This window comes from Leisingera sp. ANG59 (assembly GCF_013317235.1).
Taxonomy (GTDB): Bacteria; Pseudomonadota; Alphaproteobacteria; order Rhodobacterales; family Rhodobacteraceae; genus Leisingera.
This window is the reverse complement of sequence record NZ_WLCM01000012.1, coordinates 25001-79133: the sequence shown is the minus strand read 5'-3', so window position 1 is coordinate 79133 and position 54133 is coordinate 25001. Positions and strand designations below refer to the sequence as shown.

Genomic DNA, 54133 nt, shown 5'->3' with positions numbered 1-54133 from the left:
GTAGCTGTCACGGGAAACAACAAGAAACATGAGGTCAGCCGATGCGCCAGCCCGAAGACGAAACCGCCCTGAAATCCGGCCGCAGCCGCCTGCGCCGCGCCCATGAGCGCGGGCATTACGACCGTGAGAGCCTGCATCAGGTGCTCGACGCCATGCCGCTGGCCCATCTTGGCTATCAGATTAATGGCTCCACTTCGGTGCTGCCCACCCTGCAATGGCGCGAGGGCGATCATGTCTACTGGCACGGCTCCGCCGCCAGCCGCGCGATCCGGGCGATGGCGGGTTCAGAAGTCTGTCTTACCGTCACCTGCATGGACGGCTACGTGCTGGCGCGTTCGGCCTTCCACCACTCCGTCAACTTCCGCTCCGCGATGCTGTTCGGTGTGGCAGAGAAGATCACGGATGAGGACGCCAAGGCGGCCAGCCTCAAGGCGATGGTGGATCATATCTTCCCCGGCCGCTGGGAGACCCTGCGCCCGATGAATGCGCAGGAGCTGAAGGCAACCGCGGTGCTGCGCATGCCGATCGAGGAGGGCGCCGCCAAGATCCGGTCCGGCCCGCCCAAGGATGACGAGGAGGACTACGCTCTGCCGATCTGGGCGGGCGTGGTGCCGATGGCAATGGAGCTGAAGCCGCCGCAGCCCGATCCGGCGAATCTGGAGAGCGTCGCGATGCCCGACCACCTGAGCCGCATCCGCATCGGCTGAAACGAAAGGCGCGCCGCTCCGGCGCGCCTCTAACCCGGTCAGGGTTACTCGGTCTGCTTTGCAGCCCCGGCACCGCCGCTGACAAGCGCACCGTTTTCCCAGGTGCCGTCTTCCTGCACGCCGTTGGCGTATTTCATCGTGCCCGCCCCCTGCCGCTTGCCGTTGACAAAGCTGCCCTCGTAGACATCGCCGTTGGCATAGGTCGCAATGCCCTGGCCCAGGATTTTGCCCTCCTGCCACTCGCCTTCATAGGTGAAGCCACTGGGCATCACAATCTTGCCTTGCCCGTGACGCTGATTGTTGACGAACTCTCCCGTGTAGACTGAGCCGTCGGCGTAGGTCACCGTGGCCTGCCCATGGCGCCGCGACTCTTGCCAGCCGCCTTCGTAGCGGTAGCCGTCCGCATAGGTCATCACCCCGTGGCCGTGGTTCTGGGCATTCTTGAAGCCGCCGGTATAGGTCAGGCCATTGGGGTAGATGGTGGTGCCTTCGCCCTCAATCACTCCAGCCACCCAATCTCCTTCATAGGTGGCGCCGTCCGGATAGGTGATCTTGCCCTTGCCTTCGGGCAGATCATCGCGGAATTCGCCCTCATAGACAGAACCGTCGGGGTAGGTCATCGTTCCCTTGCCGTCGATCTGCCCGTTGGCCCAGTCACCGGTGTAGGTATAGCCGTCTTTCTCGGTGATCGTGCCTGTGCCGTGGCGCTGGTCGTCGGCGAATTCGCCGACATAGACATCACCGTTGGCATAGGTCATTTTCCCATGGCCATGGCGCCGGGTGTTTTGCAGTTCACCCTCATAGACATCGCCGTTCGGGTGCTCCTGGCGCCCGGTTCCCTGCATCTGGCTTGCCACCCATTCGCCTTCGTAGATCAGCCCCTCAGGGGTTTCGAGGCGGCCCTGCCCCTGCAACTGGCCATCCGCGACCCGGCCCTCGTAAACGGTGCCATCCGCATAGGTGATCTTCGCCAGGCCGTGCTGGCGGCCGTCAACCCAGTCACCGTCATAGGTGTAGCTGTCGGGTGAGGTCATCACTCCCCGGCCGTGCCGCTTGCCATCGGTAAAACTGCCTTGATAGCGCACGCCGCTGGCATAAACAGAGGTGCCGTCGCCGTGGATCTGCCCGTCCTGCCAACCGCCCTCATAGGTGCTTCCGTCGGCGCGGGTCAGCTTGCCCAGCCCGTGCGGCTTGCCTTGCGCAAATTCGCCTTCATAGACCGACCCGTCCGGGAACCGCGCCACGCCCTGGCCGCGCACTTCGCCTTCGACCCACTCGCCGGAGTATTGATAGCCGTTCGGCAGCGTGTAGGTGCCGGTGCCATGCTGCAGCCCGCTCTTGAAAGTGCCTTCATAGACACCGCCGATCTCGTCTTGGGTGGTGATGACCTCGCCTTCCTGCGCCAGCGCGGGTGCGGCCAGTGCCAGGATGGTGGAAAGCGCGAATGCGGTGCCGAAACGGGTCATTGAAAACCTCTGCCTGCCCAGGGATTACGGTGCTGCTGCCATATTGGGTTGCTCGCCCGGAAACTAAGCTACCGCAACACTGGCCGCAATGTCTTTTCCCCGGCTTGCCCCCTTGCCCTTTTCCTTGGCTGTCAATCTGGTAAATGGCGGGAAGAAGTATTTCACAAAAGGCCCAAGCAGCATGGCAGACCGTTTCCGTGTGACACTGGCGCAGCTGAATCCGACGGTGGGCGATTTGGCAGGCAACGCCGCCAAAGCCCGTGCGGCCTGGGAAGAAGGGCGCAAGGCCGGTGCCGACCTGGTGGCGCTGCCGGAAATGTTCATCACCGGCTACAACACTCAGGACCTGGTGATGAAGCCGGCCTTCCACACCGCGGCCATCGCCGAGGTGGAGAAACTGGCAGCCGACTGCGCAGACGGCCCGGCGCTGGCCATCGGCAGCCCCTGGGTTGAGGGCGCGCAGCTTTACAATGCCTACCTGATCCTGAAAGGCGGCAAGATCGCCTCCCGCAGCCTCAAGCACCACCTGCCGAACGAGACCGTGTTCGACGAGGTGCGGATCTTCAATGCCGGCCCGTTGGGCGGCCCCTACGCGGTCGGCAATACTCGCATCGGCTCCCCCATTTGCGAGGACGGCTGGCACGAGGATGTCGCGGAGACGCTTGCCGAGACCGGCGCCGAGTTCCTGCTGATCCCCAACGGTTCACCCTATTTCCGCGACAAGATGGAGGTGCGCTTCAACCACATGGTGGCACGCTCCGTCGAAACCCATCTACCGGTGATCTATCTCAACATGGTGGGCGGCCAGGACGACCAGGTCTTCGATGGCGGCTCCTTTGTGCTGAATCCCGGCGGCGCCCTGGCATTGCAGATGCCGGTGTTCGACGAGGCCTATGCCCATCTCGATCTGGAACGCACCGACGACGGCTGGCGCGCGGCAGAGGGCGAAAAGGCGCATCTGCCCGACGCCTGGGAGCAGGACTACCGGGTGATGGTGGAATCCCTGCGCGACTACATGGGCAAGACCGGTTTCAAAAAGGTGCTGCTTGGGCTGTCGGGCGGCGTCGACTCGGCCATCGTGGCGGCCATTGCGGTGGATGCGCTGGGTGCAGAAAACGTCCGCTGCGTGATGCTGCCGTCCGAGTACACCAGCCGGGAATCGCTCGACGATGCCGAGGCCGTGGCCAAGGCGCTGGGCGTGCATTACGACTATGTCCCGATCTCCGAGGGCCGCTCCGCGATCACCAATACCCTAGCTCCGCTGTTTGCCGGCCGTGATGCCGATATCACTGAAGAGAACATCCAGTCCCGCTTGCGCGGCCTGCTGCTGATGGCGATGTCCAACAAGTTCGGGGAAATGCTGCTGACCACCGGCAACAAGTCTGAGGTCGCGGTCGGCTATGCCACCATCTACGGCGACATGAACGGCGGCTATAACCCGATCAAGGATCTCTACAAGACCCGCGTGTTCGAAACCTGCCGCTGGCGCAACGCCAACCACCGCCCCTGGATGAAGGGGCCGGAAGGTGAGGTGATCCGTCCCAATGTGATCGACAAGCCGCCCAGTGCCGAGCTGCGCGAGGACCAGAAGGACAGTGACAGCCTGCCGGATTACCCGGTTCTGGATGCAATTCTGGACATTCTGATCGATCAGGATGGCTCAATCGCAGATTGCGTCGCGGCAGGATATGACCGCGATACGGCCAAGCGGGTGGAGCATCTGGTTTATATCAGCGAATACAAACGCTTCCAGTCCGCGCCCGGCGCCCGCCTGACCCGGCGCGCGTTCTGGCTGGACCGCCGCTACCCGATCGTGAACCGCTGGCGCGACCCCTCCTGAGGGCCGCGTTAACCCTTTGAAGCCGCAGGTTTTTCTGCACCTTCAGCAGAGCGGAATGCGCAATTCATGAAGTGGTAACGCTCTGATATGCGGCGGAAAAATCACATTGGCGGAATGCGGCGCAGCCGGTGTCGCATGCACGCTGGACCAGCGGTTTTGCACCGGGCATAGATGCCTCCATGCCTGGACCCAAGCTGCCCCATTTCCAATCCGATCTGGCCTTGCCCAAGGCCGTCGACGCCGTGGTGATCGGCGGTGGCATCATTGGTGCCAGCACCGCGCTGGAGCTGGCCGAACGCGGCCATTCCGTGCTGCTCTGCGAAAAAGGGCAGATCGCGGGGGAGCAAAGCTCGCGCAACTGGGGGTGGGTACGGATCGCTTGCCGCGACCCGCGGGAAATCCCGCTGATGGCAGAGTCGCTGCGCCTTTGGGAGGGGCTGGCGGAACGCACCGGGCATGAAACCGGGTTCACCCGATCCGGTATCCTCTACACGGCCGAAACCGCCAAGCGGGAAGCCCAGCTGGAGCGCTGGCTGGGTAATCTCGACGGCTGGGGACAGGGCGCCCGCATGGTCCGCGGCGAACAGCTGGCCCTGCTGATGCCGGGGCATCAGACGGCGGCTCGCGCGGCGCTGCACACGCCGCTGGACGGCCGCGCCGAACCGCAGCTGGCGACCCACGCAATCGCTTCCGCCGCCCGCGCGGCCGGGGCGAAAGTGATGACCGACTGCGCCGTGCGCAGCGTCGAGACCTCCGCGGGCCGCATCAGCGGCGTGATGACCGAACGCGGCCGGGTGGCCTGCTCTGCCGTTGTCACTGCAGGCGGCGCCTGGTCGCGGCTGTTCCTGGGCAACGCGGGGGTGAACCTGCCGCAGCTCAAGGTGCTGAACTCGGTCCTGCGCACTTCACCGGTGCAGGGCGGCCCGGAAACCGCGGTGCGCAGCGGCAACCTCGGCCTGCGCAAGCGGGCAGACGGCGGCTACACGGTCTCGGACGCGATGGAGAATGTGGTGGACATTGTTCCCGACAGTTTCCGCCTTGGCTGGAAATTCCTGCCCAGCCTGCGACAGGAATGGCGGGCGCTGCAGTTCCGGATCTCCGGCCGCTGGGCAGAGGAGGCAGCGCAGCCCCGCCGCTGGGGCCCGCAGGACACCACGCCGTTCGAACAGTGCCGTGTTCTGGACCCGGCGCCCTCGCAAAAGGCGCTGAAAAGCGGCTGGGCCGCCGCGCAAAAAGCCTTCCCGGTGCTGCAGAACGCCGACGTGGTGCAAAGCTGGGCCGGGCTGATGGATGTGACCCCGGATGCGATCCCGGTCATCTCGCAGGTGGACAGCCTGCCGGGGCTGTTCATCGCCACCGGCTTCTCCGGCCATGGCTTCGGCATCGGCCCCGCCGCCGGGCGTCTGACCGCCGATCTGGTGACCGGCAGCGCTCCGGTTGTGGATCCGCGCGCCTTCCGCCTGTCGCGGTTCACCGACGGCAGCGGTTACGGCCCGCAAACCGGCTATTGAACCATCCGCTAGTCAGGCGGAGCAGGACTGTCCGAACGCCTGGGCTGCACTACCATTATGGCAGGAGGGCTGGCGATGAGCCGGAACAAGACAGCCCCGACGGGCGCAAGCGTTTTAGAGTTTCTGCAAGCGGTGGAGCCGGAGCGCAAATCGGTAGAGGCCCAGGAGTTGGACAGGCTGTTCCGCGAGGTAACCGGCTACCAACCGCAGATGTGGGGCCCGTCCATCATCGGATACGGCCGCTACCGATACCGCTATGCGACGGGCCGCGAAGGGGAATTCCTGGCCACCGGATTCGCCCCGCGCCGGGCGCGCCATTCAATTTACATCATGCCGGGCTATCAGGATTACAGCGCCATCCTGTCCCGCCTGGGCAAGCACAAGCTGGGCAAAAGCTGCCTCTATGTGAACAAGCTTGCCGATGTCGATCTGGAAGTTCTGGGGGAACTGGTCAAAGCGGGTCTCAAGGACCTGAACGCGATCTGGCCGGTGCAGCCGGAGTAATTGCCGGGCTTTCATCCTTCCCGAAATACTCGCGCCGCAAGCCCGCGCCTAAGGCGCGTTAACACTACCGAAACTGGACAATCCGGCGCCCATGTGACAAGGGGCAGGGCAACAGGAGACTCGTGATGACCACCACCCGTTTTGCCCCGTCGCCGACCGGCTATATCCACGTCGGCAACCTGCGCACCGCGCTGATGAACTACCTGATCGCCCGCAAGGCCGGCGGCACCTTCATCCTGCGCATCGACGACACCGATCCGGAGCGGTCGAAGGAAGAATACGTCGATGCCATCAAAGAGGATCTGGAGTGGCTGGGCCTGACCTGGGACCGCGTGGAGCGCCAGTCCGAGCGGCTGGACCGCTATGTGGCTGCGGCAGACAAGCTGCGGGAGATCGGCCGTTTCTACGAAGCTTTCGAAACCCCGACCGAGCTGGACCTGAAGCGCAAGAAGCAGCTCAACATGGGCAAGCCGCCGGTTTATGACCGCGCAGCCCTGAACCTGTCCGACGACGAAAAAACGGCACTGCGCGCCGAGCGCGGCGACGGCGTCTGGCGCTTCAAGCTGGACCATCAGCGCATCGAGTGGACCGACGGCATCCTGGGCGATATCTCCATCGACGCGGCCTCGGTCTCGGACCCGGTGCTGATCCGCGGCGACGGCCAGTTCCTCTATACGCTGGCCTCCGTGGTCGACGATACCGAAATGGGCGTGACCCATGTGGTGCGCGGCTCCGACCACGTCACCAACACCGCCACCCAGATCCAGATCATCGAGGCGCTGGGCGGCTCTGTTCCTTCCTTTGCCCACCACTCGCTGCTGACCGGCCCGCAGGGCGAGGCGCTGTCCAAACGCCTTGGCACTCTGGCGCTGCGCGACCTGCGCGAAGCCGGTGTGCAGCCGATGGCGCTCCTCAGCCTGATGGCGCGTCTGGGTTCCTCCGACCCGGTCGAGCTGCGCACGGAGCTGGCGGAGCTGATTGACGGTTTCGACATCAACCGCTTCGGCGCAGCGCCGACCAAATTCGATGTCGAGGACCTTTACCCGCTGACCGCCCGCCACCTGCAGTCGCTGCCGCTGGAGGCTGTGCAAACCCACGTGGACGCGCTGGGCGTCCCGGCCGGGAAACAGGCGGCTTTCTGGGATATGGCCAAGGAAAACATCACCACCCTCAAGGACCTGGCCGGCTGGTGGGATCTGTGCCGCGACGGCGCCGAACCGCTGGTGGCGGATGAGGACAAGGACTTCATCGCCGAGGCGATGGCCCTGCTGCCCGAAGGCCCCTATGACAGCGAAAGCTGGGGCAACTGGACCGCTGCGGTGAAGGAGGCCACCGGCCGCAAGGGCAAGGGCCTGTTCATGCCGCTGCGCAAGGCCGTGACCGGCATGGAGCGCGGCCCCGACATGTCCGCTCTGCTGGCGCTGATGGAAACCGTGCGCGCCCGCGGCTGACACCTGAGACATCCTGTTGCAAAAGGCGGTGCCTCCGGGTGCCGCCTTTCTCGTTTCCGGACGGACTCTATCAGCCCCAGTTGCCGTCCCGTACGTCCTGGCACATCTCCCTGGCGGCCTTGGCCATATCCGGGTTCGGATGTTCGCCAAGCGCATTAAGCGACTTTTCCATCCAGCACATCACCGATGGCGAGTCGCTGCCGCAGCGGGCGATCGGCGGGAAGGCGCAGTGCAGCAGATGCCGTGCTGTGACCGGCGGGACATTCACTTTCGGGTATTCGGCCCCGCGGGCGTCGCTGCTTTCGTCCTCCGGGGTGTTCTCCCACAGCAGCCGCTCCAGCCGCCCCATCACTTCCACTGCGGTGCCGGGATCATTGACGCCGGGCGACAGCGCCCGCTGCGCGGTCTCCGCCAGCAGGGTCAGGCCAAAGGAGGGGTCCTGATCGAAGCTGCGCACGTCGCCGATGTCGATCGCGGCAGAGGCCGCCTTGCAGAAATCCTCGTCCCCGCCCGTGGCCCAGGCCACCGGCTGGCCGCGCAGGATGTACTCCCCCGGCGCCCGCGCCAGGGTGATCTCGGTGCCGGCCTCATCCGCCAGCTCGTTCAGCCGCGCCAGCCCGGCATAGCGGACAAAGCCGCTCTTGGCGGCGGGAATATCCATGGCGTCCGCGGGTTTGGCGTTTTTGCGCGCGCAGAGGCCCCCGAGGCAGGGTTTGTCCATCCGCGCCCGCAGGCTGGCGCGGCTGCGGTTCTCGATCAGCCGCAGGGTGTGGTCCATGCTTCCCAAGCCCGACAAATGATCAATCCAGCGCAGGATGGCGCCGACAATCAGAACCACCACGATGACGGTCAGGCAGAAAACGACAAACGCGCCCTCCGGCGTGAAATAGCCGGCCCGGAACAGGATCACCGCGCTCAGCGAATAGATGAAGCCGCTGACGAATGTCGCTAGCACCCGGTGGGTGACGGTGTCCTCCAGCAGCAGCCGGTAGACCCGCGGTGTCGCCATCGAGGCGGCGGTGCGGTAGGCGCTGACCATGACGTTGAGCGAAAAGGTGGTGACCGCCAGCATGCCCGACGCCAGGATCGTCAGCACCGGCAGCACCGCCTCGCGCCCAAAGTCCTCGCTCAGGTTGTCGGGCAGCCAGGGTTTTGCCAGCGGCGCCAGCAGCAGCGCTAGCACGGACATCAGGGAAATCAGAACAACCCTGAACCAGAGCTGCCGCGCAATTCGGCCCAGGTGCAGCAATAGCTTTTCGATCATGCCTCCCAGACTATGCGGCGGGCGCCGGTGCTGTCGATCAGATCGTCAAACATTTTACGCTCAGCTGCAGCGATGGGCTGATGGCGCGGATATAGCGGTGCCGCGCGGTCGTCCAGAATGGGGGAGTCCCAGCCATCGGTGGTTTCCACAAACCCCTGAAGTCCGGCCTCGCCGAACACTCGCAAGTAGCCCTGAAGCACCACATCCAGATAGCTCAGCAGGATCGGGTGCCGTTCGCTGACGCCGTTCTGCTTGTCCGCCGCCACGGCATAGACGGAGATTTCAGGGCTGCCCGCCAGCCCGTGCTGCACCCGGTCCGAGGCCGGCAGCCGCTCATAGGCGAATTCCCGTTCGTCCAGCGCCGCCCAGTCGGCGCCCGGCACCTCCGCAATCAGCCCGTCGATTTCGCTGTTTTCGCAGGGCACCGCCGACAGGAACGCCACCTCGCGCAAGGAGGTATGCACCCAGGCGCGCCGCCAGCCGCTGAGCCGGGCAGGTGCCGCACCGCCATAGGCATGGGTCGCAGTGTTCACCAGGCTGCCGTAGCCAAAGAAGTAAGGAGCCGTCATCTGTGCGCCCTTCTGCCGCATGTTCGCTTATTGATGTATGTCAAACCGCTTTTTCCGCTCTTGTGCAATAAGCGATGCACCATAGCTGCGGGAGCTGACCCATGCGCATTACCAAAAGGACCAACATTGCCGTGCGGCTGCTGATGTACTGCGCCGCGCATGAAGACCGCCTGGTGACCAAGGCCGAGATCGCAGAGTGCTGTAATATCTCGGAAAACCACCTGGCGCAGGTGATCAACCAGCTGAGCCAGCTGGGCTACCTCGCCACCCAGCGCGGCCGTAACGGCGGCATGAACCTGGGCAAGCCCGCGGCGGAGATTCGCATCGGCGATGTGTTCCGCGATGTCGAGGGCAACCTGCCGATGGTGGAATGCTTTGCCGACGCGGACAACACCTGCCCGCTGTCCGATGCCTGCCGGCTCAAGGTGGCGCTGGCGGATGCGGCACAGGCTTTCTATGCCTCGCTGGACGATATCTCGCTGGAATCCCTGGTCTGCGACAACCATGACCTGATGCGCCTCTTGCAGCCGGTCTCCTGCGGCGCCCGCTAAGCCAGGCCGCCGCAGGCCAGGTCATTCGCGCGCGCGCAGGATGCGGGCGGGCTTGGCGGCCAGCGGCCGCAGCGCAAATGCCAGCCCCGCCAGCAGCGTCGTCAGCACCCCGCCAGAGATCACCATCACCGCATTGGGCCAGATCACCGCATAGCTGGTCTCAAACACATAGGCGTTGATCGCCCAGGCCCCGGCAATGCCGGCCGCCAAGGCAACCATCCCTGCCGCCGCGCCCAACAGCGCAGAGCGCAGGGCAAAGCTTGCCAGGATCTGCTTGCGCGGGGCGCCCAGGGTTTTCAGCAGCGCCGCCTCATACCGCCGCGCAGGCTCCCCCGCAGCCGCGGTGCCAAGCAGCACCAGGAACCCGGTCAGCAGCGTTGCGGCGGCGCCATAGGCGGTGGCTGCCGCCAGCTGCCGCAGGATGTCCGACACCCGGTCGATGGCGTCACGCATCCGGATGGCGGTGATATTCGGCATCTCCCGCGCCAGATCGCGCAGGATCGCGGCCTCCGCCTGTTCCTCGGCATAGACGGTGGCGATGAAGCTGTGCGGCGCGCCCGCCAGCGCGGCCTCGTTCAGCACCATCACAAACCCCATACCCGCGGTGGAGAAATCCACGTTGCGGAAGCTGGTGATGGTGCCGGTGATGTCACGGCCCAGGATGTTCAGCGTCAGCGTGTCCCCCAGATTGAGGCCCAGCTCCTCGGCCTCCTCGGCGGCAAAGCTGATCTGCGGCCCGCCGGAATAATCCTCCGGCCACCACTCGCCAGCTGTGACCTCTGTCGCTTCCGGCTGCGCGGCGGCATAGGTGATGCCGCGGTCGCCGCGCACCACCCAGTGATCGCCCGCAACCTCCGTGGCGGGCTGTCCGTTGATCCGGGTCAGCACCCCGCGCAGCATCGGCGCGTTCTCTACCCGGGTGACGGAGGGGTCATTCTCCACCCGCTCCAGGAAGGCGGGCATCTGGCTGCGCTGGATATCGACAAAGAAATAGCTCGGCGCCACATCCGGCAGGTTGCCCGCAATGGCGCGGCGCATGTTGCCGTCGATCTGGCCGATGGCGGCCAGCACCGTCAGGCCCAGACCCAGCGCCAGCACCGCAGGCACCGCGCCGTCGCGGGCGCTGCCAATGGACGACAGCGCCCACCGCAGGGCAGGGCGCCCGCGCGACGCCCCGGTGCCGCGGCGCGCCGCAAAGCCGATCGCCAGCGCGGCGACCAGCAGCACCAGCAGCGCCCCCATCAGTCCGCCTGCGGTCCACAGCGTCAGCTGCGCCGAGCCGCTGAACCACGCCGCCAGCCCCACCAGCGCCGCCAGCGCCAGCGCGGTTGCCAGCAAATAGCGCGGTGCGGGCAGCCGTGTACGGCTGGCAAAGGCATCGCGGAACAAGGAGGCCGCGCGGATCCGCTCGGCCCGGGCCAGCGGCCAAAGCGCAAAGATGAAGGCGGTCAGCACACCATAGACGGCGGCCTCTGCCAGGGCAGACGGATAAAGCGAAAACACCGCCGGAAACGGCAGCTGCGCCGCAATCAGCGGCCCCAGCAGCATCGGCCCCACGCCCCCCAGCACCAGCCCGAAGCCGACTCCGATCAGCGTCAGCGCACCGATCTGCAGAAAGTAGGTGAGGAAGATCGTCTGCCGCTCCGCCCCCAGCGTGCGCAGGGTGGCGATGGTTGCGGTCTTGGTGGCCAGATAGGCCCGCACGGCGGCAGAAACACCGACCCCGCCCACCGCCAGCCCCGACAGGCCCACCAGCACCAGAAACCCGCCCAGCCGCTCGACAAAGGTGGTAACCCCCGGCGCGCCGTTCCTGGCATCGCGCCAGCGCATGCCGGTGGTTTCAAACAGCCCCTCGGCCTCCGCCTGCAGGGCGGCCAGATCGCTGCCCGGCGGCAGTTCCATCCGGTATTTGGTGTCAAACAGCGTGCCCGGCTCCAGCAGGCCGGACCCGGCCAGATCCTCAGTCCTGACCATGGTGCGCGGCCCCAGCTCAAAGCCGGAGGCGGCGGCGTCCGGCTCCAGCGCAATCATCGCAGTCAGCGTGAAGTCCTGTGTGCCAAGCCGGAATGTATCCCCCGGCTGCAGGCCCAGACGGTCGGCCAGAACCCGGTCCATCACCGCTCCCGGCAAGCCTTCTGCGCCCGCCAGCGCCGTCTCCAGCGGCATGTCAGGGGTCAGCTCCATCTCCCCTTTCAACGGGTAGAGACCGTCCACAGCCTTCACCTGGGTCAGTCCGCGCTCCTCTCCCACCGTGGCCATGGACCGGAACTCGGCAATCTCGGAATGGCGCAGCGCGGTCCGGTCCAGCCAGGCGCGCTCGTCCTCATTGGCAAACCGGTAGGTGAAATTCAGTTCGGCATCGCCGCCCAGGATCGTCGCTCCCTCTTGCGACAGCCCGGCCTCGATAGAGGCCCGGATGGAGCCAATGGCGGCAATCACCCCGACCCCCAGGGCAAGACAGGCTAGAAAGATGCGGAACCCCTTCAGCCCGCCGCGCAGCTCCCGCAGGGCAAACCGCCAGGCGAGGCGGATAGAGGCGGCATTCATTCCGCGGCCTCGCGCGCCGCCGCGCCGTCCACGCGCCCGTCGCGCAGCCGCACCACCCGGTCGCAGCGCGCTGCCAGCTCCGGCGCGTGGGTGACCATCACCAGCGTCGCGCCATAGCGGTCGCGCAACCCGAACAAGAGGTCCATCACCGCTTCGCCATTGGCCTCATCCAAGTTGCCGGTCGGCTCATCCGCCAGCAGGATCGCAGGCCGCGGCGCGAGTGCCCGCGCCAGCGCCACCCGCTGCTGCTCGCCGCCCGACATCTGCGCCGGGAAATGGCCCGCCCGGTGGCCCAGCCCCACCGCCTCCAGCTCTGCCTGTGCGCGGGGAAAGGCATCCTTGACGCCTGCCAGCTCCAAGGGTGTCGCCACGTTTTCGAGCGCGGTCATGGTCGGGATCAGGTGAAAGCTCTGGAACACCACCCCCATGTTGTTGCGGCGGAACCGGGCCAGCGCGTCCTCGTCCATTGCGGTCAGATCCTGGCCCAGGGCGGTCACGGTGCCGCCGGTCGCCTGTTCCAGCCCGCCCATCAGCATCAAGAGCGACGACTTGCCGGACCCGGACGGTCCCACCAGCCCCAGCGTTTCCCCCTGCCGCACGTCCAGCGAGATGCCGTGCAAAATCTCCACCGGGCCGGTATTGCTATTCAGGGTCAAACTCGCATCTAAGAGATGCAGAACGGGGCTGTTTTGATCGGTCATCGGGCCTGCCTGTTGGATGCACCTAACGGATATGGAGTGTTTGCGGCGATGCGCAAGACATTGGCACTGCTCAGTTTGCTGCTTTTTACCACCCCCGCCTGGGCGGAACCGCTGCGGATCACCGCCCTTGGCGACAGCCTGGTGCAGGGCTACGGGCTGCCACAGGGCCAGGGCCTGGTGCCGCAGCTGGAGCGCTGGCTGAACGGGAACGGCGCCGATGTCAGGCTGCAAAACGCAGGCGTCTCCGGTGACACCACCGCCGGCGGGGCAGAGCGCGCCGAATGGACCCTGTCGGACACTCCAGACGGGCTGATCGTGCTTCTGGGCGGCAATGACATGCTGCGCGGGCTGGCGCCTGAGGAGGCGCGCGCCAATCTCGAACGCATCCTGCAAACGGCACAGGCCAAGGGGATTGAGGTCCTGCTGATCGGCATGAAGGCCCCGCGCAACTATGGCCCGGATTACAAGCAGGCCTTTGACGCGATCTATCCGGAACTGGCGGTTGAATACGGCGCGGTACTGCACCCGGATGCCTTTGCCGGCATCGCCGCTGAGGCGGGCAACGACCCCGCCGCGGCGCAGGCGTTCATGCAGGACGACGGCATACACCCCAACGCCCGCGGCGTTGCGCTCAATGTGGCCGCGATCGGCCCGGCTGCGCTGCAGCTGGTGGCGGCCATAGACCGCTGAAAACAGCCCCGGCCGTCAGGGCTGTTTGGAAATTTCGGTACAAATCAGAGGGTCAGGAGACCAGCGCGATATCCACTGCGGATTCGCGGCCGTCGCGGCCTGCGCGCAGCTCATAGGTCACTTTCTGATTGTCTGCCAGGCCGGTCAGCCCGGAACGCTCTACGGCGGAAATATGGACAAATACGTCCTTGCCGCCTTCTTCGGGTGCAATAAAGCCGTAGCCTTTGGTGGTGTTGAACCATTTGACGGTGCCAGTGGCCATCGTCGATTACTCCTAAGTCGTCTCAGTTCTCTGCCCGCTTATGCGGCAGTCCGGCAAGGTTTGCAGATGGTCATTACCGCGCCGGGTAGGGTACAGTGATGGCATTCGCGTAACATCGCCGTGACAGAATTGGTTACGAATCCCCTTCAGCGCAAGAAAAATGCGCGGTGACGCGGGGTTCCGGAGCAGATTCCGGCGGTTGTGCGCCTAAGAATCTGTCACTTGTGCGGCTATAGCACAGTCACCACTGTGCCCAGCGGCACCCGCTCGTACAGGTCCACCACATGCTCGTTAAGCATCCGGATGCAGCCGTTAGACACCGAATGGCCGATGGTTTGCGGCTGGTTGGTGCCATGGATTCGGAAATAGGTGTCGACCCCATTCTGGAACAGGTACAGCGCCCGGGCCCCCAGCGGGTTGTCCGGCCCGCCCGGCTGGATGTAGTCGTTGTCGATGAACTTGGCATAGGCCCGCGGATCGCGCTCGATCATCTCGTCGGTGGGGCGCCAGGTCGGCCAGACCTTCTTGCGTTCGATCACCGCCTTGCCGGTGAATTCCAGCCCCGCCTTGCCGACACCGACGCCATAACGGATCGCCTTGCGCTTGTCGGTCACGAAGTAGAGGTAGTAGGACCGCGGCAGCACCAGGATCTGGCCGGGGGCAAAGCCCTTGCGGATCCTCACTTCCTGCGGCGTGGGGTCAAAGGGGGCAGGCTCTTTCTTGCGGGCCAGCGCCGGCAGCGGAAGCAGCGTCGCAGCTGCGACTGCGGTGCCCGCGGTCAGAATTTTCCGGCGTGAAAACATGGCCAAACCTCCGAACGTCAATTGCAACTCCCTTTCATCTTCCGGCGGCCGCGGCAGGCGGTCAACGGGTTTCGGCGGATGCGATGCAAACTGTTGCATGGGCGGGTGCCGCGGCTATACCGGGGCAAACAGCCAAAGGAGCCGTCATGGGCGTCAAGACCCTCACCTGCCTGACCTGCGCCCAGCTCAACCGGGTGCCGGGGGAAAAACTGGGCAGCGGTCCGAAATGCGGCAGCTGCGGCGCGGCGCTGATGCCATCCAAGCCCGCGGACGTGGACCCGGCCAAGCTGCAGAAGGCGGTGCAGAACGACGATGTGCTGCTGGTGGCGGACTTCTGGGCGCCCTGGTGCGGCCCCTGCCGGATGATGGCGCCGGAATTTGCCAAGGCCGCCCAGGCCCTGGCAGGCCGCGCGCGGCTGGTCAAGCTCAACACCCAGGACCATCCCTCCACCGGTGCCCGCTACCGCATCCGCGGCATCCCGGCGCTGATCGCCTTTGAGCGCGGCAAGGAAAAGAAACGCCAGGCCGGCGCGATGCGGTCAGGGCAGATCATCAGCTGGCTGCGCGGCTGATCCCTCGGGGCTTCAGCCACCGGGTCCCGCCCTGTTCCGCGCCGGTGTCAGAACAGGCCCGGCCCGGGGCCGCAGCGGACCTTGGGGCCTTTGCCCGCGCCCACGCCGTGCCCGCGGCTGCCGATACTGCCGCTCCGCCACAGCTGAAAGGCAAGCATTCCCAGCATCAGAACCACGGCTGCCACAGGGTACGGGAGCACAACCAGCCACACCGGCCAGGCGCCGATCATGATGGCGACAATGGCCAGCACAAGGCCGCCCAATGCGCCGAATAATGCGCTGATCCAGGCGCTGATCCAGGCCATGCAGCCCTTTCCCCTCATGTCCCCTACCCCAAGAAAGTAGGGCGCCGCCTGCAGGCAGGCAACTGGGCAAGGGATACTTCTGCGCGATCTGTCCGGAACTGGTTATATCAAGGGTGGTGCGTCCGGCTGCTGTCCGGATGCGCTGCCGCCCGGTTCAGGCGGCGGCCGCCTGACCGCCGGGGGGCATCCCGCTGCCGGGCCCCGCTGCCGCGCTGCGCCAGTAAAGCAGGGCGGTTGCCAGCACAGCCACCGTGGCGCCTGCTGCCGGATAGATTACAAGGCAGGCCCACCAGGGCAGCCCGGCGATGGCATAGCTCATCACCGCGGTGCACAAGCCCGTAACCATGCCCAGAATGACACCTGCCCAGGCCATGACGCCCTCATTCCTCCGCGCAGCACGGACCCCATGTCCGGCTGCTCCTGCGCATCATCCAGGCAGGAGTGTTATCAAAAGGTTGATTTTCCGGGGATGCCGGCAATCCTGCGTGAATAATCTGAACGCGGGCCCTATTTCGAGGTCAGCGCCACCCCGTCCCTGGCTTTCGGCATCCGGCCCTTGCCCTGCTGCAGCACATGCGCCAGCTCATGAGCCAAGAGCTGGGAATCCTTGGCAAAGGCCGGCTTCATTACATAGACGTTGTTGCCGACGGTAAAGGCCTTGGCCTTCAGCTCCCTGCAGACGTCCTTGGCATTGCCGCCCATATGCACCCGCACCTTGCCGAGACTGCCGCCGAAATGCGCCTCCAGCCCCTTGCGCAGATCGCCGGGCAGTTTCTTTTCCGTGGTGCCTTCCGGCGCGGTCTTCAGCTTCTTGCGCTTGGCCTTTTTGCCCTTGGTCGCCTCGACCTCTGCCTTCACGTCTTCCGGTTTCAGAGCCATGGGGGATCCTTTCCAATGCTTTAACCAACAAAGGGCGCGCCAGGGCGCCTGCCGCGATGGTAGCGCAGAGCGGGGAAAGCGCAAAATGGAGGGGGGCTATCCCATTGGGACGAGGCGCGCAGCGGCACGGCCCGCGTCTGAAATTCCCGTCATGCCGGAGGCATGCTTCCAGCAAGACGAAGGCGCATTCGCACCCACCCAAGATCAGGCCTGGGCCTTGTGTATCGCCACATGGCTTTCAGGCGAGAAAGGGCGTTCTCAAACAATTTAGGGAAGCATTCCAGAAGCCGTTTCAGACGGTCAGTTCAACCGGTTTTGCAGAATTCTTCCGGATGGCTCTCAACATATTTTACCATTTGGAGTGCCAAGCCGGGTTCAAAAGTTTCGGCTTCCAAGCGCTGACCGGCTGGGGAACGCAGCATTGCGTCTTTCATTTCGGTATTGGCGCGTCTCATTGCTGAGCGAAATTCACTATTACGCGCGTCCCCGGGAAACGAATCCAGATGACTAAGAATAGCGGTGATTTCACTAGCGACGCGCTCCACATCGTCCGCTATTTCCGTTTGGTTGAGCTTCCTCAGGCAAGATACTACGTCGGCTGACATGAAACCTGCATTTCCCATGAATTGCGGGAAACCTCCGTTCAAGATCTGGGCGCGGAAGTACTCCAAGCAGAAGAAGGTCATTTGCCCTTCGGTCAACAGCCCTTTGGCAACCAATTCCCTTAGCGAATCCAGCTTGAAGGCTTCCAGGGCAGTCCAGACTTCCTCTGAGGCAAATTCTCCAAGAAGCCTGTCGTAATAATCTTCGATCCTCAGATCGATGTCGCTTTCGGGAGACAGAAAATCTGCCTCCCGGATTGTTGGCTTCGGCAGGATCAATTGATTTCCTGCCAAAAGCCGCTTCAGCCAGTTCACCGCACAAACTTCTTGTGCTTCAGGCGCTTGGGCTCCAGCGCATCCGGTCCCAGGCGGCGCTTCTTGTCCTCTTCGTAGTCCTCGAAGTTGCCCTCGAACCACTCCACATGCGCGTCGCCCTCAAAAGCCAGGATGTGGGTGCAGATCCGGTCGAGGAAAAAACGGTCGTGGGAGATCACCACGGCGCAGCCGGCGAAATCCACGAGCGCGTCTTCCAGCGCCCGCAGGGTTTCCACGTCCAGGTCGTTGGTCGGTTCGTCGAGCAACAGCACGTTGCCGCCCTCTTTCAGCAGCCGCGCCATGTGCACGCGGTTGCGCTCACCGCCGGACAGCAGCGACAATTTCTTCTGCTGGTCGCCGCCCTTGAAATTGAAGGAGGAGCAATAGGCGCGGGAGTTCACCTGCGCGTCGCCCAGCTCGATGATCTCGGCACCGCCGGAGATTGCTTCCCACACGGTGTCGTTGTCGTTCAGATCGTCGCGCGACTGGTCGACATAGGAGAGCTTCACGGTGTCGCCGTATTCGACCGAGCCCACATCGGGCTGCTCCTGGCCGGTCAGCATCTTGAACAGGGTGGATTTACCGGCGCCGTTGGGGCCGATCACGCCGACGATGCCGCCCGGCGGCAGCGAGAAGTCGAGGCCCTCGATCAGCTGCTTGTCGCCATAGTGCTTCGCCAGGCCGTTGACCTCGATCACCTTGGAGCCCAGGCGCGGGCCGCTGGGGATCACGATCTGGGCGCGGCCGACCTTCTCACGCTCGGACTGGCTGGCCATTTCGTTATAGGCGGCAATACGTGCCTTGGACTTCGCCTGGCGGGCTTTCTGGCCCTGGCGCATCCACTCCAGTTCGCGCTCCAGCGTCTTCTGCTTGGCCTTGTCCTCGCGGGCTTCCTGCTCCAGCCGCTTGGCCTTCTGCTCCAGCCAGGCGGAATAGTTGCCCTCGTAGGGAATGCCGCGGCCGCGGTCGAGTTCCAGGATCCAGCCGGTGATGTCATCCAGGAAGTAGCGGTCGTGGGTGACGCAGAGGATGGTGCCCTTGTAGTCGATCAGGTGCTGCTGCAGCCAGGCGATGGTCTCGGCGTCGAGGTGGTTGGTCGGTTCGTCGAGCAGCAGCATGTCGGGCGCTTCCAGCAAGAGCTTGCAGAGCGCGACGCGGCGGCGCTCACCGCCCGACAGGTTGGCTGGCATCGCGTCATCCGGCGGGCAGCGCAGCGCCTCCATCGACACGTCCACCTGGCTGTCCAGGTCCCACAGGTTTTCCGCATCGATGGCGTCCTGCAGCTCGGTCATCTCGGCCATCAGCTCGTCGGTGTAGTTCTCCGCCATCTCCACCGCGATCTGGTTGAAGCGGTCGACCTTGTCCTTCTTGGCCTGCACCCCCAGCATGACGTTTTCGCGCACGGTGAGGCTCTCATCCAGCTGCGGCTCCTGCGGCAGGTAGCCGACCTTGGCACCCTCGGCGGCCCAGGCCTCGCCGGTGAAATCCTTGTCGAGGCCGGCCATGATCTTCATCAGCGTGGACTTACCGGCGCCGTTGACGCCGACCACGCCGATCTTCACGCCGGGCAGGAAGGAGAGATGGATGTTTTCAAAGCATTTCTTGCCACCCGGGTAGGTCTTGGAGACACCCTGCATGTGGTAGACGTACTGGTAGGAGGCCATGTGCTCGCTCCGTTAAGGGGGAAATTCGCTGGCGGGAGTGATAGCGGATGGGCGGCGGCGGGGCAATGCGGGATGCAGGCCTGCGCGAGGGGGTGCCAGGCGTGCATCCCCTGTACACCCCTTGTGCACCGGGTGGTGCCTCAGGCACCGCGCCCGGTCAGCCGAGAAAAGCACGCGATAGTTCGCTGCCTACGTGAAGTGGCAGGGAGGAGCCTTGTTCTAGTTGAATGTGTTCAGAAGTTTTTCTGTAACAGACGGGCTGTCGATAATTATACCTTCTTGTTGCACCCTGCGCGCAACACGCGGCATCAGCTTGGCGACCGCCAATTGGCCGACCTCTCGGCCCATTTCGGCCCCGTTGGCCATCAGGGCAGGCGTCTTTTTGATGAGAGCCTGTCCTGGAGCCGTCCGGTAAAAAGCAGCGATGCCTTGGATTTCGCTTCGACTGAAGAGATCCAGGTAGATGTCCTTGGTAATATCCTGCATTTCTTCTGTGAAGCCCGCGATAAACTCCTCCATAATAATGTCCATAAACGAGTCCAGGTCGCTGATCCTGATACCTTTTTCTTGCAGATCGTTTTTCATGGCACTCAGGAGCAGCTGTCTTTGCGATTGCAAAGCAGCTTCGAACAGTTCAACTGTCACAGTTTCGGTGACAATGAAATCAAGATCTTCGTTCACACCTGCCATTGCAGGACCGGAAATGAGGGTGCTGAAAGCAATCGACGCGGCAATATTTTTAATATTGAGCAAAAGTTGGTCTCCACAGGAAGCGGGGCTGAAAGGAAGCTGTTTACACTAATACCTGAACCGGAGGTCAATGTACTCCCGGAGACTACTTTATAATCGAGAGTGCCAGCATCTTATTTGAAGATGGTTTTGCAAAGGTTTTTTAAACCTTCCCAACGCCATCACCAGAGGACCGTCTATGCTTTCGAGCAGCTCCGGCGGCTTGCCTTCGGTCTGCATGCGATCCAGCCTGTCAGGCTTCTGTCCGTCTTCTCCTAAACGCAGAGCGCCCAATCCCCTCAGATCTTCCACTTCTTCTTGACGCTGTCCGGGATCGGATACACCAGCTTGCGGTCGTCGAAGTGGTGGCATTTGATGCCTTCACTGTTCTTGCGCGGCTCGCGCACATATTGCAGGCAAGTCTTCAGCGCTTCGATGATCTTGGCGTCGGTCTTGGTGGAGATGTCGACCGCCCGGCCGGTCAGATGGCGTGAGATCTGGTCCCATTTCGCCTTCTTGAACATGCAGGCGACAAAGCCCTTCTTGTCGCCAGCCTGCACATAGCCGTCCAGCTCCAGCCGGAAATCCTCGTTGTTGCGCAAGTAGATGTAGATCTTGCCGTGCTCCAGGTGGCCGTTCCAGCCCTTGTACATGGCATTGGCCTGGCCTTTCTTGTCGCGCAGGCCGGACACCACATTGATGGTCTGCCCGTAATAGGAGGAGACATCAAACAGCACGTTGAGGATCGCTTTCTTCACCCCGCCGGTTTTGCCTTCCAGCCGCCCCGGCTTGCACAGCCCGCCGGTGTCGATGGTCTTGATGACATTCTCCGCCGCTTTCTTCTTGGCCTCCTTGACGGCCTTTTCCGCCGCCTGCTTGGCCGCCTTCTGCGCGTCCTCGCCCTTCTTCTCGCCCCTGGTAAAATAGCTGTCGTAGAGCGAGGTGGCATATTCCTCGATGTCGTCCAGCAGCGCGGCCCAGCCGCCCTTGTCCAGCGACTTGGATTTGGCCTCCTTCATAACCGCGTCCTTGGCGGCCTTCACGGCCTGGGCCTTGGCCTCCTGCTTGGCCTTTTCGTCCTGCTTTTCCTTGGCCTTCTGCTCGGCCTTGGCCTTGGCCGGGCCCGCGTTCAGCTTCTTGATCGTGTTCTTGCCGGGGTCGATGCGGTAGTCGGGCTTGAAGCCGCAGACCTCCTGCTGGAACTGGCCGATCATCTTCTCCAGCACCGGTGACGGGGCGCCGTCGGTCTTGACCTTCTTGATGCCGGCTTTGCCGGCAAAGGCATTCAATAATTGCTGTACGGTTTTGACGTCTTCGGGCAGGTTCTTGCCCTTGCGCCCGACGGAGGCGGAAAGCTTGGCAACCATGGTGAACTCGCAATTTGGAACCTGCGGGCGTGAAACAATACCCGCGCAATAAAATTCTACACCCAAAGCGGTGTGTCAGGCAATCTGCGCAGGGTTGTGCGCCGCCATCGCGGGGGACGATTGATCTCAGCCGGAATCTATGCGCATCAAGGCGTTCATGGTTTGCAAGCTGCCGCATATCCGCCCGGGCCAAAGCGTCGGGCTGCTCGGGGGGTCCTTTGATCCGCCTCACCGCGGCCATGCGGCGATTTCCCATGCGGCACTGAAACGCTTCGGGCTGGATCACCTGTTCTGGCTGGTGTCGCCCGGCAACCCGCTGAAGGCCCGACAGCCGGCACCGCTGGAGCGGCGGATCGCAGCGGCAGAGGGCCTGATCCGGCACCCGCGCATCCACATCACCGGCATCGAGGCCGCGCTGGGCACCCGCTACACCGCCCAGACCCTGCGGCATCTGCGCCGCCGCCATCCCGGCGTGCGCTTTGTCTGGCTGATGGGGGCCGACAACCTGACCCATTTCCACCGCTGGAAGGACTGGCAGCAGATCCTGGACACGGTGCCGGTGGGGGTGCTGGCGCGGCCCGGCGACCGGATCTCGTCCCGGTTCTCCCCGGCGGCGCGGGTTTACCGCCATGCCATGCTGAAAGGCAGCGAAAGCCATCTGCTGGCGCAGGCCGAAAGCCCGGCCTGGTGTTTCGTGAACCTGCCGATGGTGGATGTGAGCTCCACCGCGCTGCGCGCCCGCGGCACCTGGTCAGCGGCGCAGGAGGGCTGAGGCCAGCCCGGCGCTGAGCACCACCGCCAGCCCTCCCCAGGTCCAGGCGTCGGGCAGCTGGCTGAACACCGCCCAGCCCAGGCCGACCGCCGCCACCAGCTGGAAATAGACCATCGGCGCCAGTTTCACCGCCTGCACCCGGTCATAGGCAAACAGCAGCAGGAGGTTGCCCGTCATCGAGAACGCTGCACTCCCCACCGTCAGCGCGGCGGTGGAGGGGGTGAACTCCGGCAGGCTGGCCAGGCCCAGCGGCAGCATCAGCAAGGCCGACAGCAACAGCTGCGTCAGGCTCAGCTCCAGCGGTGTGCCCACATGCGCCAGCCAGCGCGAACTGGTCAGGAAGCCGCCGCAGAAACAGCCCGCCAGCACTGCCCAGAGCAAGTTGACGGAGCCGCCGAACTCCGGCCGCACCACCATCAGAACGCCAACGAACCCCAGCGCCATCAGCAGGCTGCGCAGTGCCGTCGCCTGCTCGCGCAGCAGCAGCACCGACAGCACATAGCTGACCACCGGCCCGATGAAGAAGGCGGCAAAGACATTGGCCAGCGGCTCGCTCTGCAGCGCCAGCTGGATCGAGAAGATGCCACCGGTCAGCAGCCCGGCGCGCAGCCACAGCCGCCAGTCGCCCAACAGGGAGAAGGCGCGGCGCGGCACGAAGGGCAGGATCAGCGCGGTGCCGATGGCAAAGCGCGACCAGGCGACAAAGGCGGGTGTCGCCAGCCCGGCGCCGGTCAGCAGTTTCCCGCACAGGTCGCCTGCGGGGATCATTGACATGGCCGCGAACATGAGGATGAGTGCCTGCAACATGGCTGCCAGCGGTAGCAGGACTTGCCAGTGTGAAAAAGCCCGGACCTTGCGGCGCAAAGCTGCGGATCGGGGATTGAAGTAGAGCCGCTCCTGATCCTAAAAATGAACAAGATGACTTCACGCCGGACATTCCTCCTTTCCGGGCTTGCCGCTTTGGCAGGCACTTCGGCGCTGGCCAATGCGCCGGCCGTCTCGCTGCGGCCTGTTGCCCGCAAGGTCAGCTCGCTGGCGGCCGGTGCCGATGGCCTCAGGGCGCTGATTGAACGCGCCGGCCTCAGGGGTGAGGCGGTCTGCGCGGTGGCGGATGTGAAGACCGGCAAGCTGCTGGAAGCCTCCGGCGGCTCCCAGGCTTTGCCGCCCGCCAGCGTCGCCAAGGCGCTGACAGCGCTTTATGCGCTGGACGTGCTGGGGGCGGACCACCGGTTCGAGACCCGCATCCTCGCCACCGGCGGCGTGTCCGGTGGTGTGGTCAAGGGCGACCTGATCCTGGCCGGCGGCGGCGATCCGCTGCTGAACACCGACCATCTGGCGCTGCTGGCGAAAGCGCTGAAGACCGCCGGCGTGCGCGAGGTGCGCGGCAAGTTCCTGGTCTGGGACGGCGCGCTGCCGTCGGTCAAAACCATCGACCCGGACCAGCCCGACCATGTCGGCTATTCCCCCGCGGTGTCCGGCATTTCGCTGAACTTCAACCGGGTGCATTTCGAATGGAAGCGCGCCGCCAGCGGCGGCTGGGCGATCACCATGGACGCCCGCACCGAGAAATACCGCCCCGAGGTGGCCACTGCCCGGATGGAGATCCAGTCCCGCGCGGTGCCGGTCTATACCTATGCCGAAAAGGGCGGGGTGGATCACTGGACCGTCGCCTCCAAGGCGCTGGGCAAGGGCGGCGCCCGCTGGCTGCCGGTGCGCAACCCGGCGGCCTATGCGGGTGACGTGTTCCGCACCCTGGCACGCGCTCACGGCATTAAACTCTCAAAGCCCAAGGAAACCCGCACGCTGCCCTCCGCCACGCTGCTGGCCCAGCACCGCAGCCCGCCGCTGGATGTGCTGCTGAAGGCGATGCTGAAATATTCCAACAACCTGATGGCCGAGATGATCGGCATGTCCGCCACCGCCGCACGCGCGGGCCGCCCGGCCTCGCTCAAGGCGTCAGCCGCGGAGATGATCCGCTGGGCCGCGGGCAAATACGGCATGTCCGGCAGCCAGCTGGTGGATCACTCCGGCCTTGGCGGCGACTCGCGGATGACACCGGCGGATCTGACCGGCGCGCTGGTGGCCGCCTACAAGGCGGGCCAGCTGAAGCCGCTCTTGAAACCCTTCCAGATGCGCGACGCCAAGGGACGCACCGTCAAGGGCCACCCGATCAAGGTCGCCGCCAAGACCGGTACGCTGAACTTCGTCTCCGGCCTCGGCGGCTTCATGACCGCGGCGGACGGCAACGTGCTGGCCTTTGCCATCTTCACCGCGGATCAGAAGACCCGCGGCCGCCTGACCCGGGCGCAGCGCGAACGCCCCGAGGGCGCCCGCAGCTGGAACCGCCGCGCCAAGCAGCTGCAGCAGCAGCTGATCGAGCGCTGGGGCGCGGTTTACGGCAGTTAGGCTCTGACTGGTCTGGGAAAGTTTTCACTTTCTGGACATTTTCGCTGGGCCAGTTTGTAGGCAGACCGGCGGGCAGCATCTGCCTGCCCGGAGTGCGAAGGACCAGACCATGACTGAGCGTATCAATGAACACGGCCAGCCCATCGGCGCCCCGCTGCCGGACTGGCAGGGCGCGCGCCTGCCCGGCCACGAGCAGCTGACAGGGCGCTACTGCCGGGTGGAACCGCTGGACGCCGCGCGCCACACCGCAGATCTGTTTGCCGCCTTCAGCCAGGACCCCGGCGGCGCGATCTGGACCTATATCCCCTGGGGGCCCTTCGGCACGGAGCAGGAGCTGCGCAGCTGGATCCAGGGGGCCAGCGGCGTTGATGCGCAGCCGTATTTCGCCATCGTCAGCGGCGCCAGCGGCCGGGCCGAAGGTGTCGCCAGCTATATGCGGATCAAGCCGGAGCACGGGGTGATCGAGGTCGGCGGCATCACCTATGCCCCGTCGCTGCAGCAGACGCCTGCGGCGACAGAGGCGATGTTCCTGATGATGGCGCGGGTGTTCAATGATCTGGGCTACCGCCGCTATGAATGGAAATGCGACGCCCTGAACGCCCCCTCCTGCCGGGCGGCGGAGCGGCTGGGCTTTACCTATGAAGGGCTGTTCCGTCAGGCCGTTGTCTACAAGGGCCGCAACCGCGACACCGCCTGGTATGCGGTGCTGGATAGCGAATGGCCGCGGCTGGAGGCGGCTTATGCCGAATGGCTCGACCCCGGCAATTTCGACGCGCAGGGACAGCAAAAACAGAGCCTAAAAAGGCTAATTGCAGCCCACAGGGGGTAGTGGGGGCGCCCTCACCCCAGCGCCGCCGCGATCTCTTTTGCCAATTGCTTCACCCGCTGCAGACGGGCGCTCAGCGGGCGGCCCTTGCGGCAAGTGAGCCATAACCCGTTACGCTTCGGTTTGGGGAGCGGGATCACCGCCAGCATGTCCCGCTGGGTGTAGGCTTCAACCCCGCTGCGCGGCAGCAGCGTGTATCCGATACCGCGCGCGACCGGGTCCAGGATCTGGCCTATCTGGTTGATATAGGTCCGGACGCGCAGCCGGTCGGTGCCCTGATAAGCATCCGGGAAATTCTGTGACAGAAGCTCGTCCGCATGGGCAAATCCATCAGGATGGGCGACAAAGCCGTGCGCCTCCAACGTCGCGAACGTGACCGGAATGCCCGCATCCCGAACAGGCAGCACGAGGCACAGTTCCTCCTCCCCCAAGTGCTCCGCCTCCAGCCGGGGGTGGCTGGGGTCGTGGTCCAGAATGCCCAAGTCGAACGCACCGTCCAGAAGACCGCGTTTTATGGCTGCTTGCGGCGCCGCCTCCAGATGTGCCGCAAGGTCCGGCGCGGTCTCCAGCATGGTCAGAATACGGGGGTACCAAAGCATCGCAAAGCTGCCGGAGCAGGCAATCCGCAACTCTCCGGCATCGGGGCTGTCGGTGGCTATTGCCTCCCTCAGACGGCGCTCCTCGTCGCGCCGCGCCTGCCCCAATGCCCGTACCGCCTCCCCGGCTGGGGTCAGCGAAAAGCTCTTGCCGTCCTGCGCGATCAGCTTCTGGCCCAGCTGCGCCTCCAGCTTTCGCAGGTGCTGCGAGACGCCCGGCTGGGTCATGTTCAGGCGCTGAGCGGCACGGGTGAAATGACCGGTTTCAGCCAGCGTTGTGAAGGTTTCGAGCCAGGTGGCGTTCAACATCAATCATGTCAATTCATTATCATTTTCATCCAAAATGATAATTTCACATAAGGCGAGTGCGTGTCTACCTCTCTGGCATCCCAAGCATGAGGAGACCAGAAATGACCACCACACCCAGAACTTTCTCACATATCGGCCTGTCGGTGCCGGACCTGGAAGCAGCCGTGAAGTTCTATTCGGACGTCATGGGGTTCTACGTGCTGATGCAGGCCAGCGAAGTTGCCGAGGACGGCAGCGCCATCGGGCAGATGTGCACTGATGTGTTCGGTCCCGGCTGGACCCGCCTGCGCATCGCGCATCTGTCTACTGCGGACGGCATCGGCATAGAACTGTTCGAATTTGAGGGTAACGAAGCGCCGGAGGATAACTTTCAGTACCGCAAGCACGGCACCTTTCATTTTGCTGTGCAGGACCCGGACGTCGAGGGGCTGCTGGAGAAGATCGTCGCGGCCGGCGGCAAGCAGCGGATGCCGGTGCGGGAGTATTTTCCAGGCGATAAACCCTATCGCATGGTCTATGTGGAGGACCCTTTCGGTATCATCTTCGAGCTTTACAGCCACAGTTATGAGTTGACCTATTCCGCCGGCGCCTACAGCTGAGCGATGGCGTTGCCTCGTTCCCTGCGCCGGGCAGCGCCGAACTTTCCGCAGCCTAGGAAGGGTATCAGACCACGTGCCGCGCCCGAGCGCTATCTGCGTAATTCGCCACCCATTTCGCTTGGCCGCCACAAAACCGCTACGGGACTCGGAACCTGGCCAATCTGAACCGGGTGCCTGCCAGCGGCGCCCTGCTGTTCGTGGGGGCGCCTGCGCACCGCGGCGGTTCCGGCGGGCCGGACCGCATTCTGGCGCTGTCCTGATATGAAACGGCCGGCGCGGGGCGTGCGCCGGCCGGGTCCCCGGAATAAAAGTGCTCAGGTGCCGGACGGTTCCAGCCTGCCGGCCTCGCGGCGCATCATTTCCTTGGCCAGGTCGCTGAGGATTTCCATACTGAAGCCGCCCAGCTGGCGGTGGCGGTCCTGCAGTGCTTCCCAGATGTCCTCGCGCCGGATGTTGTCAAGCAGCTCATGGCCGTTCCAGGTCAGGCCGCGGACATGCCAGTTGCCGTTCGAAAGCCGGCTGAACCGGGCCAGTCCGGCGCTTTCCAGCAGGCTCAGGTGATAGGCAAGCTTACGCGCCTCGGCATCGGGCAGGCAGTCCTCCGCGGGCAGCATCATCGCTTCGGCAGCGGATCGCGGCAGGGCGCAGAACGCTTGCCTGCCGCCCTCGATCTCGAGCAGCAGCCTGCGGATTTCACCAATGTCCCTTTGCCACGCGACCATGACCCGATTCCTGATAGGCGTCGAACTAGCGTCAAATGGGAATGGGGCAAATCTTTTGCAAGTTCGCGTTGTGCAGCCCTGCCATGCAGGGCGGGCAAGGGCAGCTGCGTAAAGCGGGCGCCGTCAGACCATGTGCCGGGCCCGCGCACCGCGCTCGATCGCGGCGGCATGCAGCCGGTCGATGTTCAGCTCGTAACGGACCTCCGCCAGGAATTCGAGCTCGGTCTCGCCCAGAACCCCGTCGGCCGCCGCCACGTCGCAGGACAGCGCATAGGCGGTTTCGAACAGCCGCTCCGGCAGGTCGCCGCGGATCAGCCCGAACAGCGCCTCCAGCCCGTCCTCCTGCTCGAACAGGTCGAACACGGTGCGGGAAATGCGGGCCACCCGGTCGATGTCGTAGTCGGCAAACACCGGCAGCATGTTGACCGCCGACTGGATCTTGACCAGCTCCGCGGTGCGGATGTTCTCGTCCGAGGCCGACACCGCCACCATCAGCGCCACCAGGCAGTCCTGCGGGGACATCGGGTGCGGGGTTTGCTCACTCATCGAGGCATCCTTTTCATGCTGCATGCTGCTGCAATCAGGATAGGTACAGGGCGGGGCAGGTTCAACTGCTGCCCGCGCCAAAGCCGCAAAAATCCGCCTCGGATTCAAGCTTGTGCGGAAAACCGGTACTGGATCTGCTCGAAGCGCGGTTCGGCAAAGCCATAGGCGAAGCGCAGCCCGTCCCGGCCCGCCACGGTGCCGTGCTCGGCGCCGCCGGGCACATAGATGGCCACGCCGGGGCGAATCTCGTGCGGGATGCCGTCGATGGTCACCACGCCGGTCCCCTCCAGGCCGAAATAGAACTCTGCCGGGTCATGGCGGTGCGGCGGCAGGCGGCCGCCGGGGCCGAACTCGGCAATGCCCAGCACCATGTCGCGCGGGGCGTCGTCGCTGCCGTTGATCAGCGTGCGCCAGCGCACCTCGCCATAGGCCGGATCGGTGCCGCCCGCCAGCGGCACCTGCGCGGCATCCACCGCCAGCGGCGCATGCGGCAGGTTGGAGGGCTGATGCAGCTGTTCCGCATCGCCCAGATCGGCAGCCAGGGTGGTCAGTTCTGCAGTCATCGCGGGTCTCCTCATCCTGCCGCCCAGTTAGAGGTCTTCCCGGCCTTCGCTCAATAGGGTAAAGCTGCACAGTAACATACGCTGAGGTTATGATAGATGGAGCGCCTTCCCAGCTTTTCCGGACTCACCGCCTTTTATGCCGCGGCGCGTCACGGCACCCTGACAGCCGCCGCGCAGGAACTGAATGTCTCGCAGCCCGCGGTGTCGCGCCGGATCGCGGCGCTGGAGGCGGACTTGGGCTGCGCCCTGTTCGACCGCAGCCGCAAGCCCGTGCGCATGACCCCGCAGGGCAAGGATCTTCTGCAGGCCCTGCACAGCGGCTTCGGGCAGATAGAGGCCTCCGTGGCCCGCCTGCGGCAAAGCGCACAGGGGCGGGTGGTGACGGTCTCGGCCCCGGCCGGCTTTGTCGCCTTCTGGCTGATCCCGCGGCTGGGCGCGCTGGAGGATGCCTTTCCCGGGGTGACCATCCGTATCCTGAGCCAGGAGTATGGAGAGGCGATCCGCCCCGGCGATCTGCTGATCCGTTTCGGGCTGCCGGAAACAGGCGCCGGGCAGGAGCTGCGGCTGCTGGGGGACGAGGTTTTTCCGGTGGCCAGCCCGTTGTATCTGGCGCGCCTGGGGATGGCCGCGGACCAGCATGATTTTGCCCGCATGACCCTGTTGACGATGGAGGCCGCCCGCAGCCAGTGGCATGACTGGCCCAGCTGGTTTCAGGAGGCGGGCTTGGCAATGCCGCCCGGCGCCCGCGCGCTCGACTTCAACTCCTATGCGATGCTGGTCAACGCTGCGCTGGCCGGGCAGGGGGTGTGCCTGGCCTGGGGCGGGGTGCTCGACAGCTTTCTGGACACCGGCGCGCTGGTGAGGCTGCAGGGGCCAAGCGCCAGCTCCGCGCGCGGCTACTTCGCCTCTGCCCGGGACGGGCTGGCGGCGGGGCGCGATGTGCGGGACATTCTGGCCTGGATCGCCGAAAAGGCAACCTAGCAAACGCCGCCGGGGCCGGTGATCATTGACTCATGCTGCACAGGCACAATAGAGGGAATGGCCGGATGCATGGGGCATCCGGGATGATCACGCGGCACCCCGATAGCTGACAGAACTGCCGCCGATGGAGAACACAAATGTCTGATGTGCGCGAAGAAGCTCTGAAGAGCAAAGCCTGGCCGTTTGAAGAAGCCCGCCGGGTTCTCAAACGTTATGCCAAGGGCGCGCCGGAGAAGGGCTATGTGCTGTTCGAAACCGGCTATGGCCCCTCCGGCCTGCCGCACATCGGCACCTTCGGCGAGGTCGCCCGCACCACCATGATCAAGAAGGCGTTCGAGACCATCTCGGACATCCCCGCCAAGCTGATCTGCTTCTCGGACGATCTGGACGGCATGCGCAAGGTGCCCGGCAACGTCCCCAATCAGGAGGCGCTGGCCGAGCATCTGCAAAAGCCGCTTACGTCGGTGCCGGATCCGTTCGGCACCCATGAGAGCTTTGGCCACCACAACAACGCCATGCTGCGCCGGTTCTTGGATACCTTCGGGTTCGAGTATGAGTTCTACTCGGCCACCGAATTCTACGGCTCCGGCCAGTTCGACGAGATCCTGAAGCGCGCCGTCGAGAAATACGACGACATCATGGAGATCATGCTGAAGTCCCTGCGCGAGGAGCGCCGCCAGACCTATTCGATCTTCCTGCCGATCCACCCGGAAACCGGCCGCGTTCTGTATGTGCCGATGAAGAAGGTCTGCGCCGAGACCTACACCGTCACCTTCGATGACGAGGACGGCAAGGAATGGACCCTGCCCGTGACCGGCGGCAACGTGAAGCTGCAGTGGAAGCCGGACTTCGGCGCCCGCTGGGCGGCTCTGGAAGTCGACTTCGAGATGTACGGCAAGGACCATTCCACCAACACACCGATCTACGACGGCATCTGCCGGGTGCTGGGCCAGCGCGCGCCGGAGCATTTCACCTATGAGCTGTTCCTCGATGAAAACGGCCAGAAGATCTCCAAATCCTCCGGCAACGGCGTGTCGATCGACGAATGGCTGACTTACGCTTCGACCGAGAGCCTGGCGTACTTCATGTACCAGAAGCCCAAGACCGCCAAGCGGATGCATTTCGACGTGATCCCCAAGGCGGTGGACGAATACCACCAGCAGCTGCGCGCCTACCACGGGCAGGACCTGAAGGCGCAGCTGAACAACCCAGTGTGGCACATCCACGGCGGCGATGTTCCGCAGTCGGACATGGTGGTGCCGTTCTCGATGCTGCTGAACCTCGCCTCCGCCTCCAGCGCCGAGGACAAGGAAACCATGTGGGGCTTCATCAACAAATACGCCCCCAACGCCACGCCGGACACCCATCCCGGCATGGATCAGGCGGCGGGCTTTGCGGTGGCCTATTTCAATGACTTCGTGAAGCCCGCGAAGGAATTCCGCCTGCCCACCGATCAGGAGCGCGCGGCGCTGCAGGATCTGGCGGACGCGCTGAAATCGGCGGACGCCGCCCTGGCCGCGATTGCCAAGAAAAACGAGATCGCAGGCAATGACGATCCGCTGCCCGCGGCGGATTTCGCGGATGAGGAATTCCTGCAATCGGTGGTCTTCGCCATCGGCAAGATCCATGGCTTCGAGCCGCTGCGCGCCTGGTTCTCAGCGATCTACGAGGTGCTGCTGGGCGCCTCCCAGGGCCCCCGCTTCGGCGGCTTCATCGCGCTTTACGGCGTCGAGGACACCATCGCCCTGATCGAAATGGCGCTGGCGGGCGAGCTGGCGTAAGCCTGCACGCAACGCAATCAGAAAGGGCGCGGATTGCCGTGCCCTTTTTCGTTTCAGCCATGCTGCGCACATCGGCCTGCGTTCTTGCCCCATGCAATAAAATTACCAGATCGCAAAAATATTTTTGACGCGGCGTCACTCTGTCCTAACTTATGGAGACGGACCGGGAGGGACAGATGCGCAGTGTTCTGTTTGCGGGGGTAAGTGTTTTTCTTCTGACCTTTCCGGCCTTTGCGCAAAGAGAGCCGGTCACAGCCGTGATCGGCTCTCAGTTTGAGGCCTTTCTGAACAACGACGCCGAGACCGCTTTCTCCTACGCCTCGCCGTCAATCCGCCGCATCTTCCGCACTCCGGACCGCTTTGCCGGGATGGTGCAGCAGGGCTACCCGATGGTCTGGCGCCCGGCAGAAGTGCGCTATCTGGATCTGCGCGAAGTGGCGGGCAGCCTGTGGCAGCGGGTGATGATCACCGACCAAAGCGGCGCCGTGCACCTGTTGGATTACCAGATGGTTAAGCTGGAAAGCGGCTGGAAAATCAACGCGGTGCACCTACTGAAAGGGCAGGCTGACAGCGTCTGAGCCCAGGGCAGCGTACGCACCGATGGGCGGAAATTAACGCCCTTTCTGTACTTCCTTTTCCCCGAACGCGAGATGCGCAGCAGGAAAGGAAGCTTCCATGAACAAGGCAATCACCGACGGTCTGCAGCTGATGCCCCCCGCCTTTGCGGACGGCCTAGATGTCTGGTCCAGCGGCGACGGCACCCCGGGCTCAGACACCTATGACGGCGCCGCCAATGCGGTCTTTGTGGCGGCGGACGCCGATTTCGGCGGCTGCCTGGAGATGCAGAAGACCGAGAACACCCAGAAGCTGCGCTTCATGGGCCAGACGCCGCTGCAACCGGGCTGCTATCTGCAGATCAGGATTCGCATCAAGGCCGTCAGCGGCGCGCTGCCCTCGGTCCGCATTGCCGGCTGGGCGGCAGCATCGGGCGGCAGCCACATCAGCGGGGTCACCGAATTTGCGCCGCAGGTGGCGCTCAGCACCTATGGCGATGTGGTGGAAGTGGCCGGCATCGTCGGCAGCGGCAGCCGCGGCGGCGTGGATATGCCGTGGGGCCGTAATGCGGCTTACGGCCATTTCGGCCTCGACCTCACTGGCGCCAACGGCGGCGTGGTGCGGATTGATGATATTGAGATTACCGACATCACCAGCGCCTTCCTGCGCGACATGCTGAGCGTGGTGGATGTCACCGATTACGGCGCGGTGGGCAACGGCAGCTTTGACTGCACGGCGGCGTTTGAGGCCGCAGATGCCGCTGCAGACGGCCGCCGCATCCTGGTGCCTGCGGGCGAGTACTACCTCGCCAGCACCGTGTCGCTGAACCACGAGGCGGTGTTCGAAGGCACTGTCGAGATGCCGGACAGCGCCATGCTTCTGCTGACCAAGACCTACAACTTCCCCGCCTATGCTGCCGCCTTCGGGGATGAGGAGCTGGGCTTCAAGAAGGCATTTCAGGCGCTGATCAACAACTCCGACCATGAATCGCTCGACCTGATGGGCCGCAAGATCACCGTCACCGGCCCCATCGACATGGCCGCGGCGGTGCCGAACAAATCCTCCTACGCCACCCGCCGGATCATCCGCAACGGCCAGCTGGAGGCCGCCGACAGCGCCGCCTGGGACACGGATGTTGTGACCTCGCAGGCGTCCTACAGCGCGTCGGATTCCAAGAAGCTGACCAATGTCGCCAATATCGCCAACATCGCCGTCGGCTCTTTGGTCGAGGGCGCAGGCGTGGGCCGCGAGGTCTATGTCAGGTCCAAGAACACCGGCGCCGGAGAGCTCACCCTCAGCGCCGCGCTTTTCGATGCCGAGGGCACCCAGACTTTCACCTTCCGCGACTTCAAGTACCTGGTGGATTTCAGCGGCTTCAGCGCGCTCAGCAAATTCGGGCTGCAGGATATCGAGTTCCAGTGCAACGGCCGCTGCAGCGCTGTGCGCCTGGCGCCGTCGGGTTCGGTGAACACTTTTGATAGCTGCTTTATCTCCCGCCCCAAGGACCGGGGCATCACCTCCATCGGCACCGGCTGCCAGGGTGTTCTGATCGACAATTGCCAGTTCCTGTCTAATGAGGACGCGCTGGATGTGCCGGACCGTGTCAGCATCGGCTTCAACGTCAATGCCAACGACGCCAAGCTGCGCGGCAACCGCGCCACGCGGTTCCGCCATTTCGCGGTTCTGGGCGGCAGCTACAACACGGTGGCCGGCAACCACTTTTTTCAGGGCGACAGCGTTGCAAACGGGGTGCGCACCGCGGGGCTGGTGCTGACCTTCAACAACTGCACCTCCACCGTGTCGGACAACTACATCGACAACTGCTTCATCGAATGGACCAACGAGCGCGATACCGCGCCGGACTACACCGGCGGCTTTTCCTTCAGCGCCCTGTCCATCACCGCTAATGTGTTCCTGTCCGGAGACGTCGCGCCGTGGTTCAGCTACATCGTCATCAAACCCTACGGCAGCGGCAACTTCCTGAACGGGGTCTCCGTGACCGGCAACAAGTTCCGCTCCCTCAATGGCACCATCGACCGGGCGGAACGGGTCGATACCAGCTTTGCCGATCTGGATTTCAGCCGCTCCAAACACGTCGATTTCAGCGGCAACATGTACCACAACGTCTTGATCCAGTCGGCCAACCCGCTGCGGCGGGTGCATGATCAGGCCTCGGCGTCCGCCAGCTGGACCGTTGCCGCCGGCGGCGAGCTGCCGTTCCAGGGGCACGCGCGCTTTGTCGACAGCGTGGTGCCGCATGGGGCGCTGCAGACCAGCGGCAACAGCACCCGCTACATCACCCCCTATGCAGAGGTCTCGCAGGGTGCGAACAGCGAAGATGTCAGCCTGCACTGGCCGGAGGCGGTCAAGGGTGAGGTGCAGGTGGTGATGCGGATGGACAGCGGGTCCTGACGCGGTGCCCCTAATCCCCTGGCAGCAGATCAGCGGCGGCAAGGCGGAACGCCTTGCCGAAGCCGCCGTTCAGATGCGCCGCCGTGACGGTGAAGCGGATAAAGCCGAAATCGGCAAACTGCAGATACAGTTTGGCCTTGGGCTGATGGCGCAGATAGGCCTTGGCAAGGGCATCATGGTCCGGGCTTTCATGCGGCACAAAGTCCGCCTCTGCCAGCAGGCTGAGGCGCGGATGGGTCAGCGCATCGCCCTTGATGCCTGGTTCCCCCACCAGCAGCGAACAGGCGGTATGCTGGCGCAGCGCCTGCGTGTGCTGCGCCAGGTCCGAGACCAGGCTGATGGGATGCCCATGCAGGTCCAGCCCGAAGGCCACCCGCGTCACCAGCGGCTGGCCGCCTTCCAGCAGCACGCCAAGCGCGGCAGAGCGCGCGGTTTCCATCAGGCCGCGGGCCAGCCTGCGGGCTTCGTCATCGGTGGGGCGGATCACATCGGCCATGGCGCGCTTCCTGTCTGTGGCTTCCTGCCCGGGTCAGGGGGTTCAGAATTTCTGCCACAGCCCCAGCTTCAGGCCAAGGCTGCCCTCGCCCGCGGAGCGGTGCTCCAGCCCCAGGATCAGCTCGCGCCCGGAGCGCAGCGGATAGCGCAGCGACGGCGTCAGCGTATAGGAGAACGTCCCGCCATCCAGCTTGGAAGTCTCGATCTGCAGCATCGGCGCGGGTTTGCCGGGGCGGTTCAGGCCAATGGTGGCGTCCAGTTTCCAGACTGCCGCCAACCCGCTGTTGCGCAACTCATAGGCGGCATCGATGGCCAGCCAGCCGCTGGCGGTGCCGGTGCCGAAGCCGCGGCCATAAGACAGGGTGGTGCGCTGCATCATCATCCACACCCCGCGGTCGTGATTGCCGCCAAAGGCGGCCTCTGCCGCCAGCCGGTAGCGCGCGCCCTGGTGCAGCGGCATCCGGGCAAAGACCAGCGCATGGCCGGACAGATCGCCGGTCTGGTTCAAATCCACCCCCAGCGTCAGCTTGGGCGTGATGCCGTAGGCGCCGTAATAGCTCAGCTCATGCTGCGCACCGCTGGCGGTCCGGCGGTAGCTGGCGCTGGCCGTGGCAAAGCCCCGGCCCGGTGTCTCAAGCCAAGCGCCGCCATCCGCCGGCGGGGCCAGCAGCACGGCAAGACAGGCGGCAAAGGCAGGTCTCATCCCGAAACCTCGTTGCGAGAGCTTCAGGGTTCGGCTTTATGGTTAAGGTTGTGTTAACCATGCTGCAAACCACCAGCAGGCGTTCCGTAAAAAATATCGTGCGCTTTCCGCGTGAACGGGCGTAGGCTGGGGTCACGTCAACGGAGGAGCCAATGCCGAAAATAGCAAAAACCGCGGACATCCAGACCGTTATCACCACATTCGAGATGACGCCGGGGACATGCCAGGATCTTTTGGAAGCGCTTGAGGACGCCTATTCAGAGTTCATCTCCAAGCAGCCGGGTTTCATCTCGGCCGGCCTGCATGTGAACGACGCCCAGACCCGGATCGCCAATTATTCGCAATGGCGCCGCCGCGAGGATTTCATGGCGATGCTGCGCAGCCCGGAGATGCGCGAGCGCAACCGCAAGATCAACGAGCTGTGCCGCAGCTTCGAGCCGGTGATGTATGACGTCGCGGAAGTGTTCGGGGCCTGAGACCCCGTTTTCTCAGATGAACTGGCGCAAGGCCGTCAGCCTGCAGCGGAAGATGACCTTGGCCGGATCCGCTACCGCGGCGATGCGCGCGCAGTGCACCTTGACCGGCTCCCGGAAGCGCAACGGGATCGTCACCGCATCGGCGCCGCCGGGGCAGGGTCCGCATCCGGAACCATGGGCGGGCGGCGGCGTTTGGCACAAGACAAGCGCCGCCACACCGCGGCTTGCACGCTGCAGATGATCCCGGTCAACGCACCAGGCGGCAAAAGGGTGTAGACTGGTTTAGAAAGGAGAACTGCCATGTATCATAATATTCTGGTGCCGGTCTCATTCGACCCCGAACGCGACTCCACCGGGCCGCTCAAAGTGGCGCGGCTGTTGTCCGCGCCGAACGCCAAGGTGACGCTGCTGCACGTGATCGAACAGGTGCCGGCCTATGCGATTTCCTATATCCCGGCGGATTTTATGGAGGATACCCGCATGGCGCTGCAGGCGGAGCTGGACGGGCTGGCCAAGACCCTGCCCGATGCCGAAGGCGTGCTGGTGGAGGGCCATTCCGGCCGCACCATCCTGGACTGGGCAGAGCAGAATCAGCCGGATCTTATCATCCTCGCCTCGCACCGGCCGTCGATGCAGGACCTGATCTGGGGGTCGACCTCAGGCCACGTGGTGCGCCACGCAGCCTGCGCCGTGCATGTGGTGCGCTGAGGGGCGGACCGCGGCCTAGGCCGGAACCGCGGTTTTAAGCAGGCTCCAGGCCAGCCGGATCATGCCGCCGGGCAGCAGGGCGGAGCGCAAGAGAACCTTGTTGGAATTCACTGCCTCGGCGATGCGGGCGTAATGCACCTGCTTGTTCGCCGGCGAGCGCAGCAGGATGGTCTCGGCCTGTTTCATCGCCGATTCCGCCTGCCGCTTGATCTGCGGCACCGCCGCCGGCTTCACCGCGCGGTACAGGTTCAGCCCCTTGCGCTTGGGGGGCTGGGCCGGGTCCAGGTTCTGCTTGACGGACCGCGTCAGGGTTTCCTCGACCAGCACCAGCGCCTTGTAGGCCTCGGCATAGGCCTGGTTGCCGTCCAGTTTCTGCGCTGCCAGCTTGTAGGTGTGGCGGAAACAGTCGAACCTGTAGACCTGAGGCAGGGTGCCGCAGCGGTCGAAGCCGCGGGTCAGGGTGGTCACAACCGCCTTGGTGGCCCTGGAGCTGAGGCCGCTGCGCTGGCCGCCGCCGGAGTCCATCCCGTCCCGGCCGCCGCCGCCGCCGCCGCCTTCGCCGGCATAAGCGGATGCACAGGATAGGATCAGGGCCAGAAGCCCGGCGAGGATGGTCTTGCTGCTCATGTAAGCCTCCGTGGTTTGCAGGCAGCTTACCATGGGTCAGCTGTCTGGAAACGGGCGGAAACCCGCAAATTGCGCGTTTTTGCACTGGCTTTGCCTTGCAGAGCGCGGGGGCGGTTCCCACGTCAACTGCAGAAGTTGTGCAAGGAGAAGCGAATGCAGTGCCCGATTGACGGAACCGAACTTGTCATGTCCGACCGCGCCGGCGTCGAGATCGACTATTGCCCGCGCTGCCGCGGGGTGTGGCTGGACCGGGGGGAATTGGACAAGATCATCGAACGGTCGGCACAGCCGGTGCAGCCGGCGCCGCAGCCGCAGCGCTATGAGGACCGCGGCCGCGATCATGAGCCGCGCCACGAGAAGAAATACTACAAGAAGAAAAAGAAGAATTTCCTGGAAGATCTGTTCGACTTCTGACCGCCGGTGGCGCCGCCCCGGCAGCATTGGGGCGGCTGGCCGCAGGCATCAGTGCATGGTGCAGAAGGAGCCGTGTTTGGCGTCCTTCATCAGGGTGTCGAAATCGGAACCCTTCATCTCGACCAGCGTCTTGTGATCGCCGGCCTCGAACCAGACCTTGTCGAGCCCGCGCAGGCTGTCGTCGATCACCGTGGGCACCATATAGGCCGCGCCGACGCAGGGCGCCGCGCCGGGATCGCAGTCGTCAAAGACCTGGTCCAGCTCAATCTCCGGCGCCAGCCCGAGGCGGCGGTCAACCATTGATTGCAGCTTGTGCAGATCGACCTTCTGGTCGGAGGGGATCACCGCCAGGAAGGGGCCTTCCTCCATGTGAATCAGCACCGATTTGGCCAGGTGGCCGCCCGGCACATGCGCGGCTTCTGCGCATTCGGATGCGGTGGCGGTATAGGGGTGACGGACGGTGGCGAAGGGCAAGCCCTGTGCCTCCAGATGATGTTTCAGGCGTGAGGCAATCATCGAAGGGTCCTCCTGTCTGGGGCGCGGGGCCCGGCGGCGCGTGGCTCAGGTCCTGGGCGCCGCGGGAGCATCCTGGCTCACTGATCTGGCGGCGGCATCAGCCCTGGGCGCAGCAAGCGGCAAGCCGGGGCGCGCGCAGGTTTCTGGTGCCTGACAGTCTGCGCCCGAAGGGGTGAGTCGGGCAAGCCTTGCCCGGAAGGCGGCGGCTCAGCGGGCCGGGCTGCCCGCTGAGCCCGGATGCGGCATCAGGCCGGGTGATGAGCGTCGTGCTCGTAGAGCGACCAGCCGGCCATGGCGAAGACCAGCGCGCCGACGATCACGAAGTTCCAGGTCGCCAGGGTCAGCGCGGTCAGGCCGAGCACCCAGGGCGAGACCACCAGCCAGGCGCCGACCGCCATGCCGGCCCATTCCTCCCAGTTGCGGAAGCTGACCACCGCGGCCAGCGACATCACCGCGATCACAGCACCAATGATCACCGCATTGGCGGTTGCCAGGCGGCTGTCCTGGAATTGCAGGATCCAGGGCGACAGCACCAGCCACAGGCCAAGCAGCACGTTGACGCTGTCCTGCCAGTCGCCGGTCATTTTTTTCCAGAGATCAGTCATTGCACATCCTCCCGTTTCAGGTGTCTGCAGCAATTCCCGGCCCGGAGCGGGCCGGGTGCACCGCCCGCCCGCCGGGGCGTTGGGTGCTGGCTGGAATATAGCAAAAAACACGCTGTTTTTCAAGAGGATGCGTTGTTTGTGCATATATGCGGCGCAGCGGGTCCGAAGGATGTTTTTTCAGCCTGCTTCAGCTTGCCTTTCCGGCAGTCAGCAGCGCGCAGGCGCCGGCTGCGGCGGGGTGTGAATGAAAAGGGGTTTCGCTGCGAAACCTTGTTTATTAGCAAATAGTTAATGGGTTTTCGATGATTTTGCGGAGACCTTGCACGGCTTTGCCGTGCATCGCGCCCGACCCGCCACCGCCGCACTAAACGTGCGCCGACTATGGGTGGCACGCCTTTGGCATGACGGCGGGCGCAAACGCCCACCCTCGGGATCGGGCGCTGTGGACCTACTTACTAGTATTCACGAGAGTACGGTTAGGGTATTTGCGAGCCCAGATTTCTATTAAAAAGAGAGTCAAAGCACAGGCAGAATTTACTGCAAGGCGCGCAATTCTAGCGTCCACTCGCCTTTTCCCTCGCTCTCTACCATGAGCATCACCGCCATGAGTTCGAAGAGAACCAATCCCGCCAATAGTATTTGTTAAGCCTGCGAGAATTGTGCGAACATCCTCCGCAATTAAAGGGTCTACATCGGGGTTCTCTGGAGATAGCCCGAGAGGATCACGCACTGCCTTATACAAGGGCTTTATAGAAAGATCTTTTGGAAGAGGTAGTTGTAACTCTACCAAGATTGATCGGCAGACGCTTTCAATAAGCGATGAAGCTGCGGTGATTGCGTCTTCAGGGTCATCTTCGATGAACGTCCGGGCGCGTTCGATTTCGTCCATAACCGTGTCAAAATCAAAGGAGCTTGCAAGAACTGTTGTGGCATCAATAACTTCAGTTTGCCCTCTCTGCTCAATAGCTGAAATAAGTTCGTCGAACTCTTTGTCTTCAGATGCAAACTGCAAGCAGTAGATTTCCAGAGATTCTACATCTTCAAATCCACCAGCTACAAGTTCAGAGCGACGATGGAGCTCCGCATTTCTCTCGGTATTTCTATGCTTCCATAGAGCTTTCAAAAGTCGTGCGGCTTGCCTGGCAGATGAGAATTCAAGGAAAGCTCTTATTCGGTTGGCTTTTGAAGTGCCTTTGAAGGAGAACTTGTCGTCGTAAAGGTTTTCACCGATTTCATCCTCAAAAAACTCAGCAAGAGTCTTGTTGGAAAAGTCGAGCGGATACCCGTCTTGCATGTTGAAGAATTCATCGATTTGACGTGCTTCAGAGTGCTTTATTTTGACCAACTACAACCTCCTTGGAGATCAAAAAGTATTGACCAAGTTATTGACTACGAAGAAAACTTCTTCTGCGATTTCCCCCTGTAGGCCCGCGTCCCTGCCTTCCCTGCCGTGGACCGCCCCCGCGATTTGACGGCGGCTTCCGACGCCGCCTCCACCGCCGATTGCCGCGCCAGCGGGTCGTCGGAGATGGCGAGGTCGACCGCCTCCAGCCGTTTGATCTCGTCGCGGAGCCGTGCGGCTTCTTCGAACTCCAGGTTCTCCGCCGCCTTGCGCATCTCGTCGCGCAGGCCCGACAGATGCGCCTCCAGGTTGGCGCCGTGCATCGGCTTGCCGATCTGGGCGGTGACGCGGTTCATGTCCACATCGCCCTCGTAGAGGCCGGCCAGAACATCCTCGACGTTTTTCTTGACCGTCTCGGGTGTGATGCCGTGTTCGAGGTTGTAGGCGATCTGCTTTTCGCGGCGGCGGTTGGTTTCGCCGATGGCGCGCTCCATCGAGCCGGTGATCTTGTCGGCATACATGATGACGCGGCCGTCGGCGTTGCGGGCGGCGCGGCCGATGGTCTGGATCAGCGAGGTCTCGGAGCGCAGGAAGCCCTCCTTGTCGGCGTCCAGAATGGCGACAAGGCCGCATTCGGGGATGTCGAGGCCTTCGCGCAGGAGGTTGATGCCGATGAGCACGTCGAAGGCGCCGAGGCGCAGGTCGCGCAGGATCTCGATCCGCTCCAGCGTGTCGATGTCGGAGTGCATGTAGCGGACCTTGATGCCCTGTTCGTGCAGGTATTCCGTCAGGTCCTCGGCCATGCGTTTGGTCAGCGTGGTGACCAGGGTGCGGAAGCCGTTGGCGGTGACTTTGCGGATTTCGTCGAGGAGGTCGTCCACCTGCATGCCGACGGGGCGGATTTCGACCTCCGGGTCCAGGAGGCCGGTGGGGCGGATCACCTGTTCGGTGAAGACGCCGCCGGACTGGTCCAGTTCCCAGCCTGCGGGGGTGGCGGAGACGAAGACCGACTGCGGGCGCATGGCGTCCCATTCCTCGAACTTCAGCGGGCGGTTGTCCATGCAGGAGGGCAGGCGGAAGCCGTGTTCCGCCAGGGTGAACTTGCGCCGGTGGTCGCCGCGGTACATGCCGCCGATCTGGGGGACTGAGACGTGGGATTCATCGGCAAAGACGATGGCGTTGTCGGGGATGAATTCAAAGAGCGTGGGGGGCGGCTCGCCCGGGGCGCGGCCCGTGAGGTAGCGGGAGTAGTTTTCGATGCCGTTGCAGTGGCCGGTGGCCTCCAGCATTTCCAGATCGAAGTTGGTGCGCTGTTCGAGGCGTTGCGCTTCCAGCAGCTTGCCGTCGTTCACCAGCTGGTCGAGGCGCTGCTTCAGCTCGGCCTTGATGGAGATGATGGCCTGGTTGAGGGTCGGTTTCGGCGTCACGTAGTGGGAGTTCGCATAGACGCGGATCTGGTCGAAGGTTCCGGTCTTTTCACCGGTCAGCGGGTCGAATTCGGTGATCGCCTCCAGCTCCTCGCCGAAGAAGGAGAGTTTCCAGGCGCGGTCCTCCAGGTGGGCGGGGAAGATTTCCAGCGTGTCGCCGCGGACCCGGAAACTGCCGCGCTGGAAGGCCTGGTCGTTGCGTTTGTATTGCTGGGCAACCAGATCGGACATGATCTGGCGCTGGTCGTACATCCCGCCGGCCTTCAGGTCCTGCGTCATGGCCGAGTAGGTCTCAACCGAGCCGATGCCGTAGATGCAGCTGACGGACGCGATGATGATCACGTCGTCGCGTTCCAGCAAAGCGCGGGTCGCCGAGTGGCGCATCCGGTCGATCTGCTCGTTGATCTGGGATTCCTTCTCGATGTAGGTGTCGGAGCGCGGCACATAGGCTTCCGGCTGGTAGTAGTCGTAGAAGGAGACGAAGTATTCGACCGAGTTCTCCGGGAAGAAGCCCTTGAATTCGCCGTACAATTGCGCCGCCAGCGTCTTGTTGGGGGCGAGAATGATCGCCGGGCGCTGGGTTTCCTCGATCACCTTGGCCATGGTGAAAGTCTTGCCGGTGCCGGTCGCGCCCAGCAGCACCTGGTTGCGCTCGCCCTCCAGCACGCCCTGCGACAGTTCCGCGATCGCGGTGGGCTGGTCGCCCGCGGGATCGAAGGTGGTGTTCATGACAAACCGCTTGCCGCCCTCCAGCTTGGGCCGCTGCTGCGGCGCCCGCTGGGTCATCATCGGCATGGTCTTGTCGGAATGGGCATAGGGCATCAGGCGACTCCGTTGGCGGCTGGGGCCGATTTTGGTCTGTTTTTGTTCCGGTGCAAGGGGGGGCTGGCGGCCAATCCGGGATATGGTGTCAGATTTTGTCAGCAGGGGCGGGGCGCAGCAGCTTTCCCAGCAGCTCTGCCAGCCGCCGCGCCTCGCCCGGGCTGAAATGCGGGGTGACGGCCTGCTGCATGGCGTCAGAGTAAACCGCCCACATCTGCGCGCGGGTCTCGGCGCCTGCGGCGGTGAGCAGCAGGATCTGGCCGCGGCCATCGCCGCTGCACTCCTGCCGGGTGAGGTATCCGGCCTTGGCCAGCCGGTCCGCCAGCCGCGAGACGCCGTATTGCGGCAGCAGCAGCTTCTCCTGCAGCTCAAAGGGGCGCAGGCCCGTATCGCCGGCGCATTCCAGCTCCCACAGCAGGTCGTACCAGTCGAGCCCGGGCAGGCCCGCCTGCTTCAGCGCGGCCTCCACCGAGGAGAGGATGGATTTGTGGGCGCGGGCGAGCGGCAGCCAGATGTCGAAAGGGTCGGGTGTCTGCATGCGGGATATTTAGATGCAAGTGCATTGACATGCAAGGAAGCGCCCTTATCTGATGTGAATGCAACTGCATCTAAATGAGGATCCCATGAGCGACCTGCATCTGATCAGCCACCACCTGTGCCCCTATGTGCAGCGGGCGGTGATTGTGCTGAGCGAGAAATCCATTCCGCACCGCCGCACCTATATCGACCTTGCGGACAAGCCTGACTGGTTCCGGGTGCTGTCGCCGACGGGCCGGGTGCCGGTGCTGGAGACCGGCGGGCGGGTGCTGTTCGAAAGCCAGGTGATTGCGGAATACCTGGATGAGACCACGCCCGGCTCCTTGCATCCCGCAGACCCGCTGGAGCGGGCGCGGCACCGGGCCTGGATCGAATACGGCTCCGGCACGCTGGCGGCCATCGGCAAACTGTACAATGCACCGGATGAGGATGCGTTTGCCGCGGCGGCCGCAGACCTGCGCGGACGGCTGGAGCGGATCGCGCCGGAGGTGGCGGGGCGGTTCTTTGCCGGAGAAAACTTTCACATGGTGGACGGGGTCTGGGGCACCATCTTCCGCTACTTCGAGACGTTTGATGCGATCGGGGATTTTGCCCTGATGCCTGCGCAGGGGCGCATGGCGGACTGGCGGGCGGCGGTTGCGGCCCGCCCTTCGGTGCGGCAGGCGCCGCCGGAGGGCTATCCGGCGCGGCTGATGGCGTTTCTGGCGGCGCGGCCATCGCATCTGGGGAGGCTGGCGCAGGCGGCCTGTGGCGGTGCTGCAAATGCAGGATAACCCTGTTCAAAATGCCACCTTGCCGCAGGCCCGCATCCGGCGCATAAAAGCGCTGGATTTGAGACTCAAGCGGGAGACAGCCCATGCAAGCGCGGATTTACCGGCCGGCACGCAACGCCATGACCTCTGGCATGGCCAAGACGCGGAAATGGGTGCTGGAGTTTGCGCCCGCCTCGGCCCGCGAAGTGGACCCGCTGATGGGCTGGACCTCCTCCACCGACACCCAGGCGCAGGTGAAACTGCGGTTTGAGAGCAAGGAGGCGGCGGTGGAATACGCCGAGGACCACGGCATCGACGCGGTGGTTGTCGAGCCCAAAGTGCGCAAGGCGAACATCCGCGCTGGCGGTTACGGCGAAAACTTTGCTACCAGCCGCCGCGGCCCTTGGACCCACTGAGTATATGAATTTTCCGGGGTTCAACTGCCCGGTCTGATGAAAAAGGCGCCCGCCGGGCGCCTTTGCTGTATCCGGAAACTGGCGGATGCGTGCCTGCAGGTTGCCGGAGCTATCTCTTGCGGGATGCCAGGACCCCGGATTCCCGTATGATCTCGGACACCTCGTGTTCCTTCCGGTAGGCCATGACATGCACTCCGGAAACACCGGCAATCTCCCGCATCTGCTGGATCAGCTCGACGCAGATCTTCTTGCCTTCCTGTCCGGGTTTTTCAGCCTTCTCCATTCGGTCGATGACTGCATCGGGCACATGGATACCCGGCACATTCGAGCGCATCCACCGAGCCGCCCGCGCCGACGCCAGCGGGCCGACGCCTGCCAGGATGTAAACCTTCTTGTCCAGTCCCAGGTCCCGCACCCGGGCCATGAATTTCTCGAACAGAGGCACGTCGTAGATGTAGTTGGTCTGGATGTATTCGGCGCCGGCCTCCACTTTCTTGGCCAGCCGTTCCGGGCGCCAGTCATATGGCGGGATGCAGGGGTTCTCAGCCGCCCCCAGAAACAGCTGGGGCGGGTTCTTGATCGTGCGTCCGGACAGAAATTTGCGCTCATCCCGCATTGTCTTGATGGTGCGCAGCAGCGACAGGGAATCGAAATCGAAGACCGGTTTCGCGCCCGGCTGATCACCCACGCCGACGCCATCCCCGGTCAGGCACAGAACGTTGCTGACGCCCATGGCTGCGGCGCCCAGAACGTCGCCCTGAATGGCGATGCGGTTCCGGTCTCGGCAGGAGATCTGGTACACCGGCGAATAGCCCGCCCGGGTCAGCAGCGCACTGATGCCGATCGAGGACATGTGGCAGTTCGCGCCCGAGGCATCAGTGGCATTGATTGCGTCGGCGACCTCGCCCAGCGGGCGTGCGGCCTCATAGACATCCGCGGGGTCGGCGCTGTCCGGCGGGTTCAGCTCAGCAGTGATGGCAAAGCGGCCGGAGCGCAGCACCCGTTCCAGCCGGCTGTGGGAGACATGGCCCTCGGGCGGCGCGGAATAGGGCTGGGACATCGTATGATCCATCACTTGCTGCCTTTCACGGCCTGCGCGGGCTCCTCTGCCAGCGGCGCGGCGGAGGGTTCGTTCTTACGGGCATCGGGGAAGGCATCCGCAATGGCGGTGCGGCGTTTTTCCCGGGCTTTCCGCAGATGCGCAGCTTTTTCGCGGCTGACCCGCAGCCAGGATGATGATCCTTCGAGGTTGCGTTCGACCGGCGGCAGAACAGTGTGAATCTGCGCGCCGCCTTTCATCCGCGACGCCCCGTCCCAGGCCAGCGCCCAAACGCATTTCATGTCCGGCTTGACCTCGCAGAAACCGCCTGGCCTGACGCCGCCGCAGGGGCCGTTACGCAGCTGTTTGGGGCAGTTCATCGGGCAGGACATGCCGGTTGACGACAGCACGCACTGCCCGCACATCTTGCAATCGAACAGCACGGTCTTGACGCATTTTTCGACAAAGGCGACCGGGCGCTCAACCCGGTCATAGCCGATCTTTCCAAGAAGCGGGTCCAGCGCGATCATGGCGCGTTCCAAGCGTTTGTAGATCCATTCAAAGCTGCGCGAATGGCGGATGGCAAACAGGCGGATCCTGTACAACGGTCTTCCCTTTCTCCATGCACTAACAGCATCTTATTCACAGAGTGCGGCTGCAATGAACTAGAAATAGTTTTTGCAGCCTCGGTCGCCATGTTTTCTGTTGCTTGCGGATGTTCCTTTTCAGCCGGACACTCCGGTTCCACCACGGCCATCGCCGGATGGTTTCCCTGCCTGTTTCCCAGGCAGGGAATGGGCCTTAGAGTCAGGCGTCCTGGCTGGACCGGTCGCCCAGGGTCACGTCCAGGGTTACTTCCTTGCCCTTGCGCAGGACCTCGATCTGGGCTTCCTTGCCCGGGGCGTTCACGGCCACTGCGGCCGTCAGGTCGCGCAGTTCATGGATCTCCACCGTGCCGAACCGCAGCACCACGTCGCCGGGTTTCAGCCCTGCCTCTGCCGCCGGGCTGCCGGTCTCGACGCCTTCGATCACCACGCCCTTGCCGGCCTCGCGGCCCAGCACATTGGCGGCATCCTCAGAGAGCGGCTTGATCTGCACACCGAGCCAGCCGCGGGTGATCTCACCGTCGTCTTCGAGGTCGGCAACGATCTTCTGAGCCATATCGGACGGCACTGCAAAGCCGATGCCGACGGAGCCGCCGCCCGGCGAGTAGATCATCGTGTTGACGCCGACGACCTCGCCTTCGGCATTGAACAGCGGGCCGCCGGAGTTGCCCTTGTTTATGGCTGCATCGGTCTGGATGAAGTCGTCAAACGGGCCTGAGTTGATGTTGCGCGAGGTGGCCGAGACGATGCCGGAGGTCACGGTGCCCGCAAGGCCGAAGGGGCTGCCCATGGCGAGCACCTCGTCCCCGACGCGCAATTCATCGGAGGCACCGAATTCCACCGCGGTCAGCGGCGCATCCGTCTCGACCTTCAGCAATGCGATGTCGGTCAGCGGGTCGGCGCCAATCACCTCGGCATCATGCTTGCTGCCGTCGGAGAGGGTTACGGTCACGGTTTGGGCATTGTCGATCACATGGTGGTTGGTGACGATCAGACCGCCCTCAGAGATCACGAAACCGGAGCCTGCGCCCTTGACCGGGCGGCTGTTGCCGAAGTCCGGCGCGCGGCCGCCAAAGCGGCGCATGAATTCTTCCATGAACTTGTCATTGGGCATTCCCTGCCGGTCCGCGGCGGGTTCTGCCTTGGCGGTGACCTCGACAAAGACGACGGCCGGGGAAATGGTTTCGACCAGATCGGCATAGCCGCCCGCAGGCACGGCCAGGGCGGGGGCGGGCGCCAGAGCCATTATTGCGGCTGCTGAGGCGGCGGCGGTCAGGGCAAAGGTGAACCGTTTGGGAGCTTTGGTCTGGGGCATCTTCGTTTCCTTGTTTCACTAGGGATGCAAGGCAGATGGCAGGCCCTCATTTCAATCGCCTGACGCATTCTATACAGATCTGTAATGTGTGCTGAAACCGGATCCGGTGTAAGAACCGGAAGGCGCAGCAAAGCGGGGAATGGCTTGAAGATCCTGGTGATAGAAGACGATGCCACGACCGGTCCCTATGTGGCCGCCGGCCTGCGCGAGGAGGGGCATACCGCGGATCTGGTCACCGATGGCCGCGAGGGGCTGCTGCAGGCAACCGCGGCGGATTACGATGTGCTGATCATCGACCGGATGCTGCCGTCGCTGGACGGGCTGAGCCTGATCAAGACCCTGCGCGGTGCCGGGGTGCGGACACCTGCCATCATGCTGACAGCGCTGAGCGGTGTGGATGACCGCATCGAGGGGCTGGAGGCGGGGGCGGATGACTACCTGGTCAAGCCCTTTGCCTTTGGCGAGCTGGCGGCACGGGTGGCGGCGCTGGCCCGCCGTCCGGGGCTGCAGAAGCAGGAGACCGTGCTGCGGGCGGGGGATCTGGAGATGGATCTGGTCCGCCGCAGGGTCACCCGTGCGGGCCAGGAGATCGAGTTGCTGCCGCGCGAGTTCCGCCTGCTGGAGCACATGTTGCGCCGCAAGGGGCGGGTGCAGACCCGGACCATGCTGCTGGAAGCGGTCTGGGACATCAGTTTCGACCCGCAGACCAACGTGGTCGAAACCCATATCTCGCGGTTGCGGTCCAAAGTGGACCGGCCCTTCGGCAGCGGCCTGATCGAAACCGTGCGCGGCGCGGGGTACCGTATTGCCGGTTGATGCCATGAGCCGTGCGCGCGTACTGCTGCGCTCCTCGCCGGTGCGGCAGTCGCTGTGGCTGTCGCTGCTGTTTGTCATCGCCAGCGCGCTGAGTCTCGGGGTTACCTATTATGTGGCGCACGGCACACAGGACCGGGCCATCCGGGAAAGCCTGATGCAGGACATGGCGGGGTTCCGCGCGACGCCCTCTGCCTCGGCGCTGGCGGCGCTGGTCAATGCCGAGACGGCCGAGACAGACCCGCAGCGCCGCCTGCTCAGCTACCGGTGGCCCGGCGGGCGGATCGTGGCTGGCAATGCTGCCATCATGCAGCAGCAAGAGGGATTCCGGGTGGTGGCGCTGGGCCCGGCGCCAGTGGAGATCGCGGGCCGCTTCATTTCGCTCAGCGCCTATATTCATGGCGGCCTGCTGACGGTTGCGCAAAGCGCTAGGCCGCTGGATGAGCTGCGCCAGACCTATCTGAGGGTGGTGCTGTTCAGCCTGCTTCCGGCCATTGCCGCCGCGGTGCTGGGCGGGGTGCTGCTGGCGCGGCGTTTTGCCCGGTCGCTGGCGGGGATTGAAGCCACGCTGTCGGCGCTGACCTCCGGTGATCTGGGTGCCCGGGTGCCGCAGATGCCTGGCCGTCAGGGCGATATTGCCCGCATCGGCCGCAGCGTGAACCGCATGGCGGAAGCGCAGCAGCAGTCCACCGAGGCGCTGCGGCAGGTGTCGGCGGATATCGCCCATGATCTGAAAACCCCGATCCAGCGGCTGGCGGTGCAGCTTCAGCGCCTGCAGGACACTCCGGACCTGCCGGAAGAGGCCCTGGCGCTGGTGGACACGGCGCTGGAGGAAGCCCGCGGCATCACCAGCACATTCCAGGCGCTGCTGCAGATCGCCCAGCTGGAGGGTGGCGCGCCGCGTGCGCGGTTCGAGACGGTGGATCTGTGCGAGCTGGCGGCAACCTTTGCGGAGATTTACGAGCCGGCGGCAGAGGAGCAGGGCCGCAGCCTCAGCCTCAGCCTGCCGGAGGAACCCGCCACCATTTCCGGCGACCGTGCACTTCTGGGTCAGCTGCTGGCCAACCTGATCGAGAATGCGCTGCGCCATACTCCGCAAGGCTCCGCCATCCGCCTGTCGCTGCGGCAGGAGGGGGCGTCAACTGTTCTGTCCGTGCGGGACCACGGCCCCGGGATCCCAGAAGAAGAGCGCGGCAAGGTGCTGCGCCGCCTCTACCGGCTGGAGCGGAGCCGGACGACACCGGGCAGCGGTTTGGGGCTCAGTCTGGTGGCGGCAGTCGCCGGTCTGCACGGGGCCGAATTGAAGCTGTCCGATGCCGAACCGGGCCTGCGGGTGGAGGTGTTTTTCGATACCTGGATGTTCGACCCCACGGTTTGATGGTGCGATCCATACGCCGGAGTGGAAGCGCTATGGGGCAAGGTCGTCACGGCAGCGCCACGTGCGGTTACCCAGCAGGCGATTTGCAAAGCAAATCTGCCGAGAGGGCACGCACGCCATCCGAGCTGTAATGCAGCGATCGCAAGGCCGGTCCGAAGGAATGACGCTCGACCGTTCGCAGCGCGGCCGGGGAGGTGATGGCGGTGGCTTTCCGCCGGCACAGGCTACTGCCGCTGGGTGATTGTCGATACGCCTTGCAGCGGGGGTTCCCGGCGACGGGCGGCTGAGCAAGCGGGCGGCGTTGAGGCCAGAGCCGAACTGCAGGAGGGATGGACGATGCGGGCGATGCTGCTAAAAGCGGTGGCAGGCAAGTTTTTCCAAGAGCGTGAAATTGATCGAGTATCCCTTTCTTCTGAGCGGCGGCAGCGGCGACCGCGCGACGGTTCTGCTGGCGCATGGGGCCGGGGCGGCCATGGACACCCCGTTCATGGAAGCCATTGCTTCAGGGCTTGCAGGCCGCGGGCTGCGGGTGGCGCGGTTTGAATTCGGCTATATGGCCGAACGCCGCAATGGCGGGGCGAAGCGGCCACCGCCAAAGGCGGAGAAGCTGCAGGTGGAGTTCCTAGCGGCGGTCAGCCGTCTCGCCTGCGAGGGGCCGCTGATCATCGGTGGCAAGTCCCTGGGCGGCCGTGTGGCCAGCATGATTGCTGACACCCTTTATGCGGAGGGGCGCATTTGCGGAGTTCTCTGCCTTGGTTACCCGTTTCATCCGCCCGGCAAGCCTGAGCGCCTGCGGACCGCGCATCTGGAGGGGTTGAAGGCGCCCGCGCTGATCTGCCAGGGCAGCCGCGATCCCTTTGGCACACGGGCAGACGTACAGGGGTACGCACTGTCAGATGCGATCAGCCTGTGCTGGCTGGAGGATGGCGATCACGATCTGAAGCCGCGCAAAACCGTGACCGGTTTTGGCCTGGATCACAATCTGGACGCGGCTTGTGCCGCAGCCTTTGATTGGGTGAAAGGCCTGGCATAGGGCTGCAGGCCGGAACAGGCGCGGGCACGGAGGCTGGCAGGTTAGTGTTCCGGGGCTGGCAGCTCGATGATCCGCCAGTAACGGTCCATCATGTTGACAAGCCGCAGGAAATCACGCCCGGCGGTTTCCTTGGTGATATAGCCCGCTGCATTCAGGTCGTAGGCCGCCGCAATGTCCTGCTGGTCGCTGGAAGTGGTCAGGAAGAACACCACCGCATTGTGCAGCACGGGGTCGCGGCGCAGCGCCCCGACCAGGTCGATGCCGTTCATCCGCGGCATGTTGATGTCGGCCAGAACCACATAGGGGGTTGCAAGCCTGGTTTTGCCGCTGGTGCCGCGCAGGATGTCAAGCGCGTCGATGCCGTCAACGGCCCTGGTGATATGATTTGCGATATTGGCCTTGCGGAAGGCGCGCCGCACCGCCTTGGCGTCGCCGTCATCGTCATCGACAAGCAGGATGTTCAGCTCTCTGCGGGCGGCCGGGGTGCCGGTTGCATGTTCCATGTCAGTTGCCTCCTGTGGCGGCGGGCTGGTGTTTGGGCCAGGTGAAGCGGAATTCGCACCCTTCACCCTCGGCGGATTGAACGGAAATCGTGCCGCCTGCCTGCTGCACATGTTTCTGGACAATGGACAGGCCCATGCCGCTGCCCTCCACCTGATCCCGTGATTTAAGCGTCTGGAACATCATAAAGATCTTCTCATGGAACTCTGGAGCGATACCGGGGCCGTCGTCAGCGACCGAGAAGACCCAGTGCCCGTCCGTATCCTGCAGGGTCACATCCACATTGCCGGTGCCGGTTTCACTGTGCTTGATCGCGTTGGAGATAAGATTGGCGAAAATCTGTTTCAGTGGCATGTTCACAAGCTGGATGTTTTTGAAGGCAGGGTCGATACGGACCGTGAAGCCCTCTGGCTGGTCCACCAGCATCAGCACCTCCTGCATCAGCGCGTCACCCAGCATCAGCTGCTGGTACCGCTGGTCGCTCTTGCGCCCGATCCGGGAATATTCCAGCAGATCGTCCAGCAGCCGGTCCATCCGTGCCACCCGGGAGCGGAGCAGCTGCAGGTTTTCTCGGCTGTCCTCGTCCAGGGTGCCCGCCAGATCCTCCTCCAGCCAGGTGGAGGCGTTGTCGATCACCCGCAAGGGCGCCCGCAAATCGTGGGACGCCACATAGGCGAAATCATCCAGGTCGCGGTTCGACCGGGACAGGTCCTCGATGAATCTTTCCCGTTCTGCCTCGGCGCGCTTCTGTTCTGAGATGTCGCGGAAAATGCCGCTGAAAAGGAGATGACCGCCGACCCGGATCTCGCTGACCGAGGCGGTAAGCGGGAAGGTGGTGCCATCCTTGCGCTGTCCCTGAAACTCGCGGCTGGCGCCAATGTATTCTTGCTGCCAGGTTTTGAAGTCGTTTCGGGTGTAGCCATCGTGTTCCGACCGGTAGGGGGTTGGCATCAATAAGCTGATATTCTTGCCGGCCACCTCCTCTGCACTGTAGCCGAAGATCTGCTGGCAGGCGCGGTTGAAACTTTGGATTTTTCCCTGCGAATCGATGGTGACCATCCCCTCGACGCTGTTGTCGCGGATGGCCATCAGCTCATTCTGTTTCCGCTCCAGTGAAATCTGAATGGACTTCTGCCAGTAGACCATGAAGGCGAAGATCCACAGGGTCAGAAGTGTCAGCCCCCTGTTGGCCACAACTATCCATTCAGTGACCCCCGCACGGTGGAACAGCAGGTAGCCGAGAATCGTCAGCGCGGATCCGGCCACCGCAACAGTGTAAGCTGTGGCTGGCTTGGTGGCCCAAATCGTGCAAAGGACGGCTGCGGTGTAAATCAGGCCTGCCGCCACACCCAGCGGGGTCAGGTAATCGAACAGCAGCCCGGCAGCGGTCAGCAGGGCAGCGGCGAAGTGGGCCTTCTGGCTGGCGGGGATGCGCAAGAGAGGCGGCGGCTGAGTACCGGTTTGACTGGCATATGTCATATCACGGGCAGTCCCCTGGTTTGTTGCAGCCGGAGTGAAACCGGTTTCTCAATGCCGCACTGCCGCACTGCCGCACTGCCGGCTGATGGCATGCCGAGACAGGGTACACCTAATGTATGCTTTATCAAGAAAAATACACCTTAAAGTTGATAATTGGGTGGTGAGCTTGGCTTGGTCAGTCGGATCAGCGCGGAAGGTCCGGTTCCGGAAGAGGCGGCCTGGGCCTGCAGGTGCGGGTGCGGTCCAAACTTCCAATTTCAGCCGGATAGAGCGCCTTTCAAGCTCTCAGCAGCGCTGAGTTGGCGGTGTTGCGGAGACGCGCCGGGGATGTTGCAATACCGGGTGCCGGGCGGGTGCTGCAGGGGGGGCTGAGAGGGGCTCTGCGGGATTAAGAATTTTCTGCCGGTTTGACGCTAGCTTTGCGCGACCCTTTTAGAATCAGGAACGTGCGGAGAGATAAATGTTTTTCAAAACCAAGACGGCCAAACCTGCAGAGCAGCCCAGCAGTGCAGAAATTATTGCCGGTATGGTCGACCGCACGCAGGCTACCATCCAGTTCAAACCTGACGGCACCATTTTGACGGCCAATGCCAATTTCCTCTCTGCGCTGGGTTACAGCCTGGAGGAAGTCGCGGGCAGGCATCACTCGATGTTTGTGGCGCCGGAGTTGGCGGCCGGCGGGGAATACAAGTCGTTCTGGAAGGAATTGGCGCAGGGCCGGGTGTTTACCGATCAGTTTCCACGGGTGACCAAGACCGGAGAGACCATTTGGATCCAGGCCACCTATGCGCCGGTTTCCGGGCCGGATGGCTCCGTCTTCCAGGTGGTGAAAGTGGCGACCGATGTAACCGTGCGCCGCCGCGGCTTGCAGGAAATCGCCCGCGGTCTGGAGGCAATGAGCCAGGGCGACCTCGGGGTCCGCGTCACGCTGTCGGAACAGGCGGATATCGCCGCGCTGGGCGAGGCCTTCAACCGCTCTGCCGAGCAGCTTCAAACGGCGATTGGTGCTGTCACCCGGGTGTCGGATGCAGTAGGGCGCACGTCCGATGAGATTTCAAAGGCCGCCAGCGACCTGTCGCAGCGCACTGAAAGCCAGGCCGCGACGCTGGAGGAAACGGCGGCGGCCATCGAGGAGCTGACCTCCACCGTGCATTCTGCGGCAGAAGGTGCTGAGAAGGTGGAGGGGATCGTCAGCGAGGCAAAGACCGCGGCAGAGCGCAGCGGCCGGGTCGTCGAGGATGCGGTGGCCGCGATGTCTCAGATCGAGATGTCCTCGGAGGAGATCGCCAAGATCATCGGTATGATCGATGACATCGCCTTTCAGACCAATCTCCTGGCGCTGAATGCCGGGGTGGAGGCGGCGCGCGCCGGCGATGCGGGCCGCGGTTTTGCGGTTGTGGCCTCCGAGGTGCGGGCACTGGCGCAGCGTTCAGCCGGGGCGGCGGGGGAGATCAAGCAGCTGATCAGCGAGAGCAAGCAGCAGGTGGCCAGCGGTGTCGACCTGGTGGGCCGCACCGGCGCAGAATTGAAAGAGATCATTTGCAGCGTCGGCACCATCTCCAGCCACATCAGCAGTATCGCCACCGGCGCCAAGGAACAGGCGGCCTCACTCAGCGAGATCAACCTGGGTGTTTCGCAGCTGGATCAGGTGACCCAGCAGAATGCGGCGATGGTGGAGGAAACTTCTGCCGCCAGCCAGCAGCTGTCGTCTGACGCCGGTCAGCTGACCCGTGAGGTCTCCAAGTTCAGCGGCTGCGGGGGGG

Annotated in this window: 58 protein-coding genes and 2 pseudogenes (1 of these 60 only partly in view); 27 read left to right on the top strand and 33 right to left on the bottom strand. The window is 63.9% G+C overall.

What is annotated here, in order from left to right:
• Nucleotides 1–41: 41 nt before the first annotated feature.
• The gene (locus tag GKC28_RS12905; RefSeq protein WP_174147310.1) at nucleotides 42–707 is read left to right on the top strand and encodes a pyridoxamine 5'-phosphate oxidase family protein; all 666 of its coding nucleotides are present in this window, start codon (nucleotides 42–44) and stop codon (nucleotides 705–707) included.
• 44 nt (nucleotides 708–751) lie between these two features.
• Here the strand turns inward: GKC28_RS12905 and GKC28_RS12900 are convergent, their stop codons facing one another.
• Nucleotides 752–2173, bottom strand: coding sequence for an MORN repeat-containing protein (locus GKC28_RS12900; protein WP_174147309.1), 1422 nt, complete (start codon nucleotides 2171–2173; stop codon nucleotides 752–754).
• A gap of 181 nt (nucleotides 2174–2354) precedes the next feature.
• Here GKC28_RS12900 and GKC28_RS12895 point away from each other — a divergent pair, with 181 nt between their 5' ends.
• The 4 genes from GKC28_RS12895 (at nucleotide 2355) to gltX (ending at nucleotide 7479) form a co-directional block, all read left to right on the top strand.
• Entirely contained in the window at nucleotides 2355–4013 is a 1659-nt protein-coding gene (locus tag GKC28_RS12895; RefSeq protein WP_174147308.1) for an NAD+ synthase, read from the top strand.
• A gap of 179 nt (nucleotides 4014–4192) precedes the next feature.
• Nucleotides 4193–5524: an FAD-binding oxidoreductase gene (locus GKC28_RS12890; protein WP_174147307.1), complete on the top strand. Its 1332-nt coding sequence runs from the start codon at nucleotides 4193–4195 to the stop codon at nucleotides 5522–5524.
• Between the two features lie 75 nt (nucleotides 5525–5599).
• The gene (locus GKC28_RS12885; protein ID WP_174147306.1) at nucleotides 5600–6028 is read left to right on the top strand and encodes a DUF1801 domain-containing protein; all 429 of its coding nucleotides are present in this window, start codon (nucleotides 5600–5602) and stop codon (nucleotides 6026–6028) included.
• A 125-nt stretch (nucleotides 6029–6153) separates the two neighbouring features.
• A complete protein-coding gene (gene gltX, locus GKC28_RS12880) occupies nucleotides 6154–7479 on the top strand; it encodes a glutamate--tRNA ligase (RefSeq protein WP_174147305.1) in 1326 nt (441 codons plus the stop codon).
• Nucleotides 7480–7549: 70 nt separating this feature from the next.
• Here the strand turns inward: gltX and GKC28_RS12875 are convergent, their stop codons facing one another.
• Both GKC28_RS12875 and GKC28_RS12870 read right to left on the bottom strand, forming a co-directional pair.
• Nucleotides 7550–8743, bottom strand: coding sequence for a DUF2254 domain-containing protein (locus tag GKC28_RS12875; RefSeq protein WP_174147304.1), 1194 nt, complete (start codon nucleotides 8741–8743; stop codon nucleotides 7550–7552).
• Nucleotides 8740–9312, bottom strand: coding sequence for a gamma-glutamylcyclotransferase family protein (locus GKC28_RS12870; protein WP_254604225.1), 573 nt, complete (start codon nucleotides 9310–9312; stop codon nucleotides 8740–8742). Before GKC28_RS12870 ends, GKC28_RS12875 begins: the two co-directional genes overlap by 4 nt.
• A 101-nt stretch (nucleotides 9313–9413) precedes the next feature.
• Between GKC28_RS12870 and GKC28_RS12865 the strand changes: the two genes are divergently transcribed.
• On the top strand, nucleotides 9414–9863 hold the full coding sequence (locus tag GKC28_RS12865) for an Rrf2 family transcriptional regulator (protein WP_174147302.1): 450 nt from the start codon (nucleotides 9414–9416) through the stop codon (nucleotides 9861–9863).
• Nucleotides 9864–9884: 21 nt separating this feature from the next.
• On the opposite strand, the gene GKC28_RS12860 is transcribed toward GKC28_RS12865, so the two are convergent.
• Nucleotides 9885–12410 carry an ABC transporter permease gene (locus GKC28_RS12860; RefSeq protein ID WP_174147301.1) on the bottom strand — a complete coding sequence of 842 codons (2526 nt, stop codon included), beginning with the start codon at nucleotides 12408–12410 and terminating at the stop codon, nucleotides 9885–9887.
• Entirely contained in the window at nucleotides 12407–13111 is a 705-nt protein-coding gene (locus GKC28_RS12855) for an ABC transporter ATP-binding protein (RefSeq protein WP_174147300.1), read from the bottom strand. The genes GKC28_RS12860 and GKC28_RS12855 overlap by 4 nt, the downstream gene beginning before the upstream one ends.
• Before the next feature lie 48 nt (nucleotides 13112–13159).
• Here GKC28_RS12855 and GKC28_RS12850 point away from each other — a divergent pair, with 48 nt between their 5' ends.
• Nucleotides 13160–13801, top strand: coding sequence for an arylesterase (locus GKC28_RS12850; protein WP_174147299.1), 642 nt, complete (start codon nucleotides 13160–13162; stop codon nucleotides 13799–13801).
• A 52-nt stretch (nucleotides 13802–13853) separates the two neighbouring features.
• Here the strand turns inward: GKC28_RS12850 and GKC28_RS12845 are convergent, their stop codons facing one another.
• Nucleotides 13854–14063 carry a cold-shock protein gene (locus GKC28_RS12845; protein ID WP_027236435.1) on the bottom strand — a complete coding sequence of 70 codons (210 nt, stop codon included), beginning with the start codon at nucleotides 14061–14063 and terminating at the stop codon, nucleotides 13854–13856.
• A 230-nt stretch (nucleotides 14064–14293) separates the two neighbouring features.
• Nucleotides 14294–14866: a L,D-transpeptidase gene (locus GKC28_RS12840; protein WP_174147298.1), complete on the bottom strand. Its 573-nt coding sequence runs from the start codon at nucleotides 14864–14866 to the stop codon at nucleotides 14294–14296.
• A 146-nt stretch (nucleotides 14867–15012) separates the two neighbouring features.
• Between GKC28_RS12840 and GKC28_RS12835 the strand changes: the two genes are divergently transcribed.
• Nucleotides 15013–15438 (top strand): co-chaperone YbbN, encoded by a 426-nt coding sequence (locus GKC28_RS12835; protein WP_174147297.1) that lies wholly within the window; start codon nucleotides 15013–15015, stop codon nucleotides 15436–15438.
• A gap of 47 nt (nucleotides 15439–15485) precedes the next feature.
• Here the strand turns inward: GKC28_RS12835 and GKC28_RS12830 are convergent, their stop codons facing one another.
• From GKC28_RS12830 to GKC28_RS12800, 7 genes are all read right to left on the bottom strand, one after another.
• Complete coding sequence (locus tag GKC28_RS12830) at nucleotides 15486–15743, bottom strand: hypothetical protein (RefSeq protein ID WP_174147296.1); 258 nt, start codon at nucleotides 15741–15743, stop codon at nucleotides 15486–15488.
• 154 nt (nucleotides 15744–15897) lie between these two features.
• A complete protein-coding gene (locus GKC28_RS12825; protein ID WP_174147295.1) occupies nucleotides 15898–16116 on the bottom strand; it encodes a hypothetical protein in 219 nt (72 codons plus the stop codon).
• A gap of 134 nt (nucleotides 16117–16250) precedes the next feature.
• A complete protein-coding gene (locus GKC28_RS12820; RefSeq protein WP_174147294.1) occupies nucleotides 16251–16622 on the bottom strand; it encodes a DUF4157 domain-containing protein in 372 nt (123 codons plus the stop codon).
• 305 nt (nucleotides 16623–16927) lie between these two features.
• Nucleotides 16928–17539 carry a DUF4375 domain-containing protein gene (locus GKC28_RS12815; RefSeq protein WP_174147293.1) on the bottom strand — a complete coding sequence of 204 codons (612 nt, stop codon included), beginning with the start codon at nucleotides 17537–17539 and terminating at the stop codon, nucleotides 16928–16930.
• Complete coding sequence (gene ettA / locus GKC28_RS12810; protein WP_174147292.1) at nucleotides 17536–19203, bottom strand: energy-dependent translational throttle protein EttA; 1668 nt, start codon at nucleotides 19201–19203, stop codon at nucleotides 17536–17538. The genes GKC28_RS12815 and ettA overlap by 4 nt, the downstream gene beginning before the upstream one ends.
• Nucleotides 19204–19422: 219 nt before the next feature.
• Entirely contained in the window at nucleotides 19423–19956 is a 534-nt protein-coding gene (locus tag GKC28_RS12805) for a DUF2059 domain-containing protein (RefSeq protein ID WP_174147291.1), read from the bottom strand.
• A 275-nt stretch (nucleotides 19957–20231) separates the two neighbouring features.
• On the bottom strand, nucleotides 20232–21299 hold the full coding sequence (locus GKC28_RS12800) for a peptidoglycan-binding domain-containing protein (protein WP_174147290.1): 1068 nt from the start codon (nucleotides 21297–21299) through the stop codon (nucleotides 20232–20234).
• A 139-nt stretch (nucleotides 21300–21438) separates the two neighbouring features.
• Here GKC28_RS12800 and GKC28_RS12795 point away from each other — a divergent pair, with 139 nt between their 5' ends.
• Nucleotides 21439–22071, top strand: coding sequence for a nicotinate-nucleotide adenylyltransferase (locus GKC28_RS12795; RefSeq protein WP_174147289.1), 633 nt, complete (start codon nucleotides 21439–21441; stop codon nucleotides 22069–22071).
• On the opposite strand, the gene GKC28_RS12790 is transcribed toward GKC28_RS12795, so the two are convergent.
• Nucleotides 22051–22878, bottom strand: a complete 828-nt coding sequence (locus tag GKC28_RS12790) for a DMT family transporter (RefSeq protein ID WP_174147288.1) — start codon at nucleotides 22876–22878, stop codon at nucleotides 22051–22053. The two genes, GKC28_RS12795 and GKC28_RS12790, sit on opposite strands and share 21 nt — an antisense overlap.
• Before the next feature lie 111 nt (nucleotides 22879–22989).
• Between GKC28_RS12790 and dacB the strand changes: the two genes are divergently transcribed.
• Together dacB and GKC28_RS12780 are read left to right on the top strand one after the other, a co-directional pair.
• The gene (gene dacB, locus GKC28_RS12785) at nucleotides 22990–24477 is read left to right on the top strand and encodes a D-alanyl-D-alanine carboxypeptidase/D-alanyl-D-alanine-endopeptidase (protein WP_174147357.1); all 1488 of its coding nucleotides are present in this window, start codon (nucleotides 22990–22992) and stop codon (nucleotides 24475–24477) included.
• Nucleotides 24478–24586: 109 nt separating this feature from the next.
• Nucleotides 24587–25306 (top strand): GNAT family N-acetyltransferase, encoded by a 720-nt coding sequence (locus tag GKC28_RS12780; protein ID WP_174147287.1) that lies wholly within the window; start codon nucleotides 24587–24589, stop codon nucleotides 25304–25306.
• 11 nt (nucleotides 25307–25317) lie between these two features.
• Here the strand turns inward: GKC28_RS12780 and GKC28_RS12775 are convergent, their stop codons facing one another.
• A complete protein-coding gene (locus GKC28_RS12775) occupies nucleotides 25318–26208 on the bottom strand; it encodes a LysR family transcriptional regulator (RefSeq protein WP_174147286.1) in 891 nt (296 codons plus the stop codon).
• 101 nt (nucleotides 26209–26309) lie between these two features.
• Between GKC28_RS12775 and GKC28_RS12770 the strand changes: the two genes are divergently transcribed.
• Together GKC28_RS12770 and GKC28_RS26400 are read left to right on the top strand one after the other, a co-directional pair.
• Nucleotides 26310–26807 (top strand): lactoylglutathione lyase family protein, encoded by a 498-nt coding sequence (locus GKC28_RS12770; protein ID WP_174147285.1) that lies wholly within the window; start codon nucleotides 26310–26312, stop codon nucleotides 26805–26807.
• A gap of 92 nt (nucleotides 26808–26899) precedes the next feature.
• A pseudogene (locus GKC28_RS26400) lies at nucleotides 26900–27067 on the top strand (cyclase family protein); the annotation flags it as partial.
• Nucleotides 27068–27121: 54 nt separating this feature from the next.
• Here the strand turns inward: GKC28_RS26400 and GKC28_RS12765 are convergent.
• The 3 genes from GKC28_RS12765 to GKC28_RS12755 form a co-directional block, all read right to left on the bottom strand.
• Nucleotides 27122–27529, bottom strand: coding sequence for a DUF2513 domain-containing protein (locus tag GKC28_RS12765; protein ID WP_174147284.1), 408 nt, complete (start codon nucleotides 27527–27529; stop codon nucleotides 27122–27124).
• A gap of 123 nt (nucleotides 27530–27652) precedes the next feature.
• Nucleotides 27653–28075 carry a tellurite resistance TerB family protein gene (locus GKC28_RS12760; protein ID WP_174147283.1) on the bottom strand — a complete coding sequence of 141 codons (423 nt, stop codon included), beginning with the start codon at nucleotides 28073–28075 and terminating at the stop codon, nucleotides 27653–27655.
• 104 nt (nucleotides 28076–28179) lie between these two features.
• Complete coding sequence (locus tag GKC28_RS12755; protein ID WP_174147282.1) at nucleotides 28180–28638, bottom strand: cupin domain-containing protein; 459 nt, start codon at nucleotides 28636–28638, stop codon at nucleotides 28180–28182.
• 96 nt (nucleotides 28639–28734) lie between these two features.
• On the opposite strand from GKC28_RS12755, the gene GKC28_RS12750 reads away from it, so the two are divergent.
• From GKC28_RS12750 to GKC28_RS12735, 4 genes are all read left to right on the top strand, one after another.
• A complete protein-coding gene (locus tag GKC28_RS12750) occupies nucleotides 28735–29619 on the top strand; it encodes a LysR family transcriptional regulator (protein WP_174147281.1) in 885 nt (294 codons plus the stop codon).
• Between the two features lie 137 nt (nucleotides 29620–29756).
• Nucleotides 29757–31400 carry a lysine--tRNA ligase gene (locus GKC28_RS12745; protein WP_174147280.1) on the top strand — a complete coding sequence of 548 codons (1644 nt, stop codon included), beginning with the start codon at nucleotides 29757–29759 and terminating at the stop codon, nucleotides 31398–31400.
• 176 nt (nucleotides 31401–31576) lie between these two features.
• Nucleotides 31577–31978: a DUF4864 domain-containing protein gene (locus GKC28_RS12740; RefSeq protein ID WP_174147279.1), complete on the top strand. Its 402-nt coding sequence runs from the start codon at nucleotides 31577–31579 to the stop codon at nucleotides 31976–31978.
• 97 nt (nucleotides 31979–32075) lie between these two features.
• Nucleotides 32076–34367, top strand: a complete 2292-nt coding sequence (locus tag GKC28_RS12735; protein ID WP_174147278.1) for a glycosyl hydrolase family 28-related protein — start codon at nucleotides 32076–32078, stop codon at nucleotides 34365–34367.
• A 10-nt stretch (nucleotides 34368–34377) separates the two neighbouring features.
• Here GKC28_RS12735 and GKC28_RS12730 read toward each other — a convergent pair whose 3' ends face one another.
• Nucleotides 34378–34863, bottom strand: coding sequence for a HugZ family protein (locus GKC28_RS12730; RefSeq protein WP_174147277.1), 486 nt, complete (start codon nucleotides 34861–34863; stop codon nucleotides 34378–34380).
• A gap of 42 nt (nucleotides 34864–34905) precedes the next feature.
• The gene (locus tag GKC28_RS12725) at nucleotides 34906–35565 is read right to left on the bottom strand and encodes a hypothetical protein (protein ID WP_174147276.1); all 660 of its coding nucleotides are present in this window, start codon (nucleotides 35563–35565) and stop codon (nucleotides 34906–34908) included.
• Between the two features lie 152 nt (nucleotides 35566–35717).
• Here GKC28_RS12725 and GKC28_RS12720 point away from each other — a divergent pair, with 152 nt between their 5' ends.
• On the top strand, nucleotides 35718–36041 hold the full coding sequence (locus tag GKC28_RS12720; RefSeq protein ID WP_174147275.1) for an antibiotic biosynthesis monooxygenase: 324 nt from the start codon (nucleotides 35718–35720) through the stop codon (nucleotides 36039–36041).
• 12 nt (nucleotides 36042–36053) lie between these two features.
• Here GKC28_RS12720 and GKC28_RS26735 read toward each other — a convergent pair whose 3' ends face one another.
• Nucleotides 36054–36176, bottom strand: a complete 123-nt coding sequence (locus GKC28_RS26735) for a hypothetical protein (protein ID WP_302480796.1) — start codon at nucleotides 36174–36176, stop codon at nucleotides 36054–36056.
• 165 nt (nucleotides 36177–36341) lie between these two features.
• Between GKC28_RS26735 and GKC28_RS12715 the strand changes: the two genes are divergently transcribed.
• Complete coding sequence (locus GKC28_RS12715) at nucleotides 36342–36749, top strand: universal stress protein (protein ID WP_174147274.1); 408 nt, start codon at nucleotides 36342–36344, stop codon at nucleotides 36747–36749.
• Between the two features lie 15 nt (nucleotides 36750–36764).
• On the opposite strand, the gene GKC28_RS12710 is transcribed toward GKC28_RS12715, so the two are convergent.
• Nucleotides 36765–37376 carry a hypothetical protein gene (locus GKC28_RS12710; RefSeq protein WP_174147273.1) on the bottom strand — a complete coding sequence of 204 codons (612 nt, stop codon included), beginning with the start codon at nucleotides 37374–37376 and terminating at the stop codon, nucleotides 36765–36767.
• 153 nt (nucleotides 37377–37529) lie between these two features.
• On the opposite strand from GKC28_RS12710, the gene GKC28_RS12705 reads away from it, so the two are divergent.
• Nucleotides 37530–37790, top strand: a complete 261-nt coding sequence (locus GKC28_RS12705; protein WP_174147272.1) for a zf-TFIIB domain-containing protein — start codon at nucleotides 37530–37532, stop codon at nucleotides 37788–37790.
• 48 nt (nucleotides 37791–37838) lie between these two features.
• On the opposite strand, the gene GKC28_RS12700 is transcribed toward GKC28_RS12705, so the two are convergent.
• The 5 genes from GKC28_RS12700 to GKC28_RS12680 form a co-directional block, all read right to left on the bottom strand.
• Nucleotides 37839–38306, bottom strand: coding sequence for an aminoacyl-tRNA deacylase (locus tag GKC28_RS12700; protein WP_174147271.1), 468 nt, complete (start codon nucleotides 38304–38306; stop codon nucleotides 37839–37841).
• A gap of 245 nt (nucleotides 38307–38551) precedes the next feature.
• A complete protein-coding gene (locus tag GKC28_RS12695; RefSeq protein WP_217434073.1) occupies nucleotides 38552–38911 on the bottom strand; it encodes an SPW repeat protein in 360 nt (119 codons plus the stop codon).
• Nucleotides 38912–39359: 448 nt separating this feature from the next.
• Nucleotides 39360–40256, bottom strand: a complete 897-nt coding sequence (locus GKC28_RS12690; RefSeq protein ID WP_217434072.1) for an abortive infection family protein — start codon at nucleotides 40254–40256, stop codon at nucleotides 39360–39362.
• 44 nt (nucleotides 40257–40300) lie between these two features.
• Nucleotides 40301–42502: an excinuclease ABC subunit UvrB gene (uvrB, locus tag GKC28_RS12685; RefSeq protein ID WP_174147270.1), complete on the bottom strand. Its 2202-nt coding sequence runs from the start codon at nucleotides 42500–42502 to the stop codon at nucleotides 40301–40303.
• A gap of 88 nt (nucleotides 42503–42590) precedes the next feature.
• Nucleotides 42591–43040, bottom strand: coding sequence for a MarR family winged helix-turn-helix transcriptional regulator (locus GKC28_RS12680; protein ID WP_174147269.1), 450 nt, complete (start codon nucleotides 43038–43040; stop codon nucleotides 42591–42593).
• An 85-nt stretch (nucleotides 43041–43125) separates the two neighbouring features.
• Here GKC28_RS12680 and GKC28_RS26730 point away from each other — a divergent pair, with 85 nt between their 5' ends.
• Both GKC28_RS26730 and GKC28_RS12670 read left to right on the top strand, forming a co-directional pair.
• Nucleotides 43126–43812, top strand: a complete 687-nt coding sequence (locus tag GKC28_RS26730) for a glutathione S-transferase family protein (protein ID WP_174147268.1) — start codon at nucleotides 43126–43128, stop codon at nucleotides 43810–43812.
• 83 nt (nucleotides 43813–43895) lie between these two features.
• Nucleotides 43896–44207, top strand: coding sequence for an ETC complex I subunit (locus tag GKC28_RS12670; protein WP_174147267.1), 312 nt, complete (start codon nucleotides 43896–43898; stop codon nucleotides 44205–44207).
• Between the two features lie 109 nt (nucleotides 44208–44316).
• Here the strand turns inward: GKC28_RS12670 and GKC28_RS12665 are convergent, their stop codons facing one another.
• The 3 genes from GKC28_RS12665 to GKC28_RS12655 form a co-directional block, all read right to left on the bottom strand.
• The gene (locus GKC28_RS12665) at nucleotides 44317–45279 is read right to left on the bottom strand and encodes a methylenetetrahydrofolate reductase (RefSeq protein ID WP_065267772.1); all 963 of its coding nucleotides are present in this window, start codon (nucleotides 45277–45279) and stop codon (nucleotides 44317–44319) included.
• Nucleotides 45279–45851, bottom strand: coding sequence for a methylenetetrahydrofolate reductase C-terminal domain-containing protein (locus GKC28_RS12660; protein ID WP_174147266.1), 573 nt, complete (start codon nucleotides 45849–45851; stop codon nucleotides 45279–45281). Before GKC28_RS12660 ends, GKC28_RS12665 begins: the two co-directional genes overlap by 1 nt.
• Before the next feature lie 202 nt (nucleotides 45852–46053).
• Nucleotides 46054–47166, bottom strand: a complete 1113-nt coding sequence (locus tag GKC28_RS12655; protein WP_174147265.1) for a trypsin-like peptidase domain-containing protein — start codon at nucleotides 47164–47166, stop codon at nucleotides 46054–46056.
• 144 nt (nucleotides 47167–47310) lie between these two features.
• Between GKC28_RS12655 and GKC28_RS12650 the strand changes: the two genes are divergently transcribed.
• The 4 genes and pseudogenes from GKC28_RS12650 to GKC28_RS12640 all read left to right on the top strand — a co-directional run bounded on the left by GKC28_RS12650 (nucleotide 47311) and on the right by GKC28_RS12640 (nucleotide 50390).
• Nucleotides 47311–47982, top strand: coding sequence for a response regulator transcription factor (locus GKC28_RS12650; RefSeq protein WP_174147264.1), 672 nt, complete (start codon nucleotides 47311–47313; stop codon nucleotides 47980–47982).
• A gap of 4 nt (nucleotides 47983–47986) precedes the next feature.
• Nucleotides 47987–49357 (top strand): HAMP domain-containing sensor histidine kinase, encoded by a 1371-nt coding sequence (locus GKC28_RS12645; RefSeq protein ID WP_174147263.1) that lies wholly within the window; start codon nucleotides 47987–47989, stop codon nucleotides 49355–49357.
• Nucleotides 49358–49491: 134 nt separating this feature from the next.
• Nucleotides 49492–49617: pseudogene (locus GKC28_RS26390) on the top strand (IS481 family transposase); the annotation flags it as partial.
• A gap of 131 nt (nucleotides 49618–49748) precedes the next feature.
• Nucleotides 49749–50390 (top strand): alpha/beta family hydrolase, encoded by a 642-nt coding sequence (locus GKC28_RS12640; protein WP_217434071.1) that lies wholly within the window; start codon nucleotides 49749–49751, stop codon nucleotides 50388–50390.
• A gap of 41 nt (nucleotides 50391–50431) precedes the next feature.
• On the opposite strand, the gene GKC28_RS12635 is transcribed toward GKC28_RS12640, so the two are convergent.
• Together GKC28_RS12635 and GKC28_RS12630 are read right to left on the bottom strand one after the other, a co-directional pair.
• A complete protein-coding gene (locus GKC28_RS12635; protein ID WP_174147262.1) occupies nucleotides 50432–50893 on the bottom strand; it encodes a response regulator in 462 nt (153 codons plus the stop codon).
• A 1-nt stretch (nucleotide 50894) separates the two neighbouring features.
• A complete protein-coding gene (locus GKC28_RS12630; protein ID WP_254604224.1) occupies nucleotides 50895–52370 on the bottom strand; it encodes a PAS domain S-box protein in 1476 nt (491 codons plus the stop codon).
• Between the two features lie 460 nt (nucleotides 52371–52830).
• Here GKC28_RS12630 and GKC28_RS12625 point away from each other — a divergent pair, with 460 nt between their 5' ends.
• On the top strand, nucleotides 52831–54133 hold the 5' portion of the coding sequence (locus GKC28_RS12625; protein ID WP_174147261.1) for a PAS domain-containing methyl-accepting chemotaxis protein. 113 nt of this gene lie beyond the right edge of the window; 1303 of the gene's 1416 nt are visible here — the first part of the coding sequence; it begins with the start codon at nucleotides 52831–52833; the stop codon falls past the right edge of the window.

Coding starts and splice junctions, on each gene's coding strand:
- GKC28_RS12720 (WP_174147275.1), top strand. CDS start 35,718: ATGCCGAAAATAGCAAAAACCGCGGACATCCAGACCGTTATCACCACA.
- uvrB (WP_174147270.1), bottom strand. CDS start 42,502: ATGCCCTATGCCCATTCCGACAAGACCATGCCGATGATGACCCAGCGG.
- GKC28_RS12845 (WP_027236435.1), bottom strand. CDS start 14,063: ATGGCCACTGGCACCGTCAAATGGTTCAACACCACCAAAGGCTACGGC.
- GKC28_RS12655 (WP_174147265.1), bottom strand. CDS start 47,166: ATGCCCCAGACCAAAGCTCCCAAACGGTTCACCTTTGCCCTGACCGCC.
- GKC28_RS12830 (WP_174147296.1), bottom strand. CDS start 15,743: ATGGCCTGGATCAGCGCCTGGATCAGCGCATTATTCGGCGCATTGGGC.
- GKC28_RS12715 (WP_174147274.1), top strand. CDS start 36,342: ATGTATCATAATATTCTGGTGCCGGTCTCATTCGACCCCGAACGCGAC.
- GKC28_RS12630 (WP_254604224.1), bottom strand. CDS start 52,370: ATGACATATGCCAGTCAAACCGGTACTCAGCCGCCGCCTCTCTTGCGC.
- GKC28_RS12825 (WP_174147295.1), bottom strand. CDS start 16,116: ATGGCCTGGGCAGGTGTCATTCTGGGCATGGTTACGGGCTTGTGCACC.
- GKC28_RS12665 (WP_065267772.1), bottom strand. CDS start 45,279: ATGGATCATACGATGTCCCAGCCCTATTCCGCGCCGCCCGAGGGCCAT.
- dacB (WP_174147357.1), top strand. CDS start 22,990: ATGACTTCACGCCGGACATTCCTCCTTTCCGGGCTTGCCGCTTTGGCA.
- GKC28_RS12780 (WP_174147287.1), top strand. CDS start 24,587: ATGACTGAGCGTATCAATGAACACGGCCAGCCCATCGGCGCCCCGCTG.
- GKC28_RS12860 (WP_174147301.1), bottom strand. CDS start 12,410: ATGAATGCCGCCTCTATCCGCCTCGCCTGGCGGTTTGCCCTGCGGGAG.
- GKC28_RS12645 (WP_174147263.1), top strand. CDS start 47,987: ATGAGCCGTGCGCGCGTACTGCTGCGCTCCTCGCCGGTGCGGCAGTCG.
- gltX (WP_174147305.1), top strand. CDS start 6,154: ATGACCACCACCCGTTTTGCCCCGTCGCCGACCGGCTATATCCACGTC.
- GKC28_RS12735 (WP_174147278.1), top strand. CDS start 32,076: ATGAACAAGGCAATCACCGACGGTCTGCAGCTGATGCCCCCCGCCTTT.
- GKC28_RS12680 (WP_174147269.1), bottom strand. CDS start 43,040: ATGCAGACACCCGACCCTTTCGACATCTGGCTGCCGCTCGCCCGCGCC.
- GKC28_RS12885 (WP_174147306.1), top strand. CDS start 5,600: ATGAGCCGGAACAAGACAGCCCCGACGGGCGCAAGCGTTTTAGAGTTT.
- GKC28_RS12800 (WP_174147290.1), bottom strand. CDS start 21,299: ATGGTTGCCAAGCTTTCCGCCTCCGTCGGGCGCAAGGGCAAGAACCTG.
- GKC28_RS12775 (WP_174147286.1), bottom strand. CDS start 26,208: ATGTTGAACGCCACCTGGCTCGAAACCTTCACAACGCTGGCTGAAACC.
- GKC28_RS12865 (WP_174147302.1), top strand. CDS start 9,414: ATGCGCATTACCAAAAGGACCAACATTGCCGTGCGGCTGCTGATGTAC.
- GKC28_RS12695 (WP_217434073.1), bottom strand. CDS start 38,911: ATGACTGATCTCTGGAAAAAAATGACCGGCGACTGGCAGGACAGCGTC.
- GKC28_RS12730 (WP_174147277.1), bottom strand. CDS start 34,863: ATGGCCGATGTGATCCGCCCCACCGATGACGAAGCCCGCAGGCTGGCC.
- GKC28_RS12790 (WP_174147288.1), bottom strand. CDS start 22,878: ATGTTGCAGGCACTCATCCTCATGTTCGCGGCCATGTCAATGATCCCC.
- GKC28_RS12770 (WP_174147285.1), top strand. CDS start 26,310: ATGACCACCACACCCAGAACTTTCTCACATATCGGCCTGTCGGTGCCG.
- GKC28_RS12700 (WP_174147271.1), bottom strand. CDS start 38,306: ATGATTGCCTCACGCCTGAAACATCATCTGGAGGCACAGGGCTTGCCC.
- GKC28_RS12820 (WP_174147294.1), bottom strand. CDS start 16,622: ATGGCTCTGAAACCGGAAGACGTGAAGGCAGAGGTCGAGGCGACCAAG.
- GKC28_RS12870 (WP_254604225.1), bottom strand. CDS start 9,312: ATGACGGCTCCTTACTTCTTTGGCTACGGCAGCCTGGTGAACACTGCG.
- GKC28_RS12725 (WP_174147276.1), bottom strand. CDS start 35,565: ATGAGACCTGCCTTTGCCGCCTGTCTTGCCGTGCTGCTGGCCCCGCCG.
- GKC28_RS26730 (WP_174147268.1), top strand. CDS start 43,126: ATGAGCGACCTGCATCTGATCAGCCACCACCTGTGCCCCTATGTGCAG.
- GKC28_RS12840 (WP_174147298.1), bottom strand. CDS start 14,866: ATGTTTTCACGCCGGAAAATTCTGACCGCGGGCACCGCAGTCGCAGCT.
- GKC28_RS12750 (WP_174147281.1), top strand. CDS start 28,735: ATGGAGCGCCTTCCCAGCTTTTCCGGACTCACCGCCTTTTATGCCGCG.
- GKC28_RS12635 (WP_174147262.1), bottom strand. CDS start 50,893: ATGGAACATGCAACCGGCACCCCGGCCGCCCGCAGAGAGCTGAACATC.
- GKC28_RS12760 (WP_174147283.1), bottom strand. CDS start 28,075: ATGAGTGAGCAAACCCCGCACCCGATGTCCCCGCAGGACTGCCTGGTG.
- GKC28_RS12905 (WP_174147310.1), top strand. CDS start 42: ATGCGCCAGCCCGAAGACGAAACCGCCCTGAAATCCGGCCGCAGCCGC.
- GKC28_RS12670 (WP_174147267.1), top strand. CDS start 43,896: ATGCAAGCGCGGATTTACCGGCCGGCACGCAACGCCATGACCTCTGGC.
- GKC28_RS12890 (WP_174147307.1), top strand. CDS start 4,193: ATGCCTGGACCCAAGCTGCCCCATTTCCAATCCGATCTGGCCTTGCCC.
- GKC28_RS12710 (WP_174147273.1), bottom strand. CDS start 37,376: ATGAGCAGCAAGACCATCCTCGCCGGGCTTCTGGCCCTGATCCTATCC.
- GKC28_RS12895 (WP_174147308.1), top strand. CDS start 2,355: ATGGCAGACCGTTTCCGTGTGACACTGGCGCAGCTGAATCCGACGGTG.
- GKC28_RS12740 (WP_174147279.1), top strand. CDS start 31,577: ATGCGCAGTGTTCTGTTTGCGGGGGTAAGTGTTTTTCTTCTGACCTTT.
- GKC28_RS12850 (WP_174147299.1), top strand. CDS start 13,160: ATGCGCAAGACATTGGCACTGCTCAGTTTGCTGCTTTTTACCACCCCC.
- GKC28_RS12765 (WP_174147284.1), bottom strand. CDS start 27,529: ATGGTCGCGTGGCAAAGGGACATTGGTGAAATCCGCAGGCTGCTGCTC.
- GKC28_RS12755 (WP_174147282.1), bottom strand. CDS start 28,638: ATGACTGCAGAACTGACCACCCTGGCTGCCGATCTGGGCGATGCGGAA.
- GKC28_RS12855 (WP_174147300.1), bottom strand. CDS start 13,111: ATGACCGATCAAAACAGCCCCGTTCTGCATCTCTTAGATGCGAGTTTG.
- ettA (WP_174147292.1), bottom strand. CDS start 19,203: ATGGCCTCCTACCAGTACGTCTACCACATGCAGGGTGTCTCCAAGACC.
- GKC28_RS12875 (WP_174147304.1), bottom strand. CDS start 8,743: ATGATCGAAAAGCTATTGCTGCACCTGGGCCGAATTGCGCGGCAGCTC.
- GKC28_RS12835 (WP_174147297.1), top strand. CDS start 15,013: ATGGGCGTCAAGACCCTCACCTGCCTGACCTGCGCCCAGCTCAACCGG.
- GKC28_RS12795 (WP_174147289.1), top strand. CDS start 21,439: ATGCGCATCAAGGCGTTCATGGTTTGCAAGCTGCCGCATATCCGCCCG.
- GKC28_RS12900 (WP_174147309.1), bottom strand. CDS start 2,173: ATGACCCGTTTCGGCACCGCATTCGCGCTTTCCACCATCCTGGCACTG.
- GKC28_RS12745 (WP_174147280.1), top strand. CDS start 29,757: ATGTCTGATGTGCGCGAAGAAGCTCTGAAGAGCAAAGCCTGGCCGTTT.
- GKC28_RS12705 (WP_174147272.1), top strand. CDS start 37,530: ATGCAGTGCCCGATTGACGGAACCGAACTTGTCATGTCCGACCGCGCC.